This window comes from Bacillus sp. 05T22, assembly GCF_056396765.1.
The window spans coordinates 1-57,671 of sequence record NZ_JBFTMC010000004.1 but is presented as its reverse complement, the minus strand read 5'-3'; the positions used below and the strand labels follow the sequence as shown (position 1 = coordinate 57,671).

The window sequence follows — 57,671 nt, the reverse complement described above, 5'->3', positions numbered from 1 at the left end:
CCTGAAAAGGGAAAGGAACTTGTCTTTTTACCTATGGTTCAAACAGATGCGGATGCATTTTATTCGTATTTAACGAATTAAAAAGGACGTGAAGATAGAAGAATGATACGAAAGTGGAAGGTGTATATATGTTTGATTGTATTAGGGATATTTATCAGTAGTGTATATATGAAAAGGAGCGGCATAATGCCTGTTACTAAACGTGTAGAAAATGTAAAGAGAATCGTCTCAAACAAATTTGTCCAAAAGGAAAGCGGTAAGAATCAGCTTGTCATTCCAGTTGCGCAAGAAAAAAAGAAAAAGACGCTGGGGAATGCAGATGAAGAAAAAGTATTATTGCAAAATGTACCTTTTATCCAGCAGTTACCAGAGTTAGATAGAGGCTGCGAAGTAACTAGCTTAGCCATGATGTTACAGTACGCAGGTGTTTCTGTAGGTAAGATGACGCTGGCAGATGAAATACAGAAAGTTGCCTTTTCAAATGATGGTGTACGCGGTAATCCACATGAAGGGTTTGTAGGGAATATTTATACTTTTTCTGAATCAGGATATGGTGTGTATCATGAACCGCTTTTTCAGTTAGCAAATAAATACTTGCCAAATCAAGTTGTTGATTTAACAGGTGAAAATATAAATGAAATTTATAAAACTGTAAAAGAGGGCAAGCCAGTTGTTATGATTACAAATGCAACATATGCTCCTTTGGATGAAAATGAATTTGATACATGGGAAACAGATGCAGGTAATGTCTCTATTACGTACAATGAACATTGTATTCTTCTTATTGGTTATGATAAGGAGTTAGTTTATATTCATGATCCGCTTAGTGATACTGCAAGTGTAAGTGTTCCACGCGAAAGCTTTGAACAGGCATGGGTACAGATGGGAAGTCAAGCTATTAGTTATGTGCAAAATTCAAAGTGAATGGGACAGAAATGGGGTTAAGAAGAGAAAGTGATGATTATATTTAACAAAAACAAGAGGAACTCAGCATAATTTCTTATACTGAATTTCTCTTGTTTTTGTTTCGTTATACATCGGGAGATAGGAGAGAAAAACAATGATGAATATTTCTCGTTTTATTATTAATTTATTTAACTATTTGCGAACAGTAATATTCTCATCTCAAGATTCAGTAAAAATAAAGAAAAATAGGTGGGAGATAAAATCCTCGTAAAATTCCGTTTGCTGAGGCATGATTAAAGTTCAGTGTTGTATTCATAAAAAAGAATAAGTAAGATAGATTTCGCGTGTAGTAAAGAGGAAATAAGGGAGACAATAAAGGGATGAGAAAAAGAAAAAAATTGTTAAGTTTATGGAAAACGATTACGTTGCTGGTGTGTACTGTTATTTTACTTTCTTTACTTGTAACAGATATATTAATTAGTCATAATGTCGAACGTACGACGGAAGAAAGTCAAGCTGAAAAAGCAAAAACAATCGCGCGTATTGTAGCAAATTCACCACTTGTAATAGATGCTTTAGCAGGAAGAAAAGATATATCTGAAATTCAAACGTATACAAATCGGTTGTTAAAAAATACAGATGTTCAATTTATCGTGGTCATGGATATGAATGGCATTCGCAAATCTCACCCAAATCCTCAAAAAATCGGCCATCACTTTGTAGGGGGAGATGAAGGGATAGCCTTAAAAGGAAAAGAACATGTATCAATGGCAGAAGGAACATTGGGAATCTCTATGCGAGTGTTTGTACCTGTTTTTTCTGAAACGAGAGAACAAATGGGGGTTGTTGCTGTCGGAATTTCAGCTGATAATGTGCATGAGAGGATAAAAGAGAGTAGATACATTATTTATATCGGTATCGGTGTTGGAATCTTAGTTGGAATTATAGGTGCTATTTTATTAGCTAGACATATTAAGAAAATTTTATTTGATCTTGAACCTAGCGAAATCGCAAAAATTTTAGAAGAACGGAATACGATGTTACAATCTGTTAAAGAAGGAATTATTGCTGTCGATAAAGATGCGAGAGTTACTTTAATTAATAACGAAGCGAAACGGTTATTTAAGAAAAGTGGTCTCGAAGAAGATTTTATTGGTAAAGATGTTGAGAAGTATATGCCCAACTCATGTATAAAAGAAGTGTTACAAACGGGGAAAGCACAATTGTATGAGGAACAAAATCTTTATGGAATTACCATTGTTACAAACAGAGTTCCTTTATATGTTAAAGGAGAAATTGTTGGTGCTATTGCAACATTTCGTGATAAAACAGAGATTAGGCAATTAGCAGAACAATTAACGGATATTCAACTTTATGCAGAAGCGCTCAGGGCACAATCTCATGAGTTTATGAATAAGATGCATGTTGTATTAGGGCTTACACATATGAAGCATTATGAACAATTAGAGACCTATATTAGTAACATGGTCTCGGAGCATCAATATGAAATTGGTGGTGTGATGCGAAAAATAAAAAATCCTGTATTTGCAGGATTTATGCTTGGTAAACTTAGTTACGCAAGGGAAAAGAGTATACAACTCATTGTAAGCGAAAATTCTTACTTACCAGAGCCATATGATGAAAGTATTATTCATGAACTCATTACAATTGTAGGAAATTTAATTGATAATGCATTAGATGCGGTGATAAATTGTCAATATAAGCGAGTAGATATTTCTATTCAATATCAGGATAAGATGATTATCACAGTCAAAGATACAGGAGTTGGAATCCGGCAAGAAGAAATTGACAAATTATTTGTCAAAGGGTATTCCTCAAAAGGAGAAAATCGAGGATATGGTTTATATCTTGTAAAGGATAGTTTAAAGCGAATAAATGGGGATATACAGGTAGAGTCTTTGTTAGGGAAGGGAACGACTATAACCATTGAAATACCATACAAAAGTAGGGATGAGATAGGGACATGATCAAAGTTTTGATTGTAGAAGATGATCCAATGGTAGCGATGTTAAATAAGCATTATTTAGAGCAAGTAGGAGGGTTTGAACTTGTTCATATAGCTAATTCTGTGAAAGAAGCAGTAGAGATATTAAAGGAATCGTCTATAGATTTCATATTGCTTGATATTTTTATGCCTGTAGATACAGGATTTGAATTGCTACTGCATATTCGGAATCAAGAAAAAGAAATTGATGTTATCATGATTTCAGCTGTGCATGATATGGGAAGTATTAAAAAAGCACTTCAATATGGGGTTGTTGATTATTTGATTAAACCATTTACATTTGAAAGGTTTAAGGAAGCATTAACCGCATATCGAGAAAAATTTATCTTTATGAAAGAACAGCAAAAAATTAGCCAGTCTGAATTAGATACGTTGATTTTACAAAAAGAAAAAGTAGAAACTCATGTGAATAAAGAGCTGCCAAAAGGGCTAACAAGACAAACATTACAGTTAATTTGGAAGCAAATAGAATCACTTCATGGACAAGCATTTACAACAGATGAAATGGCTCAATTAGTTGGAATTTCAAGGGTGTCTATTCGAAAGTATGTAATGTTTTTAACTGAAATTGGAGTTTTAGAAAATAAAATGGTTTATCAACATGTGGGAAGACCAGTAAGTAAATTAAAGTGCATCGATGAAAACAAAATACGTTTGTATGTATAAGCGGCTTATATAAGCTGCTTATACTTTTTTTAATTACAAAACTACTTACAAAACTTACAAAAACTATTTTTACTATTGAAAGCGTTTTAATATTGTAGATAAGAATATAAGGGGGTGCCTATATGGGGATTCAAAAAAAGGTGGAAGCGGTATCATCCGTGGAAGCAGCAGAGGTGGAACAAAAATCTTTTGTTTCAAAAATCATGAATATTAAAATTGGTGTTATACCTTTACCGTTATATATCGTATTAGCAGCTATTATTTATGGAGCATCTGTATATAACAAGTTACCTGCTGATATGATTGGTGGATTTGCAGTCATTATGATCATGGGGATTTTCTTAGGTGATATTGGGATGAGGATTCCGATTTTAAAAAATATTGGTGGACCAGCAATTCTTTCATTATTTATTCCATCTTTACTAGTGTTTTTTAATTGGATGAATCCAGCTTCAATGGAAGCAGCGACGATGCTAATGAAAAAATCGAACTTTTTATATTTATATATTTCTTGTTTAGTAGTCGGAAGTGTTTTAGGAATGAACCGTAAAGTGTTAGTACAAGGGTTTGTTCGCATGTTTATTCCATTAGTTGTAGGAACACTCGCTTCTATTGCAGTTGGATTATTAGTTGGATCATTATTTGGATTTGAAATGAAGCGAACGTTCTTCTTTATCATTGTACCAATTGTAAGCGGTGGTATCGGAGAAGGTATTTTACCACTTTCCTTAGCTTACAGTGACATTTTAAATCAATCATCAGCAACATTTGTATCTCAGCTTGTTCCAGCAGCGGTTATCGGAAATATGTTTGCGATTGTAAGCGCTGGATACATGAAGCGCTTAGGTGAGAAAAAACCAGAGCTTAGCGGTAATGGTGCATTGGTAAAAACAGGTGATCAAGATGAATTATTAAAAGAACAAAATACAGAAAAACCAATTGACTTCTCATTAATGGGAGCAGGTTTATTAATTGCATGTACGTTCTTTATTTTCGGTGGATTTGCTTCTAAATTTATTGGTATTCCAGGGGCAATCATTATGATCTTTTCAGCAGCACTTGTAAAATACTTTAAATTAATGCCAGCAAAAATGGAGCAAGGTGCATATCACTTATATAAATTTATTTCGACAAGCTTAACGTGGCCATTAATGGTTGGTTTAGGATTGTTATATATTCCATTAAAAGATGTAGCAGCTGTTCTTTCAGTTGGATATGTTGTGGTGTGTGCATCAGTAGTATTAACAATGATCACGACTGGTTTCCTTGTTGGGAAAGTCATGAAAATGTACCCAGTTGAATCTGCGATTGTAACAGGATGCCATAGCGGATTAGGAGGAACTGGAGACGTTGCGATTTTATCAGCTTCAAATCGTATGGAATTAATGCCATTTGCGCAAATTTCAACGCGTTTGGGCGGTGCTGCAATGGTCGTAACAGCAACAATTTTATTAAAAATGTTTTCGTAAATTATTATCATACAAGCTAGCTATGTAAAAACGTAGCTAGCTTGTCAAATTAGGAGGAGCTTATTTATATGTTAGAAAGTCAAATTAATGAACGTTCATTATTACTTCATAAAGAATTGGTAGGGAAAATTGAAATTACAAGTAAAGTAGAAGTGAATTCAGCAGATGATTTAAGTTTGACATATACACCAGGAGTGGCTGAGTCTTGTAAAGCGATCGCTGCAGATGAAGAAACAGCTTATGACTATACAGCGCGCGGTAATATGGTTGCAGTTGTTTCAGATGGAACAGCAGTACTTGGATTAGGTGATATTGGCCCGAAAGCAGCTATGCCTGTTATGGAAGGAAAAAGTATTTTATTTAAAAAGTTTGCGAATGTAGATGCATTTCCGCTTTGTCTTGGAACGACTGATGTAGATGAAATCGTAACCATTGTTAAAAATTTAGAACCTACATTTGCAGGTATTAATTTAGAAGATATTGCAGCGCCGCGCTGTTTTGAAATTGAAAAGCGCTTAAAAGAAGAAACAAATATTCCGGTGTTCCATGATGACCAACACGGAACAGCAATTGTTGTTTTAGCTGCGATTATTAATGCGTTAAAAGTTGTAAATAAACAGATGGATGCAGTGAAAATTGTCATTAATGGTGCTGGTTCGGCAGGGATAGCAATTGCTAAATTACTGTTACAAGCTGGAGCGCAGCATATTACATTAGTAAGTTTAGAAGGAATTGTTTGTGAGGATGAATCATGGATGAATCCGGCACAAATAGAGATTGCAAAGAAAACAAATCGCGAATATGTACGTGGAACATTAAAAGAAGCGATTCATGAAGCAGACATTTTTATCGGTGTATCTGCTCCTAATGTGTTAACAACAGAACTTGTACAGACAATGAGTGAAAAACCAATTGTGTTTGCAATGGCGAATCCAATCCCAGAAATATACCCAGAGGATGCACTAAAGGCTGGTGCTGCTGTAGTTGGAACAGGGCGTTCTGATTATCCAAACCAAGTAAATAATGTGCTAGCATTTCCTGGTATATTCCGTGGGGCATTAGATGTACGTGCAACAGATGTTACAGAGGAAATGAAATTAGCTGCAGCATATGGGATCGCTAACATCATTACTGATGAAGAACGTAATGAAAACTATGTAATTCCGAATCCGCTAGATAAAAGAGTTGTCCCAAGTGTTGCAGCTGCAGTAGCAAAAGCAGCAATTGAATCAGGAGTAGCGCAAATTACAAAAATGCCAAGTTATTCGAAATAATAATAAAAAAGCAGTGCCATCTTCTTAGAAGGGCGCTGCTTTTTTAGTGAGATAAGAGATCTAAACAATAAAGAAATCGTACTCCCGCTTATTGTTTTATATTATTAGTAATAAATATTTCGCTCTGCATTATTTATTCAACTCCATTGCAACTTGCTTTCCATTTACGAAAACCTCTACCATTGCCACTACAACATCCATCACTTTTTTCATCTCTCATCTCTCCTTGTTTGTTGTTGCATTTCTTATTTTTAGTATAAGAGAGAGAGGGAGATACAACTATCGAAGTAGATGACATAAGAATTACATTGTTGTAAGGAAGAAATTAAGCTTTGTCACTTTCTTCTACATGAATAACGATTTGTTCATAATATTTCTCGTCAATATACGCATTTAATACCCATAATCCAGGAGAAGGCAGTGACATAAGAAGAGGTAATTCTTTTATACTTGAATGAATGGGAGTAGGAGTGGTCCAAGTTTGTTCGGAAGTTTCATCTTGAAAGAGTACGGGAGTGGGTGCTGTAGATCCTTGTTTTAAAGCAATAATAGATAATTTTCCAGATGGCATTTGCGGATCGAGGAAGAACCACATCTGTTTATTTTTCTCATTGGCAATGAAAGGACTATCCGCAACTGCAATCTTTCCTTCAATGCCTTTTAACGGCATCTTTCCTTCTACAAAGGATGGACTTTCTTGCCAGTAAACATCTTTTAAGACGCTAAGGTGAAAAAAGGTAGGTGCATTATTTTGAGGTTTAGAGATTTCGGTTATTTCTTTTATCGGTTCCTTGGAATTTTGCCCTAGTGAGGTACAGCCAGTGATGATACAGGAGAAAAGTAGCACGGTTCCAATTTTTTTCATCTTGCCACACTCCTATTTTTCATAGTTAGTGTAATTGTATTTGCTAGAAGACAGGACAATTCCTTTTAATTCATAAAAAGAGGTCATAAGTTTAGTATGACCTCTTTTGACATTTTGTACTATAAGAAATCATTAGAAGGTTTTTAAACGAAGGACATTGGGAAAAGCATATTCATAAGATGCGAGTTGTTTATCGAAAAAAGAGGGATGCTCTTGTCTCAGCGATAGAAAGGTACTTTTCTAATAAGGTGGAAGTGATAGGAGAAGATTCTGGCCTACATATCTTATTAAAGGTTCGAAATGGAATGTTCGAAGAAGAATTAATAAAGAGGGCATCTGATAAGGATATAAAAATATATCCGGTTTCTACGTACTATGAAGAAGGAAGCGCCCCAAAAAATACAGTTTTACTTGGGGGTGCTATTTTATCAGAGGCAGAGATTGAAGAGGCAATTCAATTGTTATATAAAGCATGGTTTTTATCGTAAAAAATAATAAAAAAATCCTCATATACGTGAGGATTTTTTATTATTTTTCTTCATCTAAGAATAAAACCATATGCTCTTCATCCCAGTACTGACCGTTATATTTTAAAGAACGCTCTTGTACACCGAAGGTTTTAAATCCTAATGATTCGTAAAGCTTTTTGGCACCATCGTTTCCGACAACAACATCAAGCATAATTTGTTCTATTTCTAGTGTTTTGGCAAGTTCAATACACTCTTTAATAAGTGCTTTTCCAGCTCCAAGTCCGCGCGCTTTTGGAGATACATATACGGAACCAATTTTCGCTTTGTGCTCTTGTTTTACGTATGGTTTCGTTTCCAGGGTTGCAACTCCGATTAATTTTCCGTCTTTAAATGCACCTAGTGTATAGTTTTCATCCTGTGCTAATTTTTGTGCTTTATACTCAATCGGACATTCTTTATTAATAATATCTTCATAAGAAGAACTAAAAGCCTCAGGATTTTGTTTTAATCCTTCTACACGAAGTTCTAAGTAAATTTCTGCCTCTTGCTTTGTTAATACATGGATTTCCAATTATATCACCCTCCGAATCTTTCACAGTTGTATTTCCATTTTATATTGAAATAAGAATAATTTCAAAAGGTCAGCTTGTACCATTAGCATTTTAATGGGTTTACTAATAATTTGCGAATACATATTAGCTATTAACATAATATCACCAGCAGTTTTGAAGTAAGAATACTACTGGTGATTTAACGTATAGATTATTCAATTGGTAATTTAATAATAAATTCGGTGCCCATTCCTAATTCACTTTTTACTTGAATGGAGYCGCTGTGTAACTCAACAATTTCTTTTGCAACAGCTAGGCCGATTCCTTTACCACCYGTAGCTCGAGTTCTTGATTTATCAACTCGATAAAAACGATCAAAAATATGCGGAATATCTTCTCGTGGAATACCTTCTCCTTCATCTTGCACACTTATAGAAAAAGTATTCCCATTTTGCGATGCTTGTACAGTAATAACTGACTGTTCATAAGAATGCTGATAGGYGTTGTGTAATAAATTTAGCATCACTTGTTCCATTCGGCGTTCATCCATACAGACATTAGGGTTATCTGTGCAGTGAAATTTAATTTTTATTTGCTTTTTAGCAAGTGCTGGTTTGGTTTTTTCAATCATGCGTTCTAGAAAAGGCTGTAAAGGAATCTTTTGTTTTTTTATAATAAATTGATGTTGTTCTAGCTGAACAAGATCGAATAAATCTTGAACGAGTTCTGTTACACTATCTGTCTCATCTTCAATAATTTGTAAATATTCTTCACGCTCTTCTTTAGAGAGAGAATCTCTTTTAGCCACTTTTGCATAACCTTTCATATACGTGAGAGGTGTGAGCAGTTCGTGGGCTACACTTGCAAGAAATTCATTTCGTTCTTTTTTCATGTAGGCTAATTCACTAGATAATTCTTCAATGGTTTTGGCCAAACTACCGAGTTCATCATTGCGTTTAATTCCTAATTTAATCGGTTTATTTAGCTTTGACATTTTTTCTGTTGCACGTTTCATTTTTATAAGAGGATCGGTAATGACACGAGAAAAGATAAATACAGAAATTGTTGTTAAAACAAGAGTTAATATACCGATAATAATAAATTGATGTGCTAAGCGAAGAATCATTTTTTCTAAAAATGCGGTATCTAAAAACATATGTACATATCCAGTAATTTGTTTATGAATGATAATTGGCGTTGCTGTTGAAATAAATTTCGATGTTTTCCAATTTTTCTCAACCAAAGTTCCATCTATTGAAGTGCAATGTATTTTGTAAGCAAGTTGCTTTTTCATTTCTGGTGTTATCGGATCAGAAGAAGAAAGGATTTGCCCATTGGTGTCTGTTATGACTAACTTTGTATCTGAATTAGAATGTGATTCCATTGCTGCAGCATGTTCAAAAGCTCGTGGACCATAACGTTTTGAAATAAAATTACTATAGCGCTTCCCTTTTTCTAAAAGAGCGGCTTTTTCTTCCTCGATACGCATGTTCGACAAACTTGTATAAAAAGATACAAAAGCAATTGTTTCAATACATAGAGCTAATATTAAAAAGTATGTACCGATCTTGAGGGAAAGTTTATTCATTTTTACCACACCTTTATTTCACATTAATAGCTAGAGGGAGGTATCTCACCACTTATCAAATTTTTATCCCCCTATTCTCGGACGGTAAGCCCCCTACCTTAAAGTACAGCGAATAGGGGGATAAAAAATGTTTGCTAATCAAAGTTTCACTATACTATTTGTTTTTATTCACTTTTCCACTTGTATCCCACTTTATAGATGGTTTCTAAGTATTTTTCAACAGGAAAGTCTTTTTTTCGTAATTTATCACGGATATTGCGGATATGTGAGTCGACAGTACGATATTCAATATCCGTTTGATATCCCCATATTTTTTCAATTAAATCATCACGGCTATATGCTCGGTTCGTATTTTGTAAAAACAGTCCTAGTAATGAAAATTCGATAGGTGTAAGGGGGATTTTCTCGTTGTAAACAGTGACAGTATGTTTGGTTTTATCCCATTCAATACCATTGAAGCTTATAAAACCATCCTTTTTTGTTCGGCGCAGTATAGCTTCAATTCGTGCAACTAGTACTTGTTCGTCAAAAGGTTTTGTAATATAATCATCGGCTCCCATTGTAAGTCCTTTTACCATATCGTAGTTTTGATTACGAGCTGTTAACATTATGATTGGAACATTGCTGATTTGACGGATTTGATAACATGTATCCCATCCATCCATATTGGGCATCATCACATCTAATAAAATGATATCGAAGTTCTTTTGTTGAATTAGTTCAAGAGCTTCTATACCTGAATTGGCTTTCATACAAAAATAACCACGTGGGCTCAAAAATAAATCTAACAATCGTAACATGCGTTCTTCATCGTCTACTAATAAGATTTTAATCATAGTCTTGTGCACCTCAAAACATTCATTCTACTTTGTATAGTTTACATGAAAATAATAAAAAACTCTGTTTACGTGATTGAATTGTAGTGTATTTTTTCTACTAAGGCAATTGACATAAAAAATGCACTACTTTTGCACAACTCTTTTTTATAATAGAAAGCGTAGCGACACAAAATACCCTATGTTGCGACATAACGTCATGTCATTTTATTTATAAAATGACAATTCCATTCTATTGTGTATGTGAGATAGTGAGAAATTTCGTATTCACCTCGCATCGGATAAGGAAAATCTCCTATCTCACACTTTTTTTATTGTTATAAAGGGGACTATACACGTGAGTAAAAAAGAAGAACGTTTACAAAAAGATAAACAAGAGCGCAATGCTATTGTGATGTGTATTGCCGTATCTATGCTAATCATTGTGACATGTACTAATAAATTTTTCGGAATTCTATAATAAATGTAAAAGCTCATTGTTTTATTTTGAGAAACAATAAGCTTTTTTATTTGTACGTAAAAATCCCCTGTATGCTATGTACAGGGGATTTTTGTATAGGAAGGAACCAAAAAATGACGGAAGCTTTATACAATAAACCAAGGAAGAATTGCTAATCCTGAAGTGACGATTATTGTACCACAAATGAACAAAATAAGATGTTTGTGCTGTTTCATATCTGTTATTCCTCCAATTACTGATTTCATTCTATTACTTCTATTATTTTTTCATCTCTCATGTCTTTTGGCTGTGATTTCGTACTTTTAGTATAGCGAAGAGGAGGGAATAGAACCATTCAATAAGATGACGGGAACATTACATTGTTGTAAGAAAAAAGCACCTTTATCACAAAAGGTACTTTTGTGAAAAGTTATATAAATATATTTTGGTTTTTCAACATATAAGTCACGATTATAAAGAACAAAAGGTGATTTTCTCTCTTTGCTTTTACTTGGCATGGGCGGATGCCCTCTTCCATCTAAAAAGACAGGTTTTATGTCGGTTTTTCAATTTGTATTTATATATGTTGTATGATTAGTTATTCAAAAATAAAACCATATGTTCCTCATCCCAATACTGTCCATTGTGTTTTAAAGAACGTTCTTGTACACCATATGTTTGAAAGCCAAGTGACTCGTATAATTTTTTTGCAGCTACATTTCCAACGACAACATCAAGCATGAGTTGTTCTACATGTAATTTATGAGCATTTTCAATAATGGCTTTTATTAATGCACGTCCAGCCCCAAGACCGCGAGCTTTTGGAGAGACGTAAACAGAGCCGATTTTTGCTTTATGTTCTTGTTTAATAAATGGTTTTGTTTCTAAAGTCGCGAGTCCAATCAAATCGTTATCTTTAAAGACACCAAGGGTATATTTATCAGGATTAGATAAACGTTTTGCCATTGCAGCAACTGGATCCTCATGTTTTAGCACATCTTCATAAGAAGAACTAAAGGCTTCTGGATTTTGTTTTAATCCTTCCATACAAACTTTTAAATAAATTTTTGCATCCTCTTTTGTTAATAAGCGAATTTCCATAGCTGTAACCTCCTCAGTTTATCTCACTCTATAGGGAAATAGATCCTCGGCTTTATTATGTAAAGCAGGAGATTGTAATCCGTAAGAGTCTGATGATTATATTGATAGAACATCTACTGTGTATTCATAAACATATTTTGTACTTATTCTTTCTTAATTTGTAAAAGAATAAGTAGATATATGCGAGGAAGACATGTGTCTTCAGGCATTTTTTATGATTCACTTTATGTAATGAAATTATATATTAACTTTATTAACTATTCAACAAATAAATATAGTACATTTTTATAACTAAAAAATGATTCCTTTAGCAGGAATCATTTTGTTTCTATTATATATCCTTCAACTCGTTCTGGATGAGTGTAAATATTACAGGAGTCATTACGAATAAACCCAACTACCGTAATGCCTAAATCATGAGCGAGCTGTAATGCTAATTTTGTTGGAGCTGATTTAGAAAGAACAATTTCGCAACCGATTTTAGAAACTTTCAGCAAAATTTCAGATGAGATTCGGCCACTAAATACAATAATTTTCCCTTTAATGGGGATATGATTGCGTAAACAATGGCCATATATTTTATCCAATGCGTTGTGTCGTCCAATATCCATTCTTGATATGAGAACGGTATTTCGATCGCACAGGGCGGTATTATGAACCCCGCCTGTTTGACGAAACGTAGTGGAAGATTGCTGTAAGGAGTTCATTAAATGAAAGCATTCTTCTGGAGTAATTGTTACATGTATATCATGTAAAGTTTTTGCTTTTGCTGCATCATTTACAAAAACAAATCCTTGTCTACTTTTGCCGCAACAAGAAGTGACATATCGTTTGTTATATAGCGTTTGATAGAGTGGATTGATTTGTGATGTTTTTACATGGACAACCCCTTTGTCTTTCTGTATCCATAACTCATCAATGTTCTCATAAGAAGCAATAATTCCTTCAGAAATTAAAAAACCTATTACCATATCTTCAATATAATTTGGAGTGCATACAACTGTTACATATTCTTCCCCGTTTAATTTAATCGTTACAGGATATTCCGTGACAATTTCATCTTCTTGTTCGAGGAATATTCCAGCTTGATAACGTACCATTTTACATGTTTCTTGGACAGACCCCATAGTATTTTTCCCTTCATATGTATTTTTCTTCCTATTTATCATAAAACATTGAAAAAATAAAAGCATCTGTTATCTATATAAATCCATTTTGATTTTTCGACATATAAGTCGCTGCTAGGAAGAGAAAAGATGACCGCTACTTGTTTTCTCTCTTTGTTTTCACTTGGCATGGGGCAGGAAAAGGAACTGACTGCTTCTATGCACGGCCGGATGCTCTCTCCCACCTAAAAAGACAGGTTTTATGTTTATTTTTCAGTTTCTATATATTATTTGGTTATTATTGTATATGTAAGATATAATAGAGTAGTAGAATAGTGTCATTTTTTATACCTTATAGCATCAAGAATCGACTTCTAAGATAGGATTTCAACAGAGTGTTTCAAAAAATATGTATAACAACACAGTTTTGAAAACGGATTCAAAACTGTGTTGTACAGTTGGTTGTAAGGAGAGGGGAAACTATGGCAGAAAAAACAGTTCGTGTAACCATAGATGGAAAAGAATTTCTTTCATCTGGTGAAGAAACGATACTGCAATTATTTAACGAAAGTAATTTAGAACATCCACAAATTTGTCATGTACCAGAGGTGGATCCAATTCAAACTTGTGATACGTGTATTGTGGAAGTAGATGGAAAGCTATTGCGTGCTTGTTCAACGAAATTGGAAGATGGTATGCATATCGAAAGAAATTCACCACGTGCTAAAGAAGCACAAACGGAAGCAATGGATAGAATATTAGAGAACCATTTATTGTATTGTACAGTATGTGATAATAATAACGGTAATTGTAAAGTTCATAATACGGTACATATGATGGGAATTGAAGAACAGAAATATCCATATGAACCGAAAGTTAGTGCAAAAGAAGTGGACATGACTCATCCATTTTACCGTTATGATCCAAACCAATGTATCGCTTGTGGGCAGTGTGTAGAAGTATGTCAGAACTTACAAGTAAACGAAACGTTATCAATTGATTGGACCTTAGATCGTCCGCGTGTTATTTGGGATAATGGCGTGAGTATTAACGATTCATCTTGTGTTAGTTGTGGACAATGTGTAACAGTTTGTCCTTGTAACGCATTAATGGAAAAATCTATGCTTGGGGAAGCAGGATTTATGACGGGGTTGAAACCGGATGTGTTAGATCCGATGATTGATTTTGTAAAGGATGTAGAGCCTGGATATAGTAGTATTTTAGCAGTTTCAGAAGTTGAATCTGCAATGCGTGAAACGAAGATTAATAAAACGAAAACAGTGTGTACATTTTGCGGTGTAGGTTGTTCGTTCGAAGTATGGACGAAAGATCGTCAAATTTTAAAAGTACAACCTGTATCAGACGCACCAGTAAACGGAATTTCTACATGTGTGAAAGGAAAGTTCGGATGGGACTTTGTAAACAGTGAAGACCGTATTACGAAACCGTTGATTCGTCAAGGGGATATGTTCGTTGAAGCATCATGGGAAGAAGCTTTAGAGGTTGTTGCGTCCAATATGCAACATATTAAATCGGAACATGGTAGCGATGCATTTGGCTTTATTTCTTCTTCGAAAGTAACGAATGAAGAAAATTATTTAATGCAAAAGTTAGCTCGTCAAATATATGGAACAAATAATGTGGATAACTGTTCTCGTTACTGCCAATCGCCAGCAACAGATGGTTTATTTAAAACTGTTGGTATGGGCGGTGACGCTGGGACAGTGAAAGATATTGCTGAGGCAGGACTAGTCATTGTTGTCGGTGCAAACCCGACAGAGGGACATCCAGTACTTGCAACACGTGTAAAACGTGCTCACAAGCTACATGAACAAAAACTAATTGTAGCGGACCTTCGCAAACATGAAATGGCAGAGCGTGCTGATCTGTTTGTTCATCCGCGCCAAGGAACTGACTATGTATGGCTTGCTGGTGTGACAAAATATATTATTGATCAAGATTGGTATGATAAAAAATTCTTAGATGAAAATGTGAAGAATTTTGATGAATATAGCAARATGKTAGAAAAATATACACTTGATTATACGGAAAGTATTACAGGTATTTCTAAAGATACATTAAAAGAAATGGCTCGTATGGTATATGAAGCAGATGGTACTTGTATACTTTGGGGTATGGGTGTTACACAAAATACAGGAGGAAGTACAACATCTGCAGCGATTTCAAACTTACTTCTTGTAACAGGTAACTATCGTCGCCCGGGTGCAGGTGCATATCCACTCCGCGGACATAATAACGTACAAGGTGCTTGTGATATGGCAACATTACCAAACTGGCTTCCAGGTTATCAAGCGGTATCGGATGATGCAATGCGTGCGAAATTTGAAAAAGCATATGGAACTACGATTCCGAAAGAGCCAGGGCTAAATAACATTGCGATGCTACTTGCAGCAGAAGAAGGAAAATTGCGTGGTATGTATGTTATGGGAGAAGAAATGGCTTTAGTAGATTCAAATGCAAATCATGTACAGCATATTTTAGCAAATCTTGATTTTCTTGTTGTTCAAGATATGTTCTTATCAAAAACAGCGCGCTTTGCGGATGTTATTTTACCAGCAGCACCAAGTTTAGAAAAAGAGGGAACATTTACAAATACAGAGCGCCGTATTCAACGTTTATATGAAGTTATTAAACCGCTTGGTGATTCTAAACCAGACTGGTGGATTTTACAAAAAGTAGCACGTGCACTTGGTGGGGATTGGAATTATGAGAACCCAAGTGAAATTATGGATGAAATTGCATCACTTGCGCCGCTCTATTCACAAGCAACATATGATCGTTTAGAAGGATGGAACAGTTTATGCTGGGGAAGTCATGACGGTAGTGATACACCGTTATTATATGTCGATGGTTTTAATTTCCCTGATAAAAAAGCCCGTCTTTCACTAGATGAATGGGTGCCGCCAGTTGTAGCGCCAGAAGACTACGATTTATTATTAAATAATGGTCGTATGTTAGAACATTTCCATGAAGGGAATATGACAAATAAATCAGTGGGGATTCTATCCAAAATTTCTGAGGTGTTTGTTGAGATTTCACCTGAGCTTGCTACTGAGCGGAATGTGAAAGATGGTGGCCTTGTAGAACTGACATCACCGTTTGGGAAAATCAAAGTACAGGCACTTATTACAGATCGTGTGACTGGAAACGAGTTATATTTACCGATGCATGCGACAGTAAATGAAGAAGCGATTAATATTTTAACAGGAACAGCGACAGACCTATATACGTGTACACCGGCTTATAAACAAACGATGGTGAAAATGCGTGTACTACGTGAAAAAGGAAATCGTCCACTTCCTGCTTCAAACCCAAGAGATAAAAAGCGTCATCCGCAAAATGGTGTTGAAATTCAGCAGAAATGGCAGAGAAAGCAGTACGTATCACTTGTGGATCAGAACTAGGGGGCGAAGAACGTGGCAAAAGAAATTACATTGATTCAGAAAAAGGTCATTACAGAAGCAGAAAAGAAACAACAGTTATCAGATGAACTGCTAACCCAATTAGCTGAGAATCGTGAAGCGGTAGAAGAGACGATGCAATTGTTAGCACAGTTGCAACAAGCTGGCATATTAGATGCAGCAATTAGTTTGCTTGCTGCAAAAGAAGATGTTTCTAAAATTGCTGCCCAGCAATTAAATCGTGAACCGGTAAAAAATGCATTAAATAATATGATGGGGGCAGGAGAAGCGCTATCTTCTGTTGATCCAGAAGTAACAAAACAGGTGACATCGAGTTTAGTTACAGGATTACAATTTGCAACAGACGAATTAAAAAAGGGTAAGAAAACAAAGGTTATGGACTTCTTTAAAGTATTAAAAGATCCTGATATCAATAGAGCGATTACCTTTGGATTTAGCTTTTTAAAAGCATTTGGACAAGGATTAGGGAAAAAATAAGGTGAAATTTTAATCAGTGGGGGGTCTTACTGCCCGTCAATAGTGTGGTAAAAATGAGAAAGAGTGATGGGGTTGTGCCTGTCACTCTTTTTGGGATGTATAAGAGTGTTCATATTAAGCGGAATATATTATTATAAAAAAGATGGATTTGAAATAGAAATATGGAATCCATCTCAAATATAGCGTTAGAATTTGGAGGGATTTATGCTACACCGTAAAAGACTATCTATACCAGGAGTCATGAAACATTCCTTTCAAACAGTGCAATTTGCTTTTTGGAATGTGTTGGCGTTTCAGCTTGTTTATAAATTATTAGCAGCCATTGTATTTATACCGCTATTCGGTATTATTTTTAATAAATTGTTGTATTTTGGTGGCTATGCAAATGCGACAAACGATGAATTGCTAGCTTTTTTGAAAACTCCATATGGTATCGCAACTATTTTCATTTTATCGATATTAGCACTTTTTCTCATTTTTACGGAGTTTGCAGTGCTTATTATTATTTCATATTTTGCACATAAACGACAAAAGGTGAAATTACGACCTATTTTATATAAAACGGTAACGTATTTGCCTTCTCTGTTTACATATTGCTTACCTGGATTTGTTTTGTATGCGGTTGTATTGTTACCTCTGTTAAGCATGGGGTATAAATCTGCACTAATTCCTGAAATTCAAATTCCTAATTTTATTACAGGAGAATTGTTTAAAACGACAATGGGACAAGTCGGTTACTATGCTTTCTTTGCTGTAGTTGCATACTTGAATCTTAGGTGGATCTTTGTTTTACCTATTATTGTTTTAGAAGAAAAAACATTTCGTACGGCTGCACGTAAAAGTGCAAATTTGGTAAAAGGAAGCTTTTTTAAAGTCTTGTTCTTTTTAATTGGATTTTTTATCTCGATCGGGATTGTATTTGTTTTATTAATGGGAATGTACTTATTAGTTTTATGGGGTGTATATGAATTTACGAATCCAAAAGGGACATTTGYCCTCTTAGCAGAATCTACTCTATCTGTATTTTTGACGAGTACATTGTATTTATTTAGCTTTATTGTAACTCCGTTTTATATTATGGCATTGACAAGACTTTATTTACAAAAGGTTCCAGTTGTAGATGTTTTATTAGAAGAAGGCTTAGATTATTCCAAAACAAAAGCGAATAAATGTTTTTTTAAAAAGCATCGTTTGAAGTTTATTGGTGTATATATTGTTGGTGTTTTCACCGTGGGCATGGTTGTTGCTTTTATTGTGACGTTTATTACGAATTCATATAAAGAGCCAGTTATTATGGCACATCGTGGATATGTTTCCAAAGGAGTAGAGAATACGAAAGAGGCCCTACAAGGTGCGATTGATGCAAAAGCAGAGTATGCTGAAATTGATGTATTACAAACAAAAGATGGTCAATTGGCCGTAATACATGATTTGAAATTAAAGCGTCTTGCGAATGCGAATGTACAAGTATCAGATTTAACGATGGATGAGCTTCAAAAACTGACTCTCAGCCAAGATGGATTTACGGGTAAAATTAGTACACTTGATGAGATGATTAAGCTTGCAAAAAACAAGATAAAACTGAATATAGAAGTGAAACTACATGGAAATGAAAAGGATTTTGTAAAGAAAGTATTAAAAACAATTAAGGAAAACGACTTTGAAAAGCAATGTGTCATTCAAACATTGCACTATCCGCTCATTAAAGAATTTAAGCGTGCAAACCCAGATATAAAGGTAGGATATATATTATATGCAAGCAGAGCGGATTTAAAATATGTTCAGGCTGATTTCTATGTGGCAGAAGAATATATGTTAAATAAACGCCTAGTAAAAGCAGCAAGAAAATTAAATAAACCCATTTATGTATGGACTGTAAATGATATGGAAAGCTTTAAAAAATATTATAAGCTTAATGTCGATGGGATTATTACAGACTATCCTGTGGATGCACAAAAAACCATTAAAATGATGAAAGAGCAAGAAGAAAGTGAAACAGATATGTTTGATAAAATTACAGAAACAACGGAAGATTTATTTTCAAAGTTATTCATAGGTTATCCAGCTGCCGGTTAAATATCGGTAGCTGTTTTTTACTATATAAGTGCAAATAGAAAAACTGATATAAAACCTTTCTTTTTAAGTGGACGAGAGCATCCGACCGTGCATAGAAGCGGTCAAATTCTTTTCCTATCCCATGCCAAGAACAACCGAGTGTAAAGTCAACTTCTTCTCTTCATAGCAGTCATTTATATGTTGAAAATTTAAAATGGATTTATATAAAAAAGAATATACTTCTAAAATGTTACAGGGGATTTTAATTGCATATGTATGCGATTTGTATTGTTTTTTCACATTGTTATATTATTGTCAAATAATAAATAAGGAATGTGTAGTTTCCGTGGTTATAATGAAAATAGAATGATAGATCATAAGAAAAGAATGATAGATAATAAAAAAACATGAAGACTCCTTGTAAAATAAAGTTCTTTATATTTACACTATTCCCAATATAAAAACTTCTTTTAAATTAGTATGTTAGCGTTTTCATAGCTTTTAAGTTATGCTAGAATAAGGACATAAGTTATTAATTATTTAAAAAAGAAAAAAGAATTCCTTTTTTCTGTTAATTATAAGGGGGCATTTCATTATGCGTATTGGGGTACCAACAGAAATTAAAAACAACGAAAACCGTGTGGCAATGACACCAGCTGGTGTTGTACATTTAGTTCGTAACAATCACGAAGTATTCATTCAAAAGGGTGCAGGTATAGGATCTGGTTTTACAGATGCTGAGTACGTTGAAGCAGGTGCAAAAATCGTTGATACAGCTGAAGAAGCTTGGAACATGGATATGGTAATGAAAGTTAAGGAACCAATTGAAAGTGAATACAAACACTTTAGCGAAGGTTTAATCTTATTCACATACTTACACTTAGCTCCAGAACCAGAATTAACAAAAGCATTAATTGAAAAGAAAGTTGTTTCTATCGCTTATGAAACAGTACAATTAGAAAACCGTTCTTTACCATTACTTGCACCTATGAGTGAAGTAGCTGGTCGTATGTCTGCACAAATTGGTGCACAATTCCTTGAGAAAAACAAAGGCGGCAAAGGTATCTTACTTGCAGGCGTTCCAGGGGTAAAACGTGGCAAAGTAACAATTATCGGTGGTGGACAAGCTGGTACAAATGCTGCTAAAATTGCAGTTGGACTAGGTGCGGATGTAACAATCATCGACTTAAGTGCAGAACGTCTTCGTCAATTAGATGACATTTTCGGTAACCAAGTGAAAACTTTAATGTCTAATCCTTACAATATTGCACAAGCTGTAAAAGAATCTGATCTTGTAATCGGTGCAGTATTAATTCCAGGTGCAAAAGCACCAAAACTTGTAACAGAAGAAATGATTAAATCAATGGAACCAGGTTCTGTTGTAGTAGATATCGCAATTGACCAAGGTGGTATTTTCGAAACAACTGACCGCATTACAACTCATGATAACCCAACTTATGAAAAACACGGCGTTGTTCATTATGCAGTTGCAAACATGCCTGGTGCGGTTCCACGTACATCAACTCTTGCATTAACAAACGTAACAGTGCCATATGCAGTACAAATTGCAAACAAAGGCTATAAAGAAGCTTGCCTAGGCAACTCTGCATTATTAAAAGGTATTAACACATTAGACGGCTATGTAACATTCGAAGCAGTTGCAGAAGCTCACGGTGTAGAATACAAAGGTGCAAAAGAATTATTAGAAGCAGAAACAGTATCTTGCTAATAGCAGCATTTTACTAAATAACAATCGAACAATATTTCATACAACATGATAAGAGCTAAGAGAGAAGACCTCTTAGCTCTTCTTAGTCGAAGGGGGCATACATCGTGGCCAACCTATTTAAAAAGAAATCCGTTACGCAATTGTTAGGGGAAAGTAAAAGTAAAACTTTGACGAAAACGCTAGGGGCATTTGACCTAACAATGCTAGGGATTGGTGCGATAATCGGTACAGGAGTTCTTGTATTAACTGGATTAGTAGCAGCAAGAGATGCTGGTCCAGCAGTTATTTTTTCATTTATGATTGCGGCAATTGTTTGTGGATTTGCAGCGCTATGTTACGCAGAGGTGGCATCTACACTGCCCGTTTCAGGTAGTGTGTACACATATTCTTATGCAACAATCGGGGAGTTTGTAGCCCATTTAATGGGATGGACGTTACTATCAGTATATGTTTTAACAACGGCAGCGGTAGCTGGCGGATGGACAGGTTACTTCCATAACCTGATAAGTGGATTTGGATTAGAAATTCCAAAAGCACTGTTAACGATTCCATCACAAGGTGGTATTGTGAACTTGCCGGCGGTGGTTATTACATTAATAATAACTTGGTTATTATCACGTGGTACGAAAGAAAGTAAACGCGTAAATAACGCAATGGTATTAATTAAAATTGGTATTGTTGTCTTATTTATTGCAGTTGGTGTATTCTACGTAAAACCAGAGAACTGGGTACCATTTACACCGTACGGCGTAAGCGGAGTCTTTTCCGGAGCAGCAGCAGTATTCTTTGCTTTCTTAGGTTTTGATGCATTAGCAACTTCAGCAGAAGAAGTGAAAAATCCACAACGTGACCTTCCAATTGGTATTATTACTTCGTTAGTTATTTGTACAATCATTTACGTTRCAGTTTGTCTCGTTATGACTGGTATGGTTTCTTATAAAGAATTAGATGTACCAGAAGCGATGGCTTATGTACTAGAAGTGGTAGGGCAGGATAAAGTAGCTGGTGTAATCGCAGTTGGAGCTGTAATTGGTATTATGGCTGTAATTTTTGCTTACATCTATGCAACAACACGTGTATTCTTTGCGATGAGTCGTGACGGTTTATTGCCAAAATCTTTTGCGAAAATTAATAAGAAGACAGAAGCGCCAACATTTTCAGTTTGGTTAACAGGAATTGGTAGTGCTTTAATTGCCGGATTTATCGATTTAAAAGAATTGTCGAATTTAGCGAATATTGGAGCGTTATTAACATTTGCGATGGTTGGTGTATCGGTTATCATTCTGCGTAAAACGCATCCGAATTTAAAGCGCGGATTTATGGTACCGCTTGTGCCAATCTTACCGATTATTTCAGTCGTATGTTGCTTATTCTTAATGGTAAATTTACCATTAACAACATGGCTGTACTTTGGTGCTTGGTTAGCAATCGGAGTAGTTGTATACTTTGTTTACTCGAAAAAACATAGTCATTTAAAAGAAGATACAAGTTCGCAAGATAGCTTAGAAAAAGCTAATTAAGGGGATATAATGAATTGTAAGCCTTGTGTGCCTAGGGAGCGCGCAAGGCTTTTTCTTTTGTACAGAGGAGGAAAAAGTAGGATTTATTTATCGGTCTAAACGCTTTGATCATAGAAATCAGGATGGAAAGTTAGGGTTCGTTTCTTTAATTGTTGATGCAGTGAAAGGTGAATAAATGAAGAAAAAAGGATGTACGAAAGGATAGAAACTTTCGTACATCCTTTTTGTATGAAGAATATAACGGATGTGGAAAATAAGTGATATGTTTTTAAATGTGGACAAAATGTTCGGAAAATTTGTTGCGGATTTTATTGACACATATGAATGGGCGCTCATATAATGGAAGTATAAGACATATGAATAGTTGTTCATATGTTCAAATGAAGAGGTGAGCTATAATGGCTGAAAATAAAGTAGAAACATGTCAAGAAGCATGTTCTCAAACAATTATCCATGAAGAAGTTGTTGATCAAGTAAAACAAACGATTCCAGCTGACGAAAGTTTAAGTAAAGTGGCAGAATTATTTAAAGTATTAGGTGACCGTACACGTACGAGAATATTACATGCATTATTCGAAGCTGAAATGTGTGTGTGTGACTTAGCCTATTTACTAGGAATGACACAATCATCTATTTCACATCAGCTTCGTGTATTAAAACAAGCGAAACTTGTGAAAAACCGCAAAGAGGGAAAAGTCGTTTATTATTCATTAGCGGACCATCACGTAATCGGTATTTTTGAGCAAGCATTTGAGCATGTAAACGAGGAAGAATAAAAGAACACAAGGAGGGAGAAAGATGGCAGAAGCATTAGTGAAACGAAAACTTGTGTTAGAAGGATTAGATTGTGCGAATTGTGCAATGAAAATTGAAAAAGGGGTCGGAGGATTAGAAGGTGTCTCCTCTTGTTCCGTGAACTTCGCAACTAAGACAATGACTTTAGAAACAGAACAAAATAAAGAAAATCAAGTTGTTAATGAGGCAAAACAACTTGTTACGAAATTAGAACCGCATATTAAAGTACAGGAAGAACAAAAAACAAAAGTTGCTAAAGAAGTATTTGTATTAGAAGGATTAGATTGTGCGAATTGCGCGATGAAGATTGAAACAAAGGTAAAGGAAATGCCTTCCGTGTCAAACGCGACTGTTGATTTTGTATCGAAGAAATTAAAAATAGAAGTGGCAAATAAAAAAGAGCTTGAAACGACAGTACAAGATATTAAAAATATTGTTCATAAATTAGAGCCAGATGTAAAAGTTGTCCGTGAAGAAAAAACAGGTCATGATCATGGACATAGTCACGATCACGGTGAAGGAAATGTGAAGAAAATGCTGTGGCGCTTAGCGATTGGTGGTGTTTTAACAGGAGTCGCTGCACTTGCAGGATTACCACAAATGATAACCATTCCACTTTTCGTTATCGCATATTTACTCATTGGTGGAGATATTGTTTGGCGAGCTGTGAGAAACATAACACGCGGCCAAGTATTTGATGAAAACTTTTTAATGGCAATCGCTACACTTGGAGCATTTGCAATCGGGCAATATTCAGAAGCTGTTGCGGTTATGCTGTTTTATCAAGTAGGTGAGTTATTCCAGAGTATTGCGGTGAATCGTTCTCGAAAATCGATTACTTCGTTAATGGATATTCGTCCTGATTATGCCAACGTGAAAGTTGGAAATGAAACAAAACAAGTTTCGCCAGAAGATGTGCAAATCGGAGACTATATCATTGTTAAACCAGGTGAGAAAGTACCATTAGATGGGAAAGTGGTTGAAGGAACATCAATGGTAGATACTTCAGCATTAACAGGTGAATCTGTACCACGTGAAGTGGAAGTTGGTAATGATGTTTTAAGTGGTTTTGTGAATCAAAATGGTGTGTTAACAATTGGGGTAACAAAAGAATTCGGTGAATCAACTGTATCGAAAATTTTAGATTTAGTACAAAATGCAAGTAGCCGAAAAGCGCCAACAGAAAACTTTATTACGAAATTTGCGCGTTACTATACTCCGGTCGTAGTTATTACAGCAGCGGCATTAGCGTTTATTCCACCTCTTATTTTAGAAGGGGCTACATTCTCTGATTGGATTTATCGTGCATTAGTGTTTCTTGTTATTTCTTGTCCATGTGCATTAGTGGTATCTATTCCACTTGGATTCTTTGGCGGTATTGGTGGAGCCTCTAAAAGCGGTATTTTAATCAAAGGAAGTAACTATTTAGAAGCACTGAATGATGTGAAACATATCGTCTTTGACAAAACAGGAACATTAACAAAAGGTGTATTCAAGGTAACGAAGAGGGAGCCGAATGGAGCAACTACAAAAGAAGAACTCCTTGAATATGCTGCATTTGCGGAAGTTTATTCAAATCATCCAATTGCACAATCTATTCGAAGTGCATATGGAAAATCAATTGATGAAAATATGATTGAGGATTATAGTGAAATTTCCGGTCATGGTACAGTTGTAAAAGTACAAGGTAAAGAAATTTTTGCGGGCAATGCAAAATTAATGAAAAAAGAAAATATTACATTTGAACAGCCACAAACAGTGGGCACGCTTGTTCACGTTGCTGTAGACGGTGCATACGCTGGTTATATCGTCATCTCAGATGAAGTAAAAGAGGACTCAAAACAAGCAATTCAAAAGTTGAAAGAACTTGGTATTAAGAAAACGATAATGTTAACAGGTGATGCGAAATTAGTTGGAGAGGCTGTTGGTAAGGAGCTTGGCTTAGATGAGGTTCACGCTGAATTATTGCCACAACAAAAAGTAGAAGAAATTGAAAAAATTGATAGTGCAAAACAAGCGAAAGAAAAAGTTGCGTTCGTTGGTGATGGTATTAATGATACACCAGTATTAGCGAGAGCAGACGTCGGGATTGCGATGGGTGGATTAGGATCTGATGCAGCAATCGAGGCGGCGGATATTGTAATCATGACAGATGAACCTTCTAAAATCGCAACGGCTGTCAAAATTGCCAAACGTACACGGAACATTGTATGGCAAAATATTATCTTTGCACTTGGTGTGAAAGGACTGGTCTTATTACTTGGTGCATTTGGAATTGCAACAATGTGGGAAGCTGTTTTCTCAGATGTGGGCGTTACGCTACTTGCTGTATTAAATGCGATGCGTGTGCTTAGAGTGAAAGATTTGTAAAGTAAAGTGAAACTTTAATCAGTGGTGGACTTCATCCCTTACTAATTATTAGCCTTCACGAATCAGGCTTTTATGGACGATTTATCTCTCTACTAACTCCTTTTCTTTTGTTGAACTTTGAGGTGGGAGTATTACTGCCTGTAAATAGTAGGGGGAAAAGAGAAGCGAAGGCTTCTCTTTTTATTTTTGTATATTTTTTGCAACCTGATCCCGTACGGTTTGAATGTAATTCATTTTATGATCCCAGCATTCTTGGCTTAAATCTACAGGATATTCTTCGGGATTTAGTGTTCTCATATATTCTTCCCAAAATAGTGCTAAGCTGTTTTCTGTGTATTTTTGAATGTCTAATATGTTAGGTAATTCATATGTTCTTTTACCATTTGTGAAAATGTTATGATGAAGCTCGCGTGCTTCAAAGTTTGTCACAAATTTACTGATGTACGTATGGACAGGATGGAACATTTTTAAACGCTCTTCCTGCTCAGGTTCTTCTGATTCTAAAGCGATATAATCACCTTCTGCATGATTGTTAACGCGATTAATGATTCGATAAATTCGTTTTAATCCTGGCGTTGTAATCTTTTCAGGATTAGAAGAGATTTTAATCGTATCATTTAATGTGCCATTCGCATCCTCAATCGCAACTAACTTATAAACAGCTCCTAAGGCAGGTTGCTCAAATGATGTAATTAATTTTGTTCCGACGCCCCATACATCAATTTTTGCTCCTTGTGATTTTAAATGCATAATTGTATATTCATCTAAATCACTGGAAGCGATGATTTTTGTATTTGTAAATCCAGCTGCATCAAGTAATTTTCGTGCCTCTTTTGATAAATAAGCCATATCGCCGCTATCAAGACGAATACCATAAAAATCAATGCGGTCACCAAATTCTTTCGCGATGCGAATGGCATTTGGTACACCGGATTTTAATGTGTCGTATGTATCGACAAGAAAAACACATTTTTTATGTGTTTCAGCATACTTTTTAAATGCAATATATTCATCACGGTATGCTTGGACAAAGGAATGAGCATGCGTACCAGCAACTGGAATACCAAACCGTTTTCCAGCACGGACATTGCTTGTAGAAGAAAATCCACCGATAAAGGCTGCGCGTGTACCCCAAAGGGCCGCATCAAATTCATGAGCACGGCGTGTACCAAATTCTAATAGTTCATCATTGTTCGCTGCATGTTTCATGCGAGCTGCTTTTGTAGCGATTAATGTTTGGTAATTCACAATGTTTAACAAGGCGGTTTCAATAATTTGAGCTTCACCAAGCGGTGCGTCAACGCGCAATAATGGTTCGTTATTAAAAACAACTTCTCCTTCTTGCATACTGCGAATTGTTCCGGTAAACCTCATGTTTTGTAAATACTGTAGAAACTCTTCTTCAAATTGTAGCTCTTTTAAATAAGTGATATCACTTTCGGTAAAACGAAAATTCTCTATGTATTCTATAATTTTTTCAAGACCAGCAAAAATGGCATAACCATTTTTAAATGGAAGCTTTCGGAAATATAAATCAAAAACAGAGCGGCGATTATGAATGCCGTCTTTCCAATATGTATAAGTCATGTTGATTTGATATAAATCTGTATGTAAGGCGTAACTATCATCTTTATAATGATTCATTGTGAAAACACCTCCGTAATTTGGTTATATTATATCGTTTTTTCTAGTTTATGCCAAAGAATCCATTTCTAATAAGAAAGAGTGAGGGTGATATAACATGTTTTTAGCATAAAATTTAGTTACTTCAAGTGGAATAAAACAAATTTATCGAAAAAACTTTTAGAAAATTTACATTTATCAATTTATATTTTTGGCATTTTTATGTATTATTAAAGTAGTGGGGGTAAATGAGAATGGAGGAGGACAATGCAACAAACTTTAGAAAAAATCGGCAAACAAGTTTTTTATAAGCGACTGCAGCAAAAAATGACACAAGAAGAATTATGTCAGGGCATTTGTTCCGTCTCATATTTAAGTAAGATTGAAAATGGAAAAATAGAAGCATCGGAGGAAATCTTGCAGTTGCTCTGCGCGAGGTTAGAGATTGCTGTGTCGGATTTGAGAGATGTAGAAGAAGAAGTGAAAGAGAAATTGGATGAGTGGCTAAACGCATTAGTTCATTTGGACAAGCAACAGGTTGAGCGCATATATAACGAATTACATTCTGAAATGAAAAATGTCTTAGATTTTGAAATTATAAATTATTATAATCTGCTGTATACACGTTATTTGATTATGAAAAGAGATCTTCCTGCGCTTGAAGAAGAACTAGAGAAATTAAAGAAGATGTATAAGAAGTATTCTCCGTTTCAGAAGTTGCTGTATACGTATAGTAGGGCTTTATTATATTGCATCCAATATAAATATAAACAGGCATTAGAGCATTTGTTAAAAACAGAGTCTATGGCGAAAGAACAAGGTTATTATGAAACGGGGATATATTATAATTTAGCACTTACGTATAGTCAGATGGAAATCGATCATATGACATTGTACTTTGCGAATGTTGCGTTAGAAGGTTTCCGAAATGAATATAAGTTTCGGCATGTAATCAACTGTCAACTTTTAATCGCTTTCAGTTATATACGAAAAAAACAGTATAGTGAAGCTATGGAAATTTATAATCATATTTTAAGAGAGGCTGATTCTTTTGCAGATAAAGATAATATCATGTCAATTGCCTTGAATAATATGGGGTACTTATATTATCGTCAAAATAATTATGAAAAAGCAAAAGAATATTATTTGGAGGGTCTACAGTATAAAAAAGAAGAAGATTTAAATTATATTGATGCTATGTATGAGATTTCTTTGCAATGTATTCAGTTAAAAGAATTTGAAGAAGCGAGAGGTTGGATTGAAAAAGGAATTTCTGCTGCAAGAAAAGATGATAGATATAAAAGTATGTTGCACTTATTATTAATTCTTCAATATAAGTATTATGGAAAAAAAGAGGTATATAAGAAGTTTTTAGAAATAGAAGCAGTGCCTTTCTTTAAGGGTGAAAAAAATATGAAAGATTTAAAGAAGGTATACTTAGAATTAGCGGAATACTTTGAAGAATCATCGGAATTTCAAGAAAGTAATCGATATTATAAATTAGCAATTATGTTGTTAGAAGAAGAAGGAGGAGTTATAGTATGAAAAAGATAATCTTAGGAACCTTTGTAATTATAACGGTTTTAGCGGTAGCATTCGATGTGCAGTATGCTTGGAAACCAGATAACTATGGTCAAGAAACGAATGCAGCAGAAGCAGTAAATGTATAATAAATTACCAAAAAAGGCCCTTTCCAAACGGAAAGGGCCTTTCTCAATAATTGTTCGCCAAAATTCTACAAAACTTGAGAAAAGATTTTTTTGAATTTTCAGTATATCAATATTAGAAACCTAATGCTAATATAAAATTACTCTTTTTCAAAAAAATTTTTTATTAGGGGGAAGGTTATATGAAAAAGAAGAGTTTAGCATTTGTATTAGCGGCAGGAATGGCAGTTACAACATTTGGAGGGACAAGCTCTGCGTTTGCAGATTCAAAGAATGTGCTCTCTACGAAAAAGTACAATGAAGCAGTACAGTCACCTGAGTTTATCTCTGGAGATTTGACTGGAGCAACTGGAAAGAAAGCAGAATCTGTTGTATTTGATTATTTAAATGCAGCAAAAGGAGAGTATAAGTTAGGGGAAAAGAGTGCAGAGGATTCTTTCAAAGTGAAACAAGTGAAAAAAGATTCTGCAACTGATGCAACAGTGGTACGTATGCAACAAGTATATGAAGGTACACCAGTATGGGGGTCTACTCAACTAGCTCATGTTAGTAAAGATGGTTCATTGAAAGTTTTATCTGGAACAGTTGTACCTGATTTAGATAAAAAGGAAAAATTAAAAAATAAAAATAAGATTGAAGGTAAAAAAGCAATTGCAATTGCACAGCAAGACTTAGGATTAACTCCAAAATATGAGGTAGAGCCATCAGCAGATTTATATGTATATCAAAATGGTGAGGACACAACTTATGCATATGTTGTGAAATTAAACTTCTTAGAGCCAAAACCAGGAAACTATTATTATTTCATTGAGGCAGAAAGCGGTAAAGTATTAAATAAATACAATACAATTGATCATGTAAATGGTGAAAATCAAGCACCACTTAAGCAAGAAAATGCTAAACAGGAAGGTAAAGCAGTTGTAAAACCTGTTACAGGGACAAATAAAGTTGGAACAGGTAAAGGTGTACTAGGAGATACAAAATCTATTAATACAACACTATCTGGATCTACTTATTATTTACAAGATAATACACGTGGAGCAACGATTTTCACATATGATGCGAAAAATCGCTCTACATTGCCAGGGACATTATGGACAGATACAGATAATGTTTTCAATGCAAGCCGTGATGCAGCTGCAGTAGATGCTCATTATTATGCGGGTGTAACATATGATTATTATAAAAATACGTTTAATCGAAACTCCATTAATGATGCAGGAGCGCCATTGAAATCAACAGTTCACTATGGAAGTAATTATAACAATGCATTTTGGAATGGCTCACAAATGGTATATGGAGACGGGGATGGTTATACATTTACTTCATTATCGGGTGGATTAGATGTAATTGGGCATGAATTAACGCATGCTGTTACCGAATATAGCTCAAACCTGATTTATCAAAATGAGTCAGGAGCATTAAATGAAGCGGTTTCTGATATTTTTGGTACGTTAGTAGAATACTATGATAATCGTAATCCAGATTGGGAAATTGGTGAGGATATTTATACGCCTGGCCAATCGGGAGATTCGCTTCGCTCTATGAGTGATCCAACGAAATATGGCGATCCAGATCATTATTCTAAACGTTATACTGGTTCAAGTGATAACGGTGGTGTTCATACGAACAGTGGTATTATTAATAAAGCGGCTTACTTACTAGCAAATGGTGGTACGCATTACGGTGTAACAGTAAATGGTATTGGTAAAGATAAAGCAGGCGCAATCTATTATCGTGCAAATACACAATATTTCACTGAATCTACTACGTTTAGTCAAGCGCGTGCTGGCTTAGTACAAGCAGCTGCGGATTTATATGGTGCGAACTCTGCTGAAGTTACAGCGGTGAAGCAGTCATATGATGCAGTTGGTGTAAAATAGGGTTCATTCTTCTTTAGAAAAAATAAAAAGGAGCAGATGCTCCTTTTTATTTTTTCTTCCACTTCTTCAATATATATAATACTCCGATGCAACCGGCAATCGTGATAATCCACTTTGCTTCACTTGTTCCGTTCATGACATGGTATGCAGAATACACTTCAATGAGTAATGCCGGTATTTTTCCTAGTGTACTTGCAATACTGAAAGCGAATAACGATATTGTTCCTAATGCTGCAAATAAGGTGATAATGCTAGACGGAATAAATGGAACAAGTCGAAATGATAGAACGAGTAAAAATGCCTCTTTACCTTGTACATAAAGAAGGCGTTCTACTTTTGGATAGTTGTTTAATTTGTTATGAGTCAATTTTTGAAAACCTAGTCGATAGAAATAAAATGAGACAATTGCTCCCAATGCTTCGCCTGCGATCGAAATAATTGTTCCATCTGTTAAACCGAAAAGTTGTATGTTGATGGCTGTTAAAAATATGCTTGGAATAAATCCTGCCAAGCTGATGATGATATTGAATAGAATACTGAGTGGAATTGCAATCGTGTGATGCTCTGTGAGTAAATTGTGAATCATTTCTTGCATATAGTTATAGTCCTTTGTCTTTTTTAGCATTACACCATATTTGGTCAATATAGGCAAGTGTGGATTTTAATTAAAAAATATAAATTTTCACAGTAAAAACTTGCAACATTATACCCCTTACGGGTATAATGTATATAGAGAAGGGGGTATACGGATGGACCATTGTTCAAATCAAGAAAAGATGGTTCCGCGAACGGACGAAGAGATCGAGAAGGTTGTAAAACGCTTAAAAAGGATTGAAGGTCAAGTGCGCGGTATACAAAAAATGATTGAAGAAAATCGTTATTGTGTAGATGTATTGATTCAAATTTCTGCGGTGCAAGCAGCGTTAAATAAAGTCGGTTTTTCATTGTTAGAGCGACATACAAATCATTGTGTCGCTAAAGCGATTCAAGAAGGTAATGGAGATGAATCTATTCAAGAGTTAATGAAAGTCATCAAACAGTTCTCAAAATAGAAAGGAGACGAACTGTATGGGTCAGACAAAACAGATCACGGTTGGTATTGATGGGATGACATGTTCAGCTTGTTCAGCCAGAATTGAGAAGGTGTTAAATAAGTTAGAAGGTGTAGAAGCAAATGTAAATTTAGCTATGGAACAAGCAACGGTTCAATACGATGTGGACGCGCAATCTGCAGAGTCAATCACAAATCGTATTGAGAAACTTGGTTATGAAGTTCGGACGAAAAAGGTAAGTCTAGATATTGATGGAATGACATGTGCCGCATGTTCAAATCGGATTGAAAAAGTAATTGGAAAAATGGAGGGAATCGAGAGTATTACTGTTAATCTGGCGATGAATACTGCAACAATCGTATATAAAGATGGCCTTATTACTATAGAATCTATTTTAGAAAAAATAACGAAACTCGGTTACAAAGGGAAACTCCAAGAAGAGACTGAACCAAATAAAAAAGCAGACAACTTAAAAGGGAAACGAAAACAGCTATTTCTTTCTATTCTGTTATCATTACCGCTTGTCTATACAATGGTAGCGCATATGCCATTTGAAACGGGGCTATGGATGCCGCATTTTTTAATGAATCCATGGGTGCAATTATTGTTTGCAACACCAGTACAATTTTATATCGGTTCACAATTTTATATTGGTGCATACCGTTCTTTACGAAATAAAAGTGCGAATATGGATGTGCTTGTTGTACTTGGTACATCAGCCGCATATTTTTATAGCTTATATGAAGGTTTGAAAACATTACAAAATCCATCGTATTCATCGCAGCTGTATTTTGAAACGAGTGCAGTGCTCATCACATTAATTCTTGTTGGAAAATATTTCGAATCTGTTGCGAAAGGAAGAACAACGGAAGCGATTTCAAAATTAGTAAGTCTACAAGCAAAAGAGGCATTGGTCATTCGTGATGGACGTGACATGTTAATTCCAATCGAAAGTGTTGTTATTGGTGATACCATTGTTGTAAAACCAGGTGAAAAGATACCTGTAGATGGTATTGTTTTATCAGGTATTTCGTCAGTTGATGAGGCAATGATTACCGGTGAATCAATCCCCGTGGATAAACAGGTCGGTGATGCTTTAATAGGTGCAACAATTAATAAAAACGGTATGTTAACAATGCGTGCTGAAAAAATTGGAAAAGATACAGCCCTTGCAAATATTATTAAAATTGTGGAAGAAGCGCAAGGGTCTAAAGCGCCAATTCAGCGTATGGCAGATACAATTTCTGGTATATTTGTTCCAATCGTTGTTGTTGTYGCAGCAGTTGCCTTTTTAATTTGGTACTTTGCCATTACTCCGCAAAATTTACCGCAATCTCTTGAAGTAGCTATAGCAGTATTAGTAATTGCCTGCCCTTGTGCACTGGGACTGGCAACACCAACTTCTATTATGGTTGGAACAGGAAAAGGTGCAGAGAAAGGCATTCTTTTTAAAGGTGGAGAGTATTTAGAAGCAACGCATAAAATTAATGCTGTTTTATTAGATAAAACGGGTACGGTTACAAAAGGGAAACCAGAAGTAACAGACGTAATGAGCCTGCAAGATGACATGCTTTTATTTGCGGCTTCTGCAGAAAACGTTTCTGAACATCCGCTAGCCTCTGCAATTGTAGAATATGGAAAACAAAATCAAGTTTCTTTACTACCTGTAGAAACGTTTCGTGCAGTACCTGGGCATGGAATTGAATCGATTATAGAAGAGAAATCAGTTATCATTGGGACTCGAAAATTAATGAGTGAACACAGCGTTAATATAGCGGAATATGAGAATGTAATGAATGAGCATGAAGCAAACGGAAAAACGGTTATGCTTGTAGCAATTGGGGGTCAGTTTGCAGGGATGATTTCTGTTGCTGACACGATAAAAGAAAGTTCAAAAGAAGCTATTCATACGATGCAATCTGCCGGAATTGATGTTTATATGGTAACAGGAGACAATAAACGAACTGCTGAAGCAATTGCAAAACAGGTTGGTATCAATCATGTATATGCAGAAGTATTGCCAGAGCAAAAAGCAAATATTGTAGAACAATTACAGCAAAAAGGAAAGCAAGTAGCAATGGTTGGTGATGGTATTAATGATGCTCCAGCACTAGCGAAAGCGGATATAGGGATGGCGATTGGAACAGGTGCAGATGTAGCAATTGAAGCAGCTGATGTTACATTGGTTGGAGGAGATTTAGGGCATATTCCACAAGCAATTGATTTAAGCCAAAAAACGATGAAAAATATTCGTCAAAATTTATTTTGGGCATTATTTTATAATGCGATTGGTATCCCCATTGCGGCAAGTGGCTTATTAGAACCCTGGGTAGCTGGAGCGGCGATGGCATTTAGTTCTGTTTCGGTTGTAACGAACGCTTTGCGTTTGAAGCGTGTTAAAATATAAAGTGAAGCCAATGTTTTTACGAGCAATGCACCTTATTATAGGTTATGCTGCTCATAAATAATAAATAAAAGATTTATAATTAAGGAGGAATTGGAAATGACTGTAACATTGAATGTACAAGGAATGACATGTAATCATTGTAAAATGGCTGTGACAAATGCATTGCAAGAACTAAACGGAGTAAATGGCGTAGCAGTTGAATTGCAAGCGGGCACAGTGGCTGTTGAATATGATGAAGCAAAAGTGAATATAGAGCAGTTAAAAGATGCCATTGAAGAGCAAGGATACGATATTGTATAAAGTGAAATTGTTATCAATCAGGCAAATATTCATGTAGAAAAAATAAGACAAAGTGTGTAGGGTTTTAGAATTCTACACGCTTTTTTATATGTGAAATTGACTTTTTGTGAAGTTACGATAATAATCATGAAAGAGGTGATATGATGAAACGATTATGGGGTACTTTCTTGAGTTGCTTGTTTGCAATGGTTCTTATCTTAAGCGGTTGTGCGGGACAAGAGCAAAAAAAAGCGAACCCGAAAGAAAGTAATTCAACATCAGTAGAAAAAATTAAAGATACGATTTTAGATGAAATGGAAGGACCGCCGAAAAATGGCCATACGATAGAACGACATGTTGGGAAAACAGAAGATGAGCTAAAGAAGCGGTTGCAGACAGATAAAGTATCAGCTGCAAGTACATATTATGATAAAGAGATAGCAACAAAAGCTGTAAAAGATAGCTTAAAGCAACATGAGCAGGAAATTGAGAAATGGTTAAAGAATTCCAAAGAAAATCGTCTTGTATTAAATGCGAARCACTCATTTCCTGTTGGAAAAACGGTATTAAAGCGAGATATGAGTGTAAAAGATAAGCTTATGAATACAGTTACCGTTCTGGTGAGAGATAAATCAGGGGCATTAGGATTTAAAATCATTACTTCCTATCCATCAGATAAGTAAGAAAGGGGGGGGGAGCATGTATCCGACACTTCAATATTTCTTAAGAGCATATTGCACGTTAAGTGTGTATGAGGATGAAATAATAAATGTAATGACTGAGTTTCTAGAACAAGAGGATCAGGAAACAATTGAAAAATTAAAAAGCGAGTTATTACATATAAAGCAGACAGAGGCATGGGAAGAAGGTTGTTCAATAGTAGCTAAACAAGGAAGCCGTATATGGTCGTTAGAAGAGACGAGGGAACATATGGGGACATTTGTGCGTTTATTGCAAAATAAAAAGGCGTGAATCATCACGCCTTTTTGTATACGCTTTTTGAAATTTGGCCATTTGAGATGACTTGACCGTTTTGTGTTACTTTTTTATATGTGATAGCCGTAATTTTATTTTCAGTCTCGCCAATTACTTTTGATGAAACTTCTACGTTCTTGCCAGTAGGTGTACCGAAAATACGTGTAGTTATGCTGCTACCATTGGAAGACGCTTGAATGTAAATATATTTACCAGTATTATTTTTGAATTTTAAATCTGGACCATAGTCTGCTACAGCAGCATCTTGACCAAGTGGCAAGTAATGAACAGGCATAGAGTGGTTACTACGAGCAACAACTCCTAAATCAGCACGTAATGCTGCCCCATATAGAGTACTACTCACTTGGCAAACCCCACCACCGGCGCTCTGGACAACTTTTCCTTGTAGGAATACAGCAGCAGATTTATAGCCATGCGCAGCATCTGTAATACCAACGCGTTCATTGAAACTAAATGTTTCATCAGGTGCTACAATTGCTCCGCTTAAAGTATTAGCAGATTTGTTTACATTAAAGGATTGGCTCCCGTTTCGACCAGCCATAGGAGTAGAATATTCAGCAATCACTTGTGTAATCCCCATATTTTGCATATCTTCTGTAGAGTGTTCGGGCTTTATGGAGGCAATTGGGAGCTGAATATCTTGTGTACCAGCAGTAATTGCTTTTGCTGTTAATTCTTTTAATTTATCTTTATCAACTTTTTCGCCATTTTGACTTTGACTAATATTTACTGTTGTTCCGGAAACACTTAATTCAGCATTTACAGGTTCCTTTAAGGTTTCGTTATATTTTTCTTTTATAAAGGCTTCATAAGTAGCTGTATTTAACTGTGGCGTTAGTTTATATTCACGTTTTAACTCGCCATTTTCAGCTTGTTTTCGCATTTTATAGCGATTTATCACATTTCCTTTTTGCTCTTTAAAGATTTTTTCGCTAATTTCCGTTTCTTTATATTCAACACCTAAGTCTTTCCACGTATAAGCTTGTGTATTGCCTTGGAATGTATAGTTAAGAGATTTTTTGTTTGATTCATCAATTTTTTGTTGAATAATTTCTTGAACATCTTTTTTACTTTTGCCATCAAGAGAAGTGCCTTCAAATGTAGTATGTGGTAATACATTTGTATCAAGCTGTTTATTCAATTTAGACACGTATTGATAACCACCAATCCCACCTGCACATAGTAATATTCCACCAGTGACAGCAGAACCAATCAGTAAGTTACGTAGCTTCATTTACTTCCCCCCAAAAAATTAATATATAAGGTCATATGTATTCATTTTTTATGTATGAATGATAAAAATAGTATTATGTATGTACTAGTATACTATTATTTTAATTGCGGGTGTAATATTTTTATAAAAAACGTTACACTTCTGTAACATTTGTCTCTTTTTGTCATTATTTGCGAAAGAAAATGAAAGTATTTTGTTGAAAATTATAATAAAAAGGCTGCTAGGAAAGTCCTAGCAGCCTTTTTATTATAATTTTTTATGTTCAGTTTTATTCGTAACATCGAGATGTTGTTTCAATGTTTTAGATATGTCCTGTACACTCTTTTCGTCAGGAATGTAGTAGTAGATGCCACTTATATATTTATCGTCACCTTTTACTTGGAGTTTATCCATCTTTAGATTGGAGCCCATTGTGCTCTTTGTAATTGTCATCATGTCATCAAATGTTAAGTTTGTTTTTAAATCATGATCAACAGCATCTAATAAGCTGCTAATTTTATTAATGGAATTTATGGATAGCGCTTTTTGAGCAATTGCTTCCAAAACAAGTTGCTGACGCTGACCACGCATATAATCGCTGTCGATATGACGAGTTCTAGCTAAAGCAAGTGCTTCTTCACCATTTAAATGCTGACGCCCTTTTTTTAGATGGATTGCACCTGGTTCGTCCTTACTATTTTGTTCTGTAAATTCAACAGGAACATCAACATCGATGCCACCAAGGGAATCTACAATTTTTATAAAGGATTTAAAGTTAAATTTAACATAATAGTCAACAGGAACATTTAAAAAGTTCTCGACTGTATCAATCGTACTATCTACGCCCCCAAATACGTGAGCATGCGTAATCTTATCTTGTTTATCGCGTGATTTAATATATACACGAGAGTCACGTGGTATACTAACAAGTTTTACTGATTTATCATTTTTATTAATTGTGGCAAGTAATAATGCATCGGTACGCGTTGCTTTGCCGTAAGATTTTTCACGGAGGTCACTTTCATCAACACCCATAATAAGGACAGAAACATTGTCCGTCATCGGTTTAACAGCTTTTTCTCGTTTATCCGATTTATCTCCTCTATCTAATTTAGAATATGCATTATTTACAATTGATTTTGCTTTACTGTATATATGGAAGGAATAGCTTCCGCCACCAATTGTTACAATAAGTAATGGAATGAGAATAAACCATAGTAGGCGTCTTTTTTTAAATCGCCTCTTTGAGGTTCTATTCGTGTTTTCTATATCAGATTTCATTATTTAGTTCTCCTTTAAATCATTCAATTTGTATATTATCTTATAATGCATAGGTGAGACACATAAAAAGATATTGTACGCTAAATAGATGTTGTTGTACATGTATAAAAAAATAGATGCCTCGAGTATTTATGAGACATCTATTCGTATTGTATACAAAAAGTATGAATAAGAAAAGGATCAAATTTTACCTTCTTATAGCATAATGCTTACAATAATTGCAGATAAAATGCTGACGAGTGTCGCACCGTACAACAGTTTTAAACCGAAGCGAGCAACGACATTCCCTTGTTCTTCATTTAATCCTTTAACAGCACCAGAAATAATTCCTATAGAAGAGAAGTTTGCAAAGGATACAAGAAAAACTGAAATAATGCCTACTGTACGAGGAGTGAGGCTGTTTGCAAGCTTACTGAGATCCATCATGGCTACAAATTCATTCGTTACAAGCTTTGTAGCCATAATACTTCCTGCTGCGACAATTTCGTTACTTGGCACACCAATAAGAAAAGCGATAGGAGAGAAAACATAACCAAGTAATTGCTGAAATGTAATTCCAAAAATAATATGGAATAAATCATTGATACAGCTAATTAAGGCAACAAATCCAATCAGCATAGCACCGACAACAATAGCAACACGAAATCCGTCTAGAATGTATTCTCCAAGCATCTCAAAAAAGGTTTGCTTTTCACCCTTAATTTCTAAAATATCTTCTTCTTCTTTAACATCATATGGATTAATAATAAGTACGATAATAAAGCCGCTAAATAAATTTAAGACAAGAGCAGTTACTACATATTTTGGTTCAATCATTGTCATATAAGCACCGACGATTGACATCGATACGGTCGACATGGCGGAGGCGCATAGTGTATAGAGACGATGTTTTGGAATTTGCGCAAGCTGTTTTTTTACGGTAATGAATACTTCTGATTGGCCTACAATGGCAGAAGCGACAGCATTATAAGATTCAAGCTTTCCGAGTCCATTTATTTTACTAAGGAAAAAACCGATCCAACGAATACAGAATGGTAATATTTTAAAATGTTGTAAARTACCAATTAAGACGGAGATGAAGACAATTGGTAAGAGTACATTTAAGAAGAAWGGCATTTCACCTTTATTCGTAATACCACCAAATACAAAGTTTACCCCAGATGCAGCATAGGCCAATAATTTCGTAAATACATTAGAAATCATGGTTACAAGTATGAGGCCGATTTCTGTATTTAATAGTAAAAAGGTTAAAATTAACTGTATAATAAGCATAATGAAAATCGGTTTGAATTTGATATGCTTTTTATTGTTACTTGCAATGAAGGCAAGAAAGAAAACAACGGCAAGACCGAGAAAAAAAGTAACAAACTTCATAATAAGCCTCCTTATGATGTGTTCTGTTATATAGGTTTTTCATTTCAAGGGAGAATATGCATGTTAGGTAAAGAGAGGAATGAAGTAGAGTATGAATATATCTAGAGTGCATCATATTGCAATCATTTGTTCTGATTACGAAACATCTAAAAATTTTTATGTTAATATATTAGGGTTTAGAGTGTTGAATGAAGTTTACAGAGAAGAAAGGGATTCGTATAAATTAGATTTATGTGTAGGAGGATAGTATCAAATTGAGTTATTTTCATTTCCAAATCCTCCAAAGCGGCAAAGTTTTCCTGAAGCAGCTGGTCTTAGACATTTAGCATTTGCAGTTACGGATATACACGAAGCAGTGGGGCATCTAAAGCGATGTGGAATAAAGACAGAGCCAATACGTGTTGATGAAATAACAGGGAAACAGTTTGTGTTTTTTCAAGATCCTGATTGTTTACCATTGGAGTTATATGAGAACTAAAAATTGGGGAAATTTATATAGGTTTGCTTTTTGACAAATGAAGAGAATAAGAACAAAGTGAAACTTCCATTCGTTTTTCTTTCAATCAGCTTCTTTGATTGAAAGAAAACTTCTTTTAAAAAGGAGGTGTAACTTTAGCTAAGAAAAGCTAAAGGCGTTCTTTGGAAATTGCTAAATTAATTATGGTTGTTATTCTTATTGCATTAACTGGTTTTTTTGTGGCAGTTGAATTTGCGATTATAAAAGTGCGCAGTAGTCGCATTAATCAGCTTGTAGGAGAAAAAAAACGTGGCGCACTAGCAGCTAAGAAAGTGATTTCAAATTTAGACGAATATTTATCAGCATGTCAGCTCGGAATTACAATTACAGCTCTAGGGCTAGGCTGGTTAGGCGAACCAACGATAAAGCATGTATTAGAACCGATATTTTTAAAAATTGAACTTTCATCTGCGATTGCGAGTACTGTTTCTTTTATTATTGCATTTGCTGTTATTACATTTTTGCATGTTGTGATTGGAGAGCTAGCACCAAAAACATTTGCTATTCAAAAAGCAGAACAAGTAAGTTTGTTACTATCTCAGCCGCTCATTTATTTTTACCGGATTATGTATCCGTTTATTTGGGCTCTAAATGGCTCAGCTCGCCTCGTGACTGGCATATTTGGATTATCCCCTGCTTCTGAGCATGAAGTTGCACATTCAGAGGAGGAATTAAGACTTATTTTATCGGAGAGTTATAAAAGCGGAGAAATTAATCAGGCGGAATTTAAATATGTAAATAATATTTTTGAATTTGATAATCGGTTAGCAAAAGAAATTATGGTTCCACGCACTGAAATAGTTGGTTTATATGAAGATGAACCGTTCGAAACACATATTAAAGTGATTGGACAAGAAAAGTATACAAGGTATCCTGTATTTGGAGAGGATAAAGATGAGATTATTGGGATGGTTAATGTAAAAGACTTATTTATTCGCTATATGGATGGTGGACAAAACGAAGAATGTTCTATTATTCCGTATACGAGACCTGTAATTGAAGTTTTGGAAAATATCCCAATCCATGATTTGTTACTGCAAATGCAGAAAAGAAGAATTCCCCTTGCCGTTTTATATGATGAATATGGGGGGACGGCGGGAATTGCAACACTTGAAGATATTTTAGAGGAAATAGTTGGTGAAATTCGGGATGAATATGATGAAGATGAACATCCACCCATCGAACATATAAGCGAAACGTATAAAATTATCGATGGAAAAGTACTCATTAGTGAAGTGAATGATTTGCTCGGTTTACATTTGTTTGCTGACGATGTAGATACGATTGGTGGTTGGATTATGATGCAAAAACAGACAATTGTTGAAGGTGATGTCATTGAAACGAATGGCTGGATTTTCAAAGTTCTTGAAAAAGATGTGCATCAAATTAAACGAGTAGAAATAAAGAAAGTTGAAGCGGAAGATACAGCAATTGCGTAATCTTTATAAATTAGAAGTATGAGTGCGTCATCGATTTTGCAGAAAAACAGTATTGTTTGCGCTTTCAAAAAAGGTGCTATATATTGAAGGAAGATATAGAAATATATCTCTTACAAAAATCATATTTTTATAGAAATCGTTTTTAGGTCATCGATTAGAATGAAAAGTATAGGTGATGAAAAATGGTAGCAACGAAAGGGATACGTATTGAAAAAGATTTTTTAGGAGAAAAGGAAGTACCAAATGCAGCTTACTATGGTGTTCAAACATTACGAGCAGTAGAAAATTTTCCGATTACAGGATATCGTATTCATACGTCATTAATTAAAGCAATGGCAATGGTTAAAAAAGCTGCAGCACTTGCAAATATGGAAACAGGTTATTTGCACGCAAATATTGGGGAAGAAATTGCAAAATCGGCTCAGGAAATTATTGATGGGAAGTTTCATGAGCAGTTCATTGTAGACCCAATTCAGGGCGGGGCAGGGACTTCTATTAATATGAATACAAATGAGGTTATTGCAAACCGTGCACTTGAGAGAATGGCGCATGAAAAAGGAAACTATGCAATCATTAGCCCGAATACACATGTGAACATGGCGCAATCAACAAATGATGCGTTCCCAACAGGAATTCATATTGCGGCGCTTATGATGCTAGAAGAACTTCTTATTACAATGGATGCACTTCATCGTGCATTTACCGATAAAGCAAAAGAATTTGATCATGTGATAAAAATGGGGCGTACACATCTGCAAGATGCAGTTCCAATTCGTCTTGGGCAGGAATTTGAAGCATATAGCCGAGTGCTTGAGCGTGATATAAAACGCATTAGGCAGTCTCGTCAACATTTGTATGAAGTGAATATGGGCGCAACGGCGGTTGGGACCGGATTAAATGCAAATCTAATTTATATTGAGCAAGTTGTAAAGCATTTACGCAGTATTAGCGGATTTCCACTAGTTGGTGCAGAACATTTAGTGGATGCAACGCAAAACACAGATGCGTATACAGAAGTATCAGCAACACTAAAAGTATGTATGATGAATATGTCTAAAATTGCAAATGACTTGCGCATTATGGCATCTGGCCCACGTGTCGGATTGGCTGAAATTCAATTACCAGCTCGTCAACCAGGATCATCTATTATGCCAGGAAAAGTAAATCCAGTTATGGCAGAAGTAATTAATCAAGTGGCCTTCCAAGTTATTGGAAATGACCATACAATATGTTTAGCATCAGAAGCAGGACAATTAGAACTAAATGTAATGGAGCCGGTGTTAGTATTTAATTTAATTCAATCCATTAGTATTATGAATAATGCATTCCGCGTATTTCGTGAGTATTGTATTAAAGGTATTACTGCAAATGAAGAATTGTTAAAACAATATGTTGAGAAAAGCGTTGGGATTATTACAGCGGTGAATCCTCATATTGGATATGAGGCGGCATCTCGCATTGCTCGCGAAGCGATTGAAACAGGTAAATCTGTTCGTGAGCTTTGCTTAGAGCATGGTGTGTTAACAGAAGAGGAACTTGATATTATTTTGGATCCATATGAAATGACACATCCCGAAATTGCTGGTGCGTCGCTATTGAAGAATAAAAAATCCTGATACTGTGTGTATTAGGATTTTTTTATACCAAAGTATAAGAATGAGTGAATGGTTAGAAAGAAGAAGATAAAAAAACGATCCCACGTGAGGGATCGTTTTCATCTTTTAAAAGATATTAAATATAGAGTTAAGTTGAAGTAAACTAATTATGACTAAGAAAATCAAACTATATTTCATTGCTGTTTTAAATAGGACAGATTCTTTACCAACTAGTCCAACTGCCGCACAAGCAACTGCTACAGATTGTGGTGATACCATTTTTGCCATTGTGCCACCGACTACGTTTAAAGCAACAAGTGTAGAAGGTACGATATCTAATTGTGCTGCAGTTACTGCTTGAAGTGGTGCAAATAATGAACCACTTGATACTACAGAACCAGTTAAGAATACGCCAATCCAACCTAAGATTGGAGATAAGATTGGGAAGGCCTTACCAGTAGATGATAAAGCTAGTCCAAGAGTAGAAGACATACCAGAGTAGTTTGTTACATATGCTAATGCAATTACACTACAAATTGTATAAATTGGAGCTTTTAGCTCTTTTAATGTTTCAATAGTTAGTTCTTTAACCAATTGGCCTTTTGCGCGATATACAAGTAAAGATACGATAATTGCTAGTACAATTGCAGTAGTTGTAGATGAAAATACATCTAGCTTGAAGATTGCTGCAAATGGTGTATCGGCATTTACAATTGGTGTTGTTTTAATAACGTGATTGTGTAAACCAGGAATCTGGATATTAAATACTAAGTTTGCTAACGCACCGTTTGGAGCGAATAAACTTTTGATTGCTTTTAAATTGAAAATTGTTACGAATGCAGTTAAGAATGCAAATGGTGACCAAGCGTATAAAATTTGTTTCATTGTGTAGCTATGTTTTTCTACTTGTTCTTCAGTTTGAGCTGAAGATTTTGGTTGCCATACACGTAGGAATAATGCAAGTGCAACCATGCTGACAACTGCAGCGAAAATATCAGTTAATTCTGCGCCAAGGTAGTATGTTACAACGAACTGAGTAATAGCGAAAGAACCACCACTTACAAGGATACCTTGCCAAGTTTCTTTAATTCCTTTAAAGCCATCTACCATTGCAACAAGTAAGAATGGTAATACAAAGCTAATGAAAGGTAATAATGTTACAGCTTGACGACCAACAGTTAATGCATCCATTTGAGTTAATTGAGCAGGTACTGTAACTGGTATTCCCATTGCTCCCATTGCGCCACCAGCAATATTTGCAACTAAACAAATACCTGCTGCGTTTAATGGGTTAAATCCCATACCTACAAGTAATGCTGCTGTAATTGCAACCGGTACACCGAATCCAGCTGCACCTTCTAAGAAAGCACCGAAAGAATAAGCGATTAATAATACTTGAAGGCGACGGTCGCTTGTAATACTTGAAATACTGTCGCGAATAACATTAAATTGCTCAGTTTTTACTGTTAATTTGTAAAGAAAGATTGCTGCAATAACAATTGTACAAATTGGATAAAATCCAGCTGCTACACCAAATGCAGCTGATGATACTGCCATTGTTGCAGGCATTTTATAAACGAATATGGAAAGAATGATTGCTAAAATTACGCTATAAAGTCCTGATAAATATCCTTTGATCTTAAATACTGTTAAACAAAGAACAAAGAATAAGATTGGAAGAGCAGCGACAAGTGCTGATAACCAAATGTTGTTTAACGGGTCATAAATTTGTGTCCAAGTACTCATAATAATGACAACTCCTATCTATAATATGTGAAGGCATTCACATTATTTGTGAAACAATTCACAATCAACTTACATCGCTAAGTATATTCCTCTTCAACACTATTGTCAACGTAAAAAAGTATAATTATTCCATAATGGTGTTAACTTTAAAAATTTCGTTACATTTTGTTCATAAACTAGACAAAAAGAGGAATCGTGTATATTAAAGTACACGATTCCTAATTTATCCCGCATTAACGGGCAGTAAGATCCACACTTCAAGATTTAGAGGGAAATGAGGAAGATAGGTGGGGGATGAAGAAAACCCCACTGATGGGCTCTCCATATACGCAACCATATGTTCATATGTCATTGGTCCTACATGTTTAAAATGAATAATTCTTTTGTCATCAAGAATAAAGGAGGAAGTTTTGGATAATTGTATAGTCAAGTGCAATATTAATTAAGACTATTATTAACCGCTTTTTAATTGTGGATCCTCCCTTTTACTAAAATTTAACTCTTCCCATCGTAACAAAGCAATTTTTATAGGTTGAATAACTAAAAAGATTACATTCACATATCATTTAAGAACAATATTTTACAATATTATTACGGTAAATATTGTGAGTGAAAAAATATAACAAAAAGGTTGAGAAAACAGCATTTAGAAGCAAAGTATTCCGATCTGTATTTTTTGCTTTTTCACTAAGCCGTGTAGTATAATATTCAAAATCAGCAGGGGTTTCTGCCCTTAATTGTATGTTGATAAAAGGAGGAAAAAATTTTTTTATTTTAGGTTGATAAAGTTGTGTCGTAACAGGAAATATAAAAACAAATATATAAAAATAAATAAAGTGAAAATAAAAATGAAAAAATGAGGGGAACTTTATGAATCAAAATCAATTTGATTGTCGTATTTCAGAAGAGGATGTACAAATGCTACGAGCGTTAGCTCACCCGCTCCGTCTTCGCCTTGTAATGGAGCTTATGGGGCGTGGAACTTGTAACGTAACACAATTGCAGGAAGTATTAGAAATTCCGCAATCTACTGTTTCACAGCATTTAACGAAATTAAAGCAGAATAAAGTTGTTCGTTTTGAAAGACGTGGATTAGAAGTATATTATCAAGTGCATAATGAGAAAGTAAGTGAAGTTGTAAAGACGCTATTTTCATAAAATTTGAATATTATGGAAAAAGATGTGCAGAGATGCACGTCTTTTTTATTTAAAAATAGGTGTGAAAACTCCACTTCAAGATCTGAAGGAGAGAAGTGACGAGAGTCTTCACGGAATATATTTCAAAGAGAAATGAGAAGATAAATAAGAGTGTAATAAGTAAAAGGAGGAATGAAGGATGGATGTAAAGCGCGTAAAACAAATTTTATCATCTTCGAGTAGAATCGATGTAACTTATCATGGTGTACCGGTTTGGATTGAAAGTTGTGATGAGGGACGTGGGATTGCAAATGTATATGATGTGAAAACACCAAATGAAACAGTACAAGTAGATGTTACAGCGCTAGAAGAGGAATAAAAAAAAGCGGAGAATTTTCTCCGCTTTTTTTATTCCATCATATGTGCAATTTTTTTAGAGAACATAAGAAGTACTAACCCAAGTACAATTACGATAATACCAATACTTGCGAATACTTCTAAATAACCTAAAGATTGTGTGTAAGCTGCTAACATCCCGGATAGCTTATTAGCAAATCCACTACCAGCTAACCATACACCCATTAATAAAGAAGCTAATTTTACAGGTGCAATGTTACTTACCATTGATAGACCGATAGGTGATAGGAACAATTCACCTATTGTATGGAACATATATGTGATAACAATAAACAGTAAGTTAGCCTTTGCTGTAATATGAGCTTCGTCACTTCCTGTTTTTAGAACTGCTAATGTTAATGCAAGATAACCGACTCCTAATAAAATCATCCCAAGTGCCATTTTTGTTGGAACCTTTAAATCGCCGCGTTTAGTTTTAGATAACTTAACCCATAATGCAGATACAAATGGTGCTAATAAAACGATAAATGCTGGGTTAACAGATTGGAACCAAGATGTTGGAATTTCCCATCCGAAAATAGTGCGATCAACAAACTTATCTGTATAAAGAGTAAAAGAACTACCTGCTTGTTCAAAGCCTGCCCAGAAGAAGACAACGAAGCAAGTTAAAATAACGATTGCCCAAGTACGGTTCTTTTCTTGTTTTGTTAAAGGTTTTTTCTCAATTACTTTTGCATTTTTGTCTTTTGATTTTTTACCTATAACTGTTGTTCCTGCTTTACCAAGGTAACGAGGAGCTAATAGGTTAAAGAAAATCTGACCGATAATCATACCGATACAAGCAGCTAAGAATCCATATTTATAACCCATAACCATAACGCCATCAACGCTTGTTTTAAAGAAATCTTCTGCTAGGAAACCGCAAATAAGTGGTGCAAAGAAAGCCCCTACGTTGATACCCATATAGAAAATTGTAAAAGCACTGTCACGACGTGAATCATTTTCACCGTATAATTCACCTAATAGAGTAGAGATATTTGGTTTGAAGAATCCATTACCAATAACTAATAATCCTAATCCTAAATAAAGTCCAGTTGTTGTATTCATTGAAAATAGAACAAAGTTACCAATTGCCATAATAATACCACCAAGAGTAATTGCAAGACGTCTTGGGATAAAGTGGTCAGTTAACCATCCGCCAATAACTGGTGTAAAATATACAAGCATTGTAAATGTACCATAAAGTTGCACAGCGTCTGCTTTATCAAATCCTAAACCGCCACTAACAGCAGCTGTTGTTAAATAAAGAACTAAAAGGCCACGCATTCCATAGTAACTAAATCTTTCCCACATTTCTGTTAAGAACAACAAATATAATCCAGGTGGATGTTTTTTTGGTGATTGTTGTTCTTCAGCTTTTTTTAATTTTAAAGCTGCATCCATTTTTGCTTCCCCCTAATCCTGTATAACGGATATTTATGTAATCATTTTAATTTACAAAATATTTAGAAGTCAATAGAATTATATGGGAATAGAAAGGAAATTTTTAAAATAATCTATTGAAGCTTCGACCGTTATTGTATTTTTCCCTGAAAACTAGATAATAAGCGTTTTCAAATGTAATATTTGAATTCCAAAAGAAAATAAAATAATGATTAATCAGAAAATTTAGATTAAAACAACTATTCCGATATACAGAAATTATATTTTATTTACTATTACAATATAACATATTGAGAATAAAAATACAAAATGAAATAATGTGACATTTTTGTGTGAGCGAAATGAAAACAGCTCCCGAAAGGGGAGCTGTTTTTGAAAAATATTATTTTACAAATCGTTTTTCAATATCATCTAGCATTAAGTTTGCTGCCATTACACCGCCAGCTGTATTCCAAATCACATCGTCAACTTGATATACTTTGTTGTTTTTTACAGCATTTAAGTTTTTGAATAAAGGATCATTTATATATTCTTTCTCAAGTTCAGAGCCTTTTTTCTCATTTCCTTGATTGTAAGTAAAGTAGAAGATGATATCGCCATCCATTGCAGGGATGCGTTCTTTAGATACGTTACGTTCKGCRAARTCATYTTTGTTTTGATCACCAGGACGTTTGAAGCCAAGTTCTTTTAAAATAACACCAGAGAATGTATCGCCGTGATAAATACGAACATCACCAGGCATAAAGCGTACCATAGAAATTTCTTGATTTACTTTATCCCCAAGCTTTCCATTTAAGTCTTTGATACGTTTGTCGTAATCAGCTAATACCTTTTGACCTTCTTTTTCTTTATTCAATGCTTTTGCATAAAATTTAAAGTTATCTTTCCATTCACCGCGTAGTGTTTCTGAGAAAACAGTAGGAGCAATACCTTTTAGCTGCTCGTACACTTTTTCTTGACGCATTTTGTTACCGATAATTAAATCAGGTTTTAAAGCAGCAATTGCTTCGATATTAACTTGACTTTCGTTACCGACAGATTTTACATCTTTCATTTTATCTTTCATATGTGGATACCATTGGTCACTAGTTGGTGGTTGTACAGCACCGATCGGTTTTACACCGAGAGTAAGTAAAGCTTCTGTTCCTTCATTTGTTAAAACAACAACACGTTTTGGATTAGCAGGAACTTCTGTTTTACCCATTGCATGTTCGACAGTAATCATTTCTTTCTTTTCTTCTTTTTTAGGTTCTGCCTTGTTAGATGAGTTACTACATGCACCTAAAAGGAGTGAAAATGATAGTACGAATGCAAATAACGCAAACGATTTTTGTTTGATGAAATTCATTATGTATCCCCCTACATATTGAGAATGGTTTTCATTGTCAAAACTGATATTACGGTTTAATAAATATATTGTCAATAGTAATAATTTACAATCATTATTACTACAAATGAAAATAATTATCACTATCATTGACAATGCGAATTAAGTTACAATACACTAATAACGTATCATTATGCATTAAAGGAGAAACGCTGCATGTTATTAAAAACAAATCAAGCAAAATGGGTTGGATTATTTGTTGGAATCATTGCAGTTATTACTTGTATTTGGGGGAGTATTATTTTCGGATATACAAATACGAGTTGGAAGTTAGCACTCGATGCTTTTTTCCATTTTAATGGTTCGAATGAACATATTATTATTCAAAACGTACGTCTTCCACGTGCGCTTATCGCTGCTAGTGTTGGTGCTAGTTTAGCCATCGCTGGTTGTTTTATGCAAACTTTAACAAAGAATCCCCTTGCTGCTCCAGACTTTATTGGATTAAACTCAGGTGCTGCCTTTTTTATTGTTGTAGCCATTGTTGTTTTTTCGATAACATCTTTGTCAGCGTTTACGTGGATCGCCTTTTTAGGTGCAGCAGTTGCTGCAGCACTTGTATTTGCTTCTAGTTCTTTAGGAAAAGAAGGGACAACTCCTCTTAAGTTAACGTTGGCAGGGGTAGCGATAAGTGCCCTATTCTCTTCTTTAACACAGGGACTGCTTGTATTAAATGAAAAAGCGTTAGAAGAAGTGTTGTTTTGGCTTGCTGGTTCCGTACAAGGCAGAAAGTTAGAAGTATTACAATCCGTATTTCCATATTTATTAGTTGGTTGGATTGCCTCTCTCCTAATGGCAGGGAAAGTGAATACGCTAATGATGGGAGAAGATGTAGCAAAAGGGCTAGGACAACGAACAGTGATGATGAAGGCATTTGTACTACTTATTATTGTTTTATTGTCAGGTGGATCTGTTGCTGTTGCAGGACCAATTGGATTTGTTGGAATTATTACCCCTCATTTCGCAAGAGCTCTTGTTGGTGTAGATCATCGCTGGAGAGTTCCATATAGTGGTTTGCTAGGTGCCATTCTACTATTATTTGCAGATATTGCTGCGAGATATGTGATTATGCCACAAGAAGTTCCAGTAGGGGTTATGACAGCATTTATTGGTGCACCATTCTTTATTTATATTGCACGTAAGAGAGGGCTTAGCAAATGAAGAAGTATATTCCGTTTCGTATAGGAAAAGACGGCCTCTCGTTTTTAATGTATAAACGAGCTTGTCTCGTCTTATTCAGTTTATTAGTCATTTTAACTGGCTTGTTTTTTGCAAGTGCGGGTATGGGGGAGATGAAAGTAGCTCCATATGATGTATGGCAAGCAATCATTGGAAACGGTGATGCAATGTCAAATATGGTTGTCAATAAATTTCGTATGCCACGTATTCTAATTGCAATTCTTGTAGGAATAGCTCTTGCTGTAGCAGGTTGTATTTTACAAGGACTCGTTCGAAATCCGCTTGCTTCGCCTGATATTATTGGAATTACAGGTGGTGCAAGTGTAGCGGTTGTACTATTTCTTGCTTTATTTAGTGATAAGAACAATGCATTAACAGTAAGCATTCATTATATGCCGCTAGCAGCATTTATTGGTGCAACTGTCGTCGCATTTTTTGTATATTTATTCGCATGGAGAAATGATGGATTATCAGCAGTTAGTCTTGTTTTAATAGGTGTCGGATTTTGGGCACTGACAAAGGCAGCGACAACATTATTTATGCTGTTAGCGCCAATCTATCAAGCGAGCCAAGCAAATGTATGGATTACCGGTACTGTTTACGGATCTTCCTGGCAAAACGTAGGGGTGTTAGCACCTTGGGTTCTTATCTTAACAGTGGTTGCATTTATATCAGCGAGACATTTAAATGCACAAGAACTTGGTGATGATATTGCTGCCGGACTTGGGATTCGTTTAACAAAATCACGTTTTTTCCTGCTACTCCTAAGTACGGCGTTAATTGGGGGAGCGGTTGCCTTTGCAGGTGGAATCGGATTTGTTGGTTTAATGGCGCCGCATATTTCAAGAAGATTGGTTGGTTCTTTATATGGTGCATTACTTCCAGTAGCAGCTATTGTCGGTGCGATTTTAGTACTTGCTGCCGATTTAATTGGGCGCACAGTCTTTGCTCCGCTTGAAGTTCCAGCAGGTGTATTTACATCAGCAATCGGTGCTCCGTATTTTATTTATTTACTTTATAAAAGTCGAAATTCATAAAGGTAAAAAAATACATAGATGATTTTCTGTCTATAAAAAACGGGGTAAAGGAAGATGAACATGAACATGCAAAAAGCACTAGAGACTAAATCATTAACATTGTCTTACGGTGAAACAACTATAATTAATGAGTTGAATTTAGAGATTCCAAAAGGAAAGATTACGATTTTTATCGGTTCTAACGGCTGCGGAAAATCCACTTTATTACGTTCACTTGCTCGTTTATTAAAACCGACATCGGGTGATATTTTATTAGAAGATAAAGCAATTCAAAATATGCAAACGAAGCAAATTGCTCGTCAAATGGCAATTTTACCACAAGGACCTCAAGCTCCAGAAGGACTTACTGTACTGCAACTTGTGAAACAAGGACGTTACCCATATCAAACATGGCTGAAGCAATGGTCAGAAAAAGATGAGGAAATGGTACAAAAAGCGCTTGCTGCAACAGGTATGACGGAATTTGCTGAACGTGATGTTCATGCTCTTTCAGGTGGACAACGTCAGCGCGCTTGGATTGCTATGACGCTTGCACAAGATACAGATATTATTCTGTTAGATGAGCCGACAACATACTTAGACATGACACATCAAATTGAAGTGCTAGATTTATTATTTGAATTAAATGAAACAGAGCAAAGAACAATCGTTATGGTACTACATGATTTAAACTTAGCGTGCCGCTATGCAGACAACATTGTAGCCATTCAAGATAAACAAATTTATGCGCAAGGTAAACCAGAAGAAATTGTTGATTGTAAATTAGTTCGTGATGTATTTCGGATGGATTGTCAAATCATAACCGATCCGTTATTTGGAACGCCGCTTTGTATTCCGCAGGGAAGAGGAAGATGTTTACTTCCACAAGCAGCGCAGGTAGTGAAATGAAAAAAGCGATGAAATTTCATCGCTTTTTTATTTTTTACAAGAAAACAAGAGAAAAAGAGGAATACGCAATCGGCGTGTATATTCTTCTTCGCTTTGAAAATGGTTTCGTTTTGGTGTTGCTTCTCGTAAATCTGTAATTGTAAATCCAGCTTGTTGTAAGAGTGTAAAATATTGTTCGATGGTGCGGTGATATTTAATGACATCCTGTTCAATCCATGGTTCAATACGCTCTCCAGTTTTGAAATAATTGTCGATAAGCCAACTTGTTCTCTTACCGCTAGTTTGTAAACTCTCGAATGAAGAGGTAATAACGGGATGTTGAACGCTAAAAGTGAAGATGCCGTCGTTTTTTAAAGTTTGATAAACATTTTGAAAAATAATATCGAGATGTTCAATATAGTGCAGAGCGAGTCTAGATGTAACAAGATCAAAAGTAGAAGAGGGGTATGTATAGTCTTTGAGGTTTATAAAATGGACGATTCCACTTTTATTTTCTAGTTGTTTTATAGCTTCTGTATACATAAGGTGAGAGCCTTCAATACCGGTATAGGATAAGCAACCTTTTTGTAATAACTCTACACCGAACTGGGCATCACCACATCCTAGATCAAGAATTGTCTTTTCTTTCACATCACCAATGAGCTGCAATAAGGCTGGTTTTTCGATTGTATCATTTGGATTATCATTTCGATATCTACGCTTCATGTACTGTTCAAAAAAAGAATCGTTATTATATACTTCAGATTCTGTAAATGCCATTTTCTCAGCTCCTAAAAACATTTTTTTTATTCTATCAAACAATCGAAGTAAATCATAGATTTCTTGTATTTAATCCTATATAATTAAAAGTTGTAAGCGTTTTCTTCAAGCTATTTTTCTATAATAAATTTCGAAAACGTGTTAAGCTAGTAGAGGGATTATTAGCATTATTAAGATAATAATCCGCTTACATGAACGATAGGGAGGCTTCACGATGTCTAGTAAAACACTCGCAAACTTTTTGGAAGAAAATTTAGAGGATTTAAAAGCAAAGGGGCTTTATAACGTAATTGATCCGCTAGAAAGTCCAAATGGACCAATCATTACAATTGGCGGRAAAGAATATATTAACTTATCTTCAAAYAACTATCTTGGWTTAGCRACWGAYAATCGYYTRCAAGAAGCAGCRATTGGTGCAATTCATAAATATGGTGTTGGTGCAGGGGCGGTTCGTACAATTAATGGTACTCTTGATTTGCATATCAAATTAGAAGAAACAATTGCAAAGTTTAAACATACAGAAGCAGCGATTGCATATCAATCAGGATTTAACTGTAATATGGCAGCGATTTCAGCTGTTATGGATAAAAATGATGCGATTCTTTCTGATGAATTAAACCATGCGTCTATTATTGACGGTAGCCGTTTATCGAAAGCAAAAATTATCGTTTATAAACATTCTGATATGGAAGATTTACGCAAAAAAGCAATCGAAGCGAAAGAATCCGGTCTTTATAATAAATTAATGGTTATTACAGATGGCGTTTTCTCAATGGATGGTGATGTTGCGAAACTACCAGAAATCGTTGAGATTGCAGAAGAGTTAGATTTAATGACATATGTAGATGATGCACATGGTTCAGGCGTACTTGGACAAGGTGCAGGGACTGTAAAACATTTTGGTCTTTCTGATAAGGTAGATTTCCAAATTGGTACATTATCAAAAGCAATTGGGGTAATTGGAGGATATGTAGCAGGGAAGCAAAACCTAATTGATTGGTTAAAAGTTCGTTCACGTCCATTCTTGTTCTCAACAGCTTTAACACCAGCKGATGCRGCKGCTTGTATGAGRTCWATTGAAATTYTAATGGAAAGYACAGARYTACAYGAYCGTTTATGGGAAAATGGYCGYTATTTAAAACAAGGKTTAAAAGAGCTAGGCTTTAGCATTGGAGAAAGTGAAACACCAATTACACCTTGTATTATTGGCGATGAAGTATTAACACAAGAGTTTAGTAAACGTTTAAATGAAGAAGGCGTATACGCAAAATCAATTGTGTTCCCAACTGTAGCAAAAGGAACAGGTCGTGTTCGTAACATGCCAACAGCGGCTCATACGAAAGAGATGCTTGATGAAGCAATTCGTAAGTATGAAAAAGTGGGAAAAGAAATGGGAATCATTTAACACAATTACATCTTTTGAAAGCTTGCAAATGAGGAGTGGGGAAAATGAAAAAAATTCTAGTAACCGGTTCTTTAGGGCAAATTGGTTCTGAACTTGTAATGAAACTTCGCGATGTATACGGTGCATCAAACGTTATTGCGACAGATATTCGTGAAACAGATAGTGATGTTGTAAAATCTGGTCCATTTGAAACATTAGATGTAACTGATGGTCAGAAACTACATGATATTGCGAAACGGAATGAAGTGGATACAATTATTCATTTAGCAGCTTTACTTTCAGCGACTGCAGAAAAAAATCCGCTATTTGCTTGGAATTTAAATATGGGTGGACTTGTAAATGCATTAGAAGCGGCACGTGAACTTGACTGTAAATTTTTCACGCCAAGTTCTATTGGTGCATTTGGTCCAACAACGCCAAAAGATAATACACCACAAGATACAATCCAGCGTCCTACTACGATGTATGGGGTAAACAAAGTAGCAGGAGAATTATTATGTGATTATTATCATCAAAAATTTGGCGTTGATACGCGCGGTGTACGTTTCCCAGGTTTAATTTCTTATGTAGCTCCTCCAGGGGGCGGTACAACTGATTATGCAGTTGAAATTTATTATGAAGCAATTAAAAAAGGTGCTTACACCTCTTACATTGCGGAAGGCACATACATGGATATGATGTATATGCCAGATGCACTGCAAGCAATTGTTTCATTAATGGAAGCAGATCCAAGTAAGTTGATACATCGGAACGCTTTTAATATTACCGCAATGAGCTTCGAGCCAGAACAAATTGCAGCAGCAATTCGCAAGCATATTCCGACGTTTACAATGGATTATGCTGTGGATCCAGCTCGTCAAACCATTGCTAACAGCTGGCCAAACTCAATTGATGCAACAGCAGCGAAAGAAGAGTGGGGCTYTAAAGCGGAGTATGATTTAGATAAAATGACAGCTGATATGCTGGCCAAGTTAAAAAAAAAGTTAACAGCTGAGTTAGTACTTAGTTAATGAAGGGAACCGATTCGATTGAATCGGTTCTTTTTGTCAGCATACCTAAACTTAGTCTAGGGAAGAAATGAGTTTTCTCGTTATATAGACTTTACCTTATTCGTATCTAGACTTCCTGATTCGGCGCTAGCTTCAGGATATTGTTGTTCCGTTTCTTCATATTGTTTTTCATATTCGTAGCTAAATGCTTTATGCGCTTTTTGATCTTTCTCCCAAGGAGTCGATTTTCCTAACTTTCTGTTAGTGGAAGAACCGTAAGGACCCTCAGGAAACTCTTCGGGAATGACATATTGATGTCTTGCTTCAGCAGCTGTAACATCCGTATATTGTTCATCCTTTTTTTGGGACAAATGAAACATCCTTTCAAATATATTTGATAGTAGACTTCTTCCTTAATATACCCAAAAAGATTTCTATGAATTTTTCATTTCCTTTTATCAGCGCTTTTTCAAATATATACATATATCGAGGGTTCGACAAATTACAACTAAAAAACAGGAGCAAAATCAGCTCCTGTTTCCTATTCAATCGTCTTCAGCAATAATTTCTTCAATAACGGCTTAATCTTTAAGCGTAGATCTTCAGCGTGGTTTGCAACTAAGAAATGATGGTTATAAATATTTTTCATCAATTGATATGTCGCTTCTTTTGCCTCGCCTTCTTCGATAAAGATACCGATGACTTCCATACCGCTTTTACGAGCGAGTTTAACAGCTTCATGTGTGTCTAAAATACCATCTTGTTGGTAGTCTAAAGCAGATGGTTCACCGTCTGTAAATACGAGTAGGAATTTATGTTTTTCTGGTCTTTTTGCAAGTTTTTCTGAAACGATGCGGATAATGTAACCGTCACGATTGTCTTCTTCTTCGCGAAGTTGCATAATTTCTGGTCCAACGTTTGGAAGCGTTGAGTTTTGGTATGTTACAACTTCATGAATTACGTTTGGCTTATCTTCTGGTGTCGCACTAGAAGCATCTTCCCAGAATCCACTAATTGCATGTGGAATTTTTAATGATTTTAATGCTTCATGGAATAGAACAACACTTTTCTTCGTTTCTTCCATTTTGTTATACATAGAACCAGAGCAGTCGACTAATAGTTGAAAGGCAACGTCAAGTTCTTGTGATTCTTGTCCCTTTTTATAAAACATGCGCGGCTGTTTTTCTGTATAAATACGAAGGAATTTCTTACGAAGTCTTCCGTAATATTTATCACTATTTGCGTTTGTTTTATTTTCGATCGTCTTCTCAATGATTTTCTTTAACTCTTTTACATCTTTATTAACGACAGATTTAATGGCTTGATAATCTTTTTTATCATCAGGATTTGGCTTGCGTGCTTCTTTAAATGTATGAGAGGCACCAACATTATATTTACCGTATATGCCTTCATTTTGACTAGAAGCATGGGAAGCTCTTGCTTCTTCTGTATCAGCCCCATCAAAGTTAGATTGCGTACTTTTTTGAGAAGTCCCTTGTACAGAACCAAGTGCTTGATCGCCATCTTCTGATTCACGAGCAGTATCACCCATCATATTTGTTTTTGTTCCGCTTTCTAATTCAAAGCGTAAAAAGTTCTCGTTTTCGTTATTTTTATTTTCACGATGCCATGTCGAGAAGCTTTCATTAATTTTATTTTTATTCTCATCATCTACGATTTGAGTATCATCATTTGCTAAATCTTCTACGCGCCCATCTTTTTCTTCTGCAATGACAGATAAGTAGAGTGGGGCGTGTCCGAAATAGTTATTGATCATATCATTTTCCAGAAGACCTTCTAGACGATAGCGAATTTTTTCAACGACGTACATAATATCTTCCGTATTACGTGCTTGGAATGTTTCGTGTAAAATCGTTTCAATTTGCTCGAAATATTCATTGTTGAACATTTCATATTTATCGCTCGTTAATGAAAGATAACATAAACAAAATAGACGATCACCGTGATAATTACGAACGCGGTTTATTTCATTTTGTGAGCCGAAGTAATTACGATACATTTCTTTTCGGCGCTTAAAAATATGTTTTGTGCCAGGACGTAAGCTTTTCACGATTTCCTCAACACGTAAATCTTCTAATAAAACAAATAATTGTGTTAAAAACTTTTTAAGAGGAGATTCTTGTAATTCAATTGCATAAGAGCGAATTAAAGTCATGTCCGAGTAATGTTTATTACCAAGTGCTTTTAAAAACACTTCGCTTTTTAATCCGATTACGGTATCTTCTTCTTTTCGATCATCCCAAAAGTGACTAATGACAACCTTTTTTTCTATTTCGTCGTAGTATGCTTTATAGCCATACTCAAGGTAGGC

Annotated in this window: 48 protein-coding genes and 3 pseudogenes (1 of these 51 running past the window's edge); 34 read left to right on the top strand and 17 right to left on the bottom strand. The window is 35.3% G+C overall.

Annotated elements, in window-relative coordinates; genetic code table 11:
• The 6 genes from AC1DIT_RS02530 to AC1DIT_RS02505 all read left to right on the top strand — a co-directional run.
• A protein-coding gene (locus AC1DIT_RS02530) for a hypothetical protein (RefSeq protein WP_044880782.1) crosses the window boundary here: on the top strand, positions 1–81 show its 3' portion. The gene continues 705 nt to the left of window position 1, outside the view; 81 of the gene's 786 nt are visible here — the last part of the coding sequence; its start codon lies beyond the left edge, outside the window; it ends in the stop codon at positions 79–81.
• A 21-nt stretch (positions 82–102) separates the two neighbouring features.
• A complete protein-coding gene (locus AC1DIT_RS02525) occupies positions 103–924 on the top strand; it encodes a C39 family peptidase (protein WP_170927947.1) in 822 nt (273 codons plus the stop codon).
• A 362-nt stretch (positions 925–1,286) separates the two neighbouring features.
• Positions 1,287–2,894: a sensor histidine kinase gene (locus AC1DIT_RS02520; protein ID WP_016113048.1), complete on the top strand. Its 1,608-nt coding sequence runs from the start codon at positions 1,287–1,289 to the stop codon at positions 2,892–2,894.
• Complete coding sequence (locus tag AC1DIT_RS02515; protein WP_016113049.1) at positions 2,891–3,598, top strand: response regulator; 708 nt, start codon at positions 2,891–2,893, stop codon at positions 3,596–3,598. The genes AC1DIT_RS02520 and AC1DIT_RS02515 overlap by 4 nt, the downstream gene beginning before the upstream one ends.
• A gap of 122 nt (positions 3,599–3,720) precedes the next feature.
• Positions 3,721–5,067, top strand: coding sequence for a 2-hydroxycarboxylate transporter family protein (locus tag AC1DIT_RS02510; protein WP_016113050.1), 1,347 nt, complete (start codon positions 3,721–3,723; stop codon positions 5,065–5,067).
• A gap of 68 nt (positions 5,068–5,135) precedes the next feature.
• Positions 5,136–6,341 carry an NAD(P)-dependent malic enzyme gene (locus AC1DIT_RS02505; protein ID WP_016113051.1) on the top strand — a complete coding sequence of 402 codons (1,206 nt, stop codon included), beginning with the start codon at positions 5,136–5,138 and terminating at the stop codon, positions 6,339–6,341.
• Between the two features lie 325 nt (positions 6,342–6,666).
• Here AC1DIT_RS02505 and AC1DIT_RS02500 read toward each other — a convergent pair whose 3' ends face one another.
• Positions 6,667–7,206 carry a DUF4871 domain-containing protein gene (locus tag AC1DIT_RS02500; protein ID WP_016113052.1) on the bottom strand — a complete coding sequence of 180 codons (540 nt, stop codon included), beginning with the start codon at positions 7,204–7,206 and terminating at the stop codon, positions 6,667–6,669.
• Between the two features lie 125 nt (positions 7,207–7,331).
• Here AC1DIT_RS02500 and AC1DIT_RS02495 point away from each other — a divergent pair.
• Positions 7,332–7,694, top strand: a pseudogene (locus AC1DIT_RS02495) (MocR-like pyridoxine biosynthesis transcription factor PdxR); the annotation flags it as partial.
• 40 nt (positions 7,695–7,734) lie between these two features.
• On the opposite strand, the gene AC1DIT_RS02490 reads toward AC1DIT_RS02495, so the two are convergent.
• From AC1DIT_RS02490 to AC1DIT_RS02480, 3 genes are all read right to left on the bottom strand, one after another.
• Positions 7,735–8,247, bottom strand: coding sequence for a GNAT family N-acetyltransferase (locus AC1DIT_RS02490; RefSeq protein ID WP_016113054.1), 513 nt, complete (start codon positions 8,245–8,247; stop codon positions 7,735–7,737).
• 191 nt (positions 8,248–8,438) lie between these two features.
• Positions 8,439–9,815, bottom strand: a complete 1,377-nt coding sequence (locus AC1DIT_RS02485; protein WP_476998044.1) for a sensor histidine kinase — start codon at positions 9,813–9,815, stop codon at positions 8,439–8,441.
• Positions 9,816–9,979: 164 nt separating this feature from the next.
• Positions 9,980–10,651 carry a response regulator transcription factor gene (locus tag AC1DIT_RS02480; RefSeq protein WP_016113056.1) on the bottom strand — a complete coding sequence of 224 codons (672 nt, stop codon included), beginning with the start codon at positions 10,649–10,651 and terminating at the stop codon, positions 9,980–9,982.
• Positions 10,652–10,988: 337 nt separating this feature from the next.
• Between AC1DIT_RS02480 and AC1DIT_RS02475 the strand changes: the two genes are divergently transcribed.
• Complete coding sequence (locus tag AC1DIT_RS02475; protein WP_077294981.1) at positions 10,989–11,111, top strand: hypothetical protein; 123 nt, start codon at positions 10,989–10,991, stop codon at positions 11,109–11,111.
• A gap of 573 nt (positions 11,112–11,684) precedes the next feature.
• Here AC1DIT_RS02475 and AC1DIT_RS02470 read toward each other — a convergent pair.
• Together AC1DIT_RS02470 and fdhD are read right to left on the bottom strand one after the other, a co-directional pair.
• The gene (locus tag AC1DIT_RS02470) at positions 11,685–12,191 is read right to left on the bottom strand and encodes a GNAT family N-acetyltransferase (protein ID WP_016113058.1); all 507 of its coding nucleotides are present in this window, start codon (positions 12,189–12,191) and stop codon (positions 11,685–11,687) included.
• 317 nt (positions 12,192–12,508) lie between these two features.
• The gene (fdhD, locus tag AC1DIT_RS02465) at positions 12,509–13,318 is read right to left on the bottom strand and encodes a formate dehydrogenase accessory sulfurtransferase FdhD (protein ID WP_016113059.1); all 810 of its coding nucleotides are present in this window, start codon (positions 13,316–13,318) and stop codon (positions 12,509–12,511) included.
• Positions 13,319–13,779: 461 nt separating this feature from the next.
• Between fdhD and fdhF the strand changes: the two genes are divergently transcribed.
• From fdhF to AC1DIT_RS02425, 8 genes and pseudogenes are all read left to right on the top strand, one after another.
• Complete coding sequence (gene fdhF, locus AC1DIT_RS02460; protein WP_476998043.1) at positions 13,780–16,722, top strand: formate dehydrogenase subunit alpha; 2,943 nt, start codon at positions 13,780–13,782, stop codon at positions 16,720–16,722.
• Positions 16,723–16,734: 12 nt separating this feature from the next.
• A complete protein-coding gene (locus AC1DIT_RS02455) occupies positions 16,735–17,217 on the top strand; it encodes a helical membrane plugin domain-containing protein (protein WP_016113061.1) in 483 nt (160 codons plus the stop codon).
• 204 nt (positions 17,218–17,421) lie between these two features.
• Positions 17,422–19,293, top strand: a complete 1,872-nt coding sequence (locus AC1DIT_RS02450) for a glycerophosphoryl diester phosphodiesterase membrane domain-containing protein (RefSeq protein WP_476998042.1) — start codon at positions 17,422–17,424, stop codon at positions 19,291–19,293.
• Positions 19,294–19,867: 574 nt separating this feature from the next.
• The gene (gene ald, locus AC1DIT_RS02445; RefSeq protein ID WP_016113063.1) at positions 19,868–21,001 is read left to right on the top strand and encodes an alanine dehydrogenase; all 1,134 of its coding nucleotides are present in this window, start codon (positions 19,868–19,870) and stop codon (positions 20,999–21,001) included.
• 104 nt (positions 21,002–21,105) lie between these two features.
• The gene (locus AC1DIT_RS02440) at positions 21,106–22,521 is read left to right on the top strand and encodes an amino acid permease (RefSeq protein WP_476998041.1); all 1,416 of its coding nucleotides are present in this window, start codon (positions 21,106–21,108) and stop codon (positions 22,519–22,521) included.
• A 67-nt stretch (positions 22,522–22,588) separates the two neighbouring features.
• Positions 22,589–22,696: pseudogene (locus tag AC1DIT_RS02435) on the top strand (class I SAM-dependent methyltransferase); the annotation flags it as partial.
• A gap of 223 nt (positions 22,697–22,919) precedes the next feature.
• Positions 22,920–23,297 (top strand): ArsR/SmtB family transcription factor, encoded by a 378-nt coding sequence (locus AC1DIT_RS02430; protein WP_016113065.1) that lies wholly within the window; start codon positions 22,920–22,922, stop codon positions 23,295–23,297.
• A 22-nt stretch (positions 23,298–23,319) separates the two neighbouring features.
• On the top strand, positions 23,320–25,686 hold the full coding sequence (locus AC1DIT_RS02425; RefSeq protein ID WP_016113066.1) for a heavy metal translocating P-type ATPase: 2,367 nt from the start codon (positions 23,320–23,322) through the stop codon (positions 25,684–25,686).
• Between the two features lie 180 nt (positions 25,687–25,866).
• On the opposite strand, the gene AC1DIT_RS02420 is transcribed toward AC1DIT_RS02425, so the two are convergent.
• A complete protein-coding gene (locus AC1DIT_RS02420; protein WP_003195138.1) occupies positions 25,867–27,330 on the bottom strand; it encodes a nicotinate phosphoribosyltransferase in 1,464 nt (487 codons plus the stop codon).
• 246 nt (positions 27,331–27,576) lie between these two features.
• On the opposite strand from AC1DIT_RS02420, the gene AC1DIT_RS02415 reads away from it, so the two are divergent.
• The 3 genes from AC1DIT_RS02415 (at position 27,577) to AC1DIT_RS02405 (ending at position 30,859) form a co-directional block, all read left to right on the top strand.
• Positions 27,577–28,854 carry a helix-turn-helix domain-containing protein gene (locus AC1DIT_RS02415; protein WP_016113067.1) on the top strand — a complete coding sequence of 426 codons (1,278 nt, stop codon included), beginning with the start codon at positions 27,577–27,579 and terminating at the stop codon, positions 28,852–28,854.
• Positions 28,851–28,979: an NprX family peptide pheromone gene (locus AC1DIT_RS02410; RefSeq protein WP_016113068.1), complete on the top strand. Its 129-nt coding sequence runs from the start codon at positions 28,851–28,853 to the stop codon at positions 28,977–28,979. Before AC1DIT_RS02415 ends, AC1DIT_RS02410 begins: the two co-directional genes overlap by 4 nt.
• Before the next feature lie 179 nt (positions 28,980–29,158).
• On the top strand, positions 29,159–30,859 hold the full coding sequence (locus AC1DIT_RS02405; RefSeq protein ID WP_016113069.1) for a M4 family metallopeptidase: 1,701 nt from the start codon (positions 29,159–29,161) through the stop codon (positions 30,857–30,859).
• Positions 30,860–30,905: 46 nt separating this feature from the next.
• On the opposite strand, the gene AC1DIT_RS02400 is transcribed toward AC1DIT_RS02405, so the two are convergent.
• The gene (locus AC1DIT_RS02400; protein WP_016113070.1) at positions 30,906–31,454 is read right to left on the bottom strand and encodes a TVP38/TMEM64 family protein; all 549 of its coding nucleotides are present in this window, start codon (positions 31,452–31,454) and stop codon (positions 30,906–30,908) included.
• Positions 31,455–31,608: 154 nt separating this feature from the next.
• Here AC1DIT_RS02400 and AC1DIT_RS02395 point away from each other — a divergent pair, with 154 nt between their 5' ends.
• The 5 genes from AC1DIT_RS02395 to AC1DIT_RS02375 all read left to right on the top strand — a co-directional run bounded on the left by AC1DIT_RS02395 (position 31,609) and on the right by AC1DIT_RS02375 (position 35,569).
• The gene (locus AC1DIT_RS02395) at positions 31,609–31,911 is read left to right on the top strand and encodes a metal-sensing transcriptional repressor (RefSeq protein ID WP_016113071.1); all 303 of its coding nucleotides are present in this window, start codon (positions 31,609–31,611) and stop codon (positions 31,909–31,911) included.
• Between the two features lie 16 nt (positions 31,912–31,927).
• Positions 31,928–34,318 carry a heavy metal translocating P-type ATPase gene (locus AC1DIT_RS02390; protein WP_016113072.1) on the top strand — a complete coding sequence of 797 codons (2,391 nt, stop codon included), beginning with the start codon at positions 31,928–31,930 and terminating at the stop codon, positions 34,316–34,318.
• Between the two features lie 96 nt (positions 34,319–34,414).
• Positions 34,415–34,618, top strand: coding sequence for a copper chaperone CopZ (gene copZ / locus AC1DIT_RS02385; protein ID WP_003195128.1), 204 nt, complete (start codon positions 34,415–34,417; stop codon positions 34,616–34,618).
• A 143-nt stretch (positions 34,619–34,761) separates the two neighbouring features.
• The gene (locus AC1DIT_RS02380; protein ID WP_016132539.1) at positions 34,762–35,280 is read left to right on the top strand and encodes an RNase A-like domain-containing lipoprotein; all 519 of its coding nucleotides are present in this window, start codon (positions 34,762–34,764) and stop codon (positions 35,278–35,280) included.
• Positions 35,281–35,296: 16 nt separating this feature from the next.
• Positions 35,297–35,569, top strand: coding sequence for a hypothetical protein (locus AC1DIT_RS02375; protein ID WP_016113074.1), 273 nt, complete (start codon positions 35,297–35,299; stop codon positions 35,567–35,569).
• Positions 35,570–35,573: 4 nt separating this feature from the next.
• Here the strand turns inward: AC1DIT_RS02375 and AC1DIT_RS02370 are convergent, their stop codons facing one another.
• The 3 genes from AC1DIT_RS02370 to AC1DIT_RS02360 all read right to left on the bottom strand — a co-directional run bounded on the left by AC1DIT_RS02370 (position 35,574) and on the right by AC1DIT_RS02360 (position 39,461).
• Complete coding sequence (locus tag AC1DIT_RS02370) at positions 35,574–36,827, bottom strand: VanW family protein (protein WP_016113075.1); 1,254 nt, start codon at positions 36,825–36,827, stop codon at positions 35,574–35,576.
• Between the two features lie 246 nt (positions 36,828–37,073).
• Positions 37,074–38,090, bottom strand: coding sequence for an LCP family glycopolymer transferase (locus AC1DIT_RS02365; RefSeq protein WP_033670997.1), 1,017 nt, complete (start codon positions 38,088–38,090; stop codon positions 37,074–37,076).
• 192 nt (positions 38,091–38,282) lie between these two features.
• Complete coding sequence (locus AC1DIT_RS02360; protein WP_476998040.1) at positions 38,283–39,461, bottom strand: NupC/NupG family nucleoside CNT transporter; 1,179 nt, start codon at positions 39,459–39,461, stop codon at positions 38,283–38,285.
• A gap of 91 nt (positions 39,462–39,552) precedes the next feature.
• Between AC1DIT_RS02360 and gloA2 the strand changes: the two are divergent.
• The 3 genes and pseudogenes from gloA2 (at position 39,553) to aspA (ending at position 43,033) form a co-directional block, all read left to right on the top strand.
• Positions 39,553–39,939 (top strand): annotated as a pseudogene (gene gloA2 / locus AC1DIT_RS02355) (SMU1112c/YaeR family gloxylase I-like metalloprotein).
• A gap of 161 nt (positions 39,940–40,100) precedes the next feature.
• Positions 40,101–41,417 (top strand): hemolysin family protein, encoded by a 1,317-nt coding sequence (locus AC1DIT_RS02350; RefSeq protein WP_016113079.1) that lies wholly within the window; start codon positions 40,101–40,103, stop codon positions 41,415–41,417.
• Positions 41,418–41,599: 182 nt separating this feature from the next.
• The gene (gene aspA, locus AC1DIT_RS02345) at positions 41,600–43,033 is read left to right on the top strand and encodes an aspartate ammonia-lyase (RefSeq protein ID WP_016113080.1); all 1,434 of its coding nucleotides are present in this window, start codon (positions 41,600–41,602) and stop codon (positions 43,031–43,033) included.
• 105 nt (positions 43,034–43,138) lie between these two features.
• Here the strand turns inward: aspA and AC1DIT_RS02340 are convergent, their stop codons facing one another.
• Positions 43,139–44,758 (bottom strand): lactate permease LctP family transporter, encoded by a 1,620-nt coding sequence (locus AC1DIT_RS02340; protein ID WP_016131179.1) that lies wholly within the window; start codon positions 44,756–44,758, stop codon positions 43,139–43,141.
• Positions 44,759–45,628: 870 nt separating this feature from the next.
• Between AC1DIT_RS02340 and AC1DIT_RS02335 the strand changes: the two genes are divergently transcribed.
• Positions 45,629–45,916 (top strand): ArsR/SmtB family transcription factor, encoded by a 288-nt coding sequence (locus AC1DIT_RS02335; RefSeq protein WP_003195107.1) that lies wholly within the window; start codon positions 45,629–45,631, stop codon positions 45,914–45,916.
• A 178-nt stretch (positions 45,917–46,094) separates the two neighbouring features.
• Positions 46,095–46,274 (top strand): acid-soluble spore protein H, encoded by a 180-nt coding sequence (locus AC1DIT_RS02330; RefSeq protein ID WP_016113082.1) that lies wholly within the window; start codon positions 46,095–46,097, stop codon positions 46,272–46,274.
• A 29-nt stretch (positions 46,275–46,303) separates the two neighbouring features.
• On the opposite strand, the gene AC1DIT_RS02325 is transcribed toward AC1DIT_RS02330, so the two are convergent.
• Entirely contained in the window at positions 46,304–47,695 is a 1,392-nt protein-coding gene (locus AC1DIT_RS02325; RefSeq protein ID WP_016113083.1) for a peptide MFS transporter, read from the bottom strand.
• A gap of 382 nt (positions 47,696–48,077) precedes the next feature.
• Entirely contained in the window at positions 48,078–49,043 is a 966-nt protein-coding gene (locus AC1DIT_RS02320) for an ABC transporter substrate-binding protein (protein WP_476998039.1), read from the bottom strand.
• A gap of 195 nt (positions 49,044–49,238) precedes the next feature.
• Here AC1DIT_RS02320 and AC1DIT_RS02315 point away from each other — a divergent pair, with 195 nt between their 5' ends.
• From AC1DIT_RS02315 to AC1DIT_RS02305, 3 genes are read left to right on the top strand one after another with little or no spacing between them, the layout of a single operon-like run.
• The gene (locus AC1DIT_RS02315) at positions 49,239–50,243 is read left to right on the top strand and encodes a FecCD family ABC transporter permease (protein WP_016113085.1); all 1,005 of its coding nucleotides are present in this window, start codon (positions 49,239–49,241) and stop codon (positions 50,241–50,243) included.
• Positions 50,240–51,298 carry a FecCD family ABC transporter permease gene (locus AC1DIT_RS02310; RefSeq protein WP_016113086.1) on the top strand — a complete coding sequence of 353 codons (1,059 nt, stop codon included), beginning with the start codon at positions 50,240–50,242 and terminating at the stop codon, positions 51,296–51,298. Before AC1DIT_RS02315 ends, AC1DIT_RS02310 begins: the two co-directional genes overlap by 4 nt.
• A 60-nt stretch (positions 51,299–51,358) precedes the next feature.
• Entirely contained in the window at positions 51,359–52,186 is an 828-nt protein-coding gene (locus AC1DIT_RS02305; RefSeq protein ID WP_016113087.1) for an ABC transporter ATP-binding protein, read from the top strand.
• A gap of 27 nt (positions 52,187–52,213) precedes the next feature.
• Here the strand turns inward: AC1DIT_RS02305 and AC1DIT_RS02300 are convergent, their stop codons facing one another.
• Complete coding sequence (locus tag AC1DIT_RS02300) at positions 52,214–52,945, bottom strand: class I SAM-dependent DNA methyltransferase (protein WP_016113088.1); 732 nt, start codon at positions 52,943–52,945, stop codon at positions 52,214–52,216.
• Positions 52,946–53,159: 214 nt separating this feature from the next.
• On the opposite strand from AC1DIT_RS02300, the gene AC1DIT_RS02295 reads away from it, so the two are divergent.
• Together AC1DIT_RS02295 and AC1DIT_RS02290 are read left to right on the top strand one after the other, a co-directional pair.
• A complete protein-coding gene (locus tag AC1DIT_RS02295) occupies positions 53,160–54,350 on the top strand; it encodes a glycine C-acetyltransferase (RefSeq protein ID WP_016132540.1) in 1,191 nt (396 codons plus the stop codon).
• Positions 54,351–54,385: 35 nt separating this feature from the next.
• Positions 54,386–55,360: an L-threonine 3-dehydrogenase gene (locus AC1DIT_RS02290; RefSeq protein WP_476998038.1), complete on the top strand. Its 975-nt coding sequence runs from the start codon at positions 54,386–54,388 to the stop codon at positions 55,358–55,360.
• Positions 55,361–55,440: 80 nt separating this feature from the next.
• On the opposite strand, the gene AC1DIT_RS02285 is transcribed toward AC1DIT_RS02290, so the two are convergent.
• Both AC1DIT_RS02285 and AC1DIT_RS02280 read right to left on the bottom strand, forming a co-directional pair.
• Positions 55,441–55,719, bottom strand: coding sequence for a hypothetical protein (locus AC1DIT_RS02285; protein WP_033670998.1), 279 nt, complete (start codon positions 55,717–55,719; stop codon positions 55,441–55,443).
• 161 nt (positions 55,720–55,880) lie between these two features.
• On the bottom strand, positions 55,881–57,671 hold a 1,791-nt coding region (locus tag AC1DIT_RS02280), incomplete at its 5' end, for a vWA domain-containing protein (protein ID WP_476998037.1).

What these genes read in the sequence shown, in the direction of transcription:
- AC1DIT_RS02370 (WP_016113075.1), bottom strand. Translation starts at nt 36,827, where the DNA reads ATGAAGCTACGTAACTTACTGATTGGTTCTGCTGTCACTGGTGGAATA.
- aspA (WP_016113080.1), top strand. Translation starts at nt 41,600, where the DNA reads ATGGTAGCAACGAAAGGGATACGTATTGAAAAAGATTTTTTAGGAGAA.
- copZ (WP_003195128.1), top strand. Translation starts at nt 34,415, where the DNA reads ATGACTGTAACATTGAATGTACAAGGAATGACATGTAATCATTGTAAA.
- AC1DIT_RS02510 (WP_016113050.1), top strand. Translation starts at nt 3,721, where the DNA reads ATGGGGATTCAAAAAAAGGTGGAAGCGGTATCATCCGTGGAAGCAGCA.
- AC1DIT_RS02300 (WP_016113088.1), bottom strand. Translation starts at nt 52,945, where the DNA reads ATGGCATTTACAGAATCTGAAGTATATAATAACGATTCTTTTTTTGAA.
- AC1DIT_RS02375 (WP_016113074.1), top strand. Translation starts at nt 35,297, where the DNA reads ATGTATCCGACACTTCAATATTTCTTAAGAGCATATTGCACGTTAAGT.
- AC1DIT_RS02395 (WP_016113071.1), top strand. Translation starts at nt 31,609, where the DNA reads ATGGACCATTGTTCAAATCAAGAAAAGATGGTTCCGCGAACGGACGAA.
- AC1DIT_RS02400 (WP_016113070.1), bottom strand. Translation starts at nt 31,454, where the DNA reads ATGCAAGAAATGATTCACAATTTACTCACAGAGCATCACACGATTGCA.
- AC1DIT_RS02430 (WP_016113065.1), top strand. Translation starts at nt 22,920, where the DNA reads ATGGCTGAAAATAAAGTAGAAACATGTCAAGAAGCATGTTCTCAAACA.
- AC1DIT_RS02325 (WP_016113083.1), bottom strand. Translation starts at nt 47,695, where the DNA reads ATGGATGCAGCTTTAAAATTAAAAAAAGCTGAAGAACAACAATCACCA.
- AC1DIT_RS02330 (WP_016113082.1), top strand. Translation starts at nt 46,095, where the DNA reads ATGGATGTAAAGCGCGTAAAACAAATTTTATCATCTTCGAGTAGAATC.
- AC1DIT_RS02410 (WP_016113068.1), top strand. Translation starts at nt 28,851, where the DNA reads ATGAAAAAGATAATCTTAGGAACCTTTGTAATTATAACGGTTTTAGCG.
- ald (WP_016113063.1), top strand. Translation starts at nt 19,868, where the DNA reads ATGCGTATTGGGGTACCAACAGAAATTAAAAACAACGAAAACCGTGTG.
- AC1DIT_RS02515 (WP_016113049.1), top strand. Translation starts at nt 2,891, where the DNA reads ATGATCAAAGTTTTGATTGTAGAAGATGATCCAATGGTAGCGATGTTA.
- AC1DIT_RS02310 (WP_016113086.1), top strand. Translation starts at nt 50,240, where the DNA reads ATGAAGAAGTATATTCCGTTTCGTATAGGAAAAGACGGCCTCTCGTTT.
- AC1DIT_RS02470 (WP_016113058.1), bottom strand. Translation starts at nt 12,191, where the DNA reads ATGGAAATTCGCTTATTAACAAAAGAGGATGCAAAAATTTATTTAAAA.
- AC1DIT_RS02525 (WP_170927947.1), top strand. Translation starts at nt 103, where the DNA reads ATGATACGAAAGTGGAAGGTGTATATATGTTTGATTGTATTAGGGATA.
- AC1DIT_RS02340 (WP_016131179.1), bottom strand. Translation starts at nt 44,758, where the DNA reads ATGAGTACTTGGACACAAATTTATGACCCGTTAAACAACATTTGGTTA.
- fdhD (WP_016113059.1), bottom strand. Translation starts at nt 13,318, where the DNA reads ATGGGGTCTGTCCAAGAAACATGTAAAATGGTACGTTATCAAGCTGGA.
- AC1DIT_RS02520 (WP_016113048.1), top strand. Translation starts at nt 1,287, where the DNA reads ATGAGAAAAAGAAAAAAATTGTTAAGTTTATGGAAAACGATTACGTTG.
- AC1DIT_RS02500 (WP_016113052.1), bottom strand. Translation starts at nt 7,206, where the DNA reads ATGAAAAAAATTGGAACCGTGCTACTTTTCTCCTGTATCATCACTGGC.
- AC1DIT_RS02505 (WP_016113051.1), top strand. Translation starts at nt 5,136, where the DNA reads ATGTTAGAAAGTCAAATTAATGAACGTTCATTATTACTTCATAAAGAA.
- AC1DIT_RS02305 (WP_016113087.1), top strand. Translation starts at nt 51,359, where the DNA reads ATGAACATGCAAAAAGCACTAGAGACTAAATCATTAACATTGTCTTAC.
- AC1DIT_RS02420 (WP_003195138.1), bottom strand. Translation starts at nt 27,330, where the DNA reads ATGAATCATTATAAAGATGATAGTTACGCCTTACATACAGATTTATAT.
- AC1DIT_RS02425 (WP_016113066.1), top strand. Translation starts at nt 23,320, where the DNA reads ATGGCAGAAGCATTAGTGAAACGAAAACTTGTGTTAGAAGGATTAGAT.
- AC1DIT_RS02335 (WP_003195107.1), top strand. Translation starts at nt 45,629, where the DNA reads ATGAATCAAAATCAATTTGATTGTCGTATTTCAGAAGAGGATGTACAA.
- AC1DIT_RS02480 (WP_016113056.1), bottom strand. Translation starts at nt 10,651, where the DNA reads ATGATTAAAATCTTATTAGTAGACGATGAAGAACGCATGTTACGATTG.
- AC1DIT_RS02415 (WP_016113067.1), top strand. Translation starts at nt 27,577, where the DNA reads ATGCAACAAACTTTAGAAAAAATCGGCAAACAAGTTTTTTATAAGCGA.
- AC1DIT_RS02315 (WP_016113085.1), top strand. Translation starts at nt 49,239, where the DNA reads ATGTTATTAAAAACAAATCAAGCAAAATGGGTTGGATTATTTGTTGGA.
- AC1DIT_RS02405 (WP_016113069.1), top strand. Translation starts at nt 29,159, where the DNA reads ATGAAAAAGAAGAGTTTAGCATTTGTATTAGCGGCAGGAATGGCAGTT.
- AC1DIT_RS02285 (WP_033670998.1), bottom strand. Translation starts at nt 55,719, where the DNA reads ATGTTTCATTTGTCCCAAAAAAAGGATGAACAATATACGGATGTTACA.